Source organism: Amycolatopsis stemonae (assembly GCF_054781455.1).
This window is the reverse complement of record NZ_BAAGUJ010000003.1, coordinates 510,973-566,276: the sequence shown is the minus strand read 5'-3', so window position 1 is coordinate 566,276 and position 55,304 is coordinate 510,973. Positions and strand designations below refer to the sequence as shown.

General features: G+C 71.9%; 51 protein-coding genes (1 of these 51 running past the window's edge). 28 read left to right on the top strand and 23 right to left on the bottom strand.

Annotated features, from left to right (window positions below; translation table 11 throughout):
• Positions 1 to 14: 14 nt before the first annotated feature.
• From ACYVLJ_RS14440 to ACYVLJ_RS14425, 4 genes are all read left to right on the top strand, one after another.
• Entirely contained in the window at positions 15 to 497 is a 483-nt protein-coding gene (locus ACYVLJ_RS14440; RefSeq protein WP_451973678.1) for a helix-turn-helix transcriptional regulator, read from the top strand.
• Positions 498 to 621: 124 nt separating this feature from the next.
• Positions 622 to 1,536, top strand: a complete 915-nt coding sequence (locus ACYVLJ_RS14435; RefSeq protein WP_451973676.1) for a lytic transglycosylase domain-containing protein — start codon at positions 622 to 624, stop codon at positions 1,534 to 1,536.
• A 165-nt stretch (positions 1,537 to 1,701) separates the two neighbouring features.
• On the top strand, positions 1,702 to 2,091 hold the full coding sequence (locus ACYVLJ_RS14430) for a hypothetical protein (protein ID WP_460438966.1): 390 nt from the start codon (positions 1,702 to 1,704) through the stop codon (positions 2,089 to 2,091).
• A 10-nt stretch (positions 2,092 to 2,101) separates the two neighbouring features.
• Positions 2,102 to 2,446, top strand: a complete 345-nt coding sequence (locus ACYVLJ_RS14425) for a DUF3817 domain-containing protein (RefSeq protein WP_451973672.1) — start codon at positions 2,102 to 2,104, stop codon at positions 2,444 to 2,446.
• On the opposite strand, the gene ACYVLJ_RS14420 is transcribed toward ACYVLJ_RS14425, so the two are convergent.
• Positions 2,424 to 3,845 carry an MFS transporter gene (locus ACYVLJ_RS14420; protein ID WP_460438965.1) on the bottom strand — a complete coding sequence of 474 codons (1,422 nt, stop codon included), beginning with the start codon at positions 3,843 to 3,845 and terminating at the stop codon, positions 2,424 to 2,426. The genes ACYVLJ_RS14425 and ACYVLJ_RS14420 overlap by 23 nt on opposite strands.
• A gap of 132 nt (positions 3,846 to 3,977) precedes the next feature.
• Here ACYVLJ_RS14420 and ACYVLJ_RS14415 point away from each other — a divergent pair, with 132 nt between their 5' ends.
• Positions 3,978 to 4,538: a TetR/AcrR family transcriptional regulator gene (locus ACYVLJ_RS14415; protein ID WP_451973668.1), complete on the top strand. Its 561-nt coding sequence runs from the start codon at positions 3,978 to 3,980 to the stop codon at positions 4,536 to 4,538.
• An 18-nt stretch (positions 4,539 to 4,556) separates the two neighbouring features.
• Here ACYVLJ_RS14415 and ACYVLJ_RS14410 read toward each other — a convergent pair whose 3' ends face one another.
• Positions 4,557 to 6,149 carry a solute symporter family protein gene (locus ACYVLJ_RS14410; protein WP_451973666.1) on the bottom strand — a complete coding sequence of 531 codons (1,593 nt, stop codon included), beginning with the start codon at positions 6,147 to 6,149 and terminating at the stop codon, positions 4,557 to 4,559.
• Complete coding sequence (locus ACYVLJ_RS14405) at positions 6,146 to 6,583, bottom strand: DUF485 domain-containing protein (RefSeq protein ID WP_460438964.1); 438 nt, start codon at positions 6,581 to 6,583, stop codon at positions 6,146 to 6,148. Before ACYVLJ_RS14405 ends, ACYVLJ_RS14410 begins: the two co-directional genes overlap by 4 nt.
• A gap of 1,007 nt (positions 6,584 to 7,590) precedes the next feature.
• On the opposite strand from ACYVLJ_RS14405, the gene ACYVLJ_RS14400 reads away from it, so the two are divergent.
• From ACYVLJ_RS14400 to ACYVLJ_RS14385, 4 genes are read left to right on the top strand one after another with little or no spacing between them, the layout of a single operon-like run.
• Complete coding sequence (locus ACYVLJ_RS14400; RefSeq protein ID WP_460439136.1) at positions 7,591 to 11,664, top strand: sensor histidine kinase; 4,074 nt, start codon at positions 7,591 to 7,593, stop codon at positions 11,662 to 11,664.
• On the top strand, positions 11,661 to 12,113 hold the full coding sequence (locus tag ACYVLJ_RS14395) for a roadblock/LC7 domain-containing protein (RefSeq protein ID WP_004561253.1): 453 nt from the start codon (positions 11,661 to 11,663) through the stop codon (positions 12,111 to 12,113). Before ACYVLJ_RS14400 ends, ACYVLJ_RS14395 begins: the two co-directional genes overlap by 4 nt.
• 7 nt (positions 12,114 to 12,120) lie before the next feature.
• Positions 12,121 to 12,840, top strand: coding sequence for a DUF742 domain-containing protein (locus tag ACYVLJ_RS14390; protein WP_451973662.1), 720 nt, complete (start codon positions 12,121 to 12,123; stop codon positions 12,838 to 12,840).
• Positions 12,841 to 12,868: 28 nt separating this feature from the next.
• Positions 12,869 to 13,432, top strand: coding sequence for a GTP-binding protein (locus ACYVLJ_RS14385; RefSeq protein WP_285454006.1), 564 nt, complete (start codon positions 12,869 to 12,871; stop codon positions 13,430 to 13,432).
• Positions 13,433 to 13,475: 43 nt separating this feature from the next.
• On the opposite strand, the gene ACYVLJ_RS14380 is transcribed toward ACYVLJ_RS14385, so the two are convergent.
• The 3 genes from ACYVLJ_RS14380 to ACYVLJ_RS14370 are packed head-to-tail and all read right to left on the bottom strand — an operon-like array spanning position 13,476 to position 14,873.
• Entirely contained in the window at positions 13,476 to 14,123 is a 648-nt protein-coding gene (locus ACYVLJ_RS14380) for a DUF899 domain-containing protein (RefSeq protein WP_451973660.1), read from the bottom strand.
• Positions 14,120 to 14,551 carry an SRPBCC family protein gene (locus ACYVLJ_RS14375; protein WP_460438963.1) on the bottom strand — a complete coding sequence of 144 codons (432 nt, stop codon included), beginning with the start codon at positions 14,549 to 14,551 and terminating at the stop codon, positions 14,120 to 14,122. Before ACYVLJ_RS14375 ends, ACYVLJ_RS14380 begins: the two co-directional genes overlap by 4 nt.
• Positions 14,544 to 14,873, bottom strand: coding sequence for an ArsR/SmtB family transcription factor (locus tag ACYVLJ_RS14370; RefSeq protein WP_460438962.1), 330 nt, complete (start codon positions 14,871 to 14,873; stop codon positions 14,544 to 14,546). The genes ACYVLJ_RS14375 and ACYVLJ_RS14370 overlap by 8 nt, the downstream gene beginning before the upstream one ends.
• 138 nt (positions 14,874 to 15,011) lie before the next feature.
• On the opposite strand from ACYVLJ_RS14370, the gene icmF reads away from it, so the two are divergent.
• A complete protein-coding gene (gene icmF, locus ACYVLJ_RS14365) occupies positions 15,012 to 18,245 on the top strand; it encodes a fused isobutyryl-CoA mutase/GTPase IcmF (protein WP_460438961.1) in 3,234 nt (1,077 codons plus the stop codon).
• Here the strand turns inward: icmF and ACYVLJ_RS14360 are convergent.
• Positions 18,242 to 18,925, bottom strand: coding sequence for a class I SAM-dependent methyltransferase (locus ACYVLJ_RS14360; RefSeq protein ID WP_460438960.1), 684 nt, complete (start codon positions 18,923 to 18,925; stop codon positions 18,242 to 18,244). The two genes, icmF and ACYVLJ_RS14360, sit on opposite strands and share 4 nt — an antisense overlap.
• 77 nt (positions 18,926 to 19,002) lie before the next feature.
• Here ACYVLJ_RS14360 and ACYVLJ_RS14355 point away from each other — a divergent pair, with 77 nt between their 5' ends.
• Positions 19,003 to 19,833: an LLM class F420-dependent oxidoreductase gene (locus tag ACYVLJ_RS14355; RefSeq protein WP_460438959.1), complete on the top strand. Its 831-nt coding sequence runs from the start codon at positions 19,003 to 19,005 to the stop codon at positions 19,831 to 19,833.
• Position 19,834: 1 nt separating this feature from the next.
• Here the strand turns inward: ACYVLJ_RS14355 and kstR are convergent, their stop codons facing one another.
• Positions 19,835 to 20,473: a cholesterol catabolism transcriptional regulator KstR gene (gene kstR / locus ACYVLJ_RS14350; RefSeq protein WP_451973648.1), complete on the bottom strand. Its 639-nt coding sequence runs from the start codon at positions 20,471 to 20,473 to the stop codon at positions 19,835 to 19,837.
• A gap of 141 nt (positions 20,474 to 20,614) precedes the next feature.
• On the opposite strand from kstR, the gene ACYVLJ_RS14345 reads away from it, so the two are divergent.
• The 3 genes from ACYVLJ_RS14345 to ACYVLJ_RS14335 all read left to right on the top strand — a co-directional run bounded on the left by ACYVLJ_RS14345 (position 20,615) and on the right by ACYVLJ_RS14335 (position 27,132).
• Positions 20,615 to 22,663, top strand: a complete 2,049-nt coding sequence (locus ACYVLJ_RS14345; RefSeq protein ID WP_460438958.1) for an acyl-CoA dehydrogenase family protein — start codon at positions 20,615 to 20,617, stop codon at positions 22,661 to 22,663.
• A 165-nt stretch (positions 22,664 to 22,828) separates the two neighbouring features.
• Positions 22,829 to 25,972 (top strand): DEAD/DEAH box helicase, encoded by a 3,144-nt coding sequence (locus ACYVLJ_RS14340; protein WP_460438957.1) that lies wholly within the window; start codon positions 22,829 to 22,831, stop codon positions 25,970 to 25,972.
• Positions 25,972 to 27,132, top strand: a complete 1,161-nt coding sequence (locus tag ACYVLJ_RS14335; RefSeq protein ID WP_460438956.1) for an SWIM zinc finger family protein — start codon at positions 25,972 to 25,974, stop codon at positions 27,130 to 27,132. Before ACYVLJ_RS14340 ends, ACYVLJ_RS14335 begins: the two co-directional genes overlap by 1 nt.
• Here ACYVLJ_RS14335 and ACYVLJ_RS14330 read toward each other — a convergent pair.
• The gene (locus tag ACYVLJ_RS14330; RefSeq protein WP_460438955.1) at positions 27,126 to 28,361 is read right to left on the bottom strand and encodes an alpha/beta hydrolase; all 1,236 of its coding nucleotides are present in this window, start codon (positions 28,359 to 28,361) and stop codon (positions 27,126 to 27,128) included. The genes ACYVLJ_RS14335 and ACYVLJ_RS14330 overlap by 7 nt on opposite strands.
• Positions 28,362 to 28,484: 123 nt before the next feature.
• Between ACYVLJ_RS14330 and ACYVLJ_RS14325 the strand changes: the two genes are divergently transcribed.
• Complete coding sequence (locus tag ACYVLJ_RS14325; RefSeq protein ID WP_460438954.1) at positions 28,485 to 29,870, top strand: WS/DGAT/MGAT family O-acyltransferase; 1,386 nt, start codon at positions 28,485 to 28,487, stop codon at positions 29,868 to 29,870.
• Here the strand turns inward: ACYVLJ_RS14325 and ACYVLJ_RS14320 are convergent.
• Together ACYVLJ_RS14320 and ACYVLJ_RS14315 are read right to left on the bottom strand one after the other, a co-directional pair.
• Complete coding sequence (locus ACYVLJ_RS14320; protein ID WP_460438953.1) at positions 29,854 to 30,351, bottom strand: nitroreductase family deazaflavin-dependent oxidoreductase; 498 nt, start codon at positions 30,349 to 30,351, stop codon at positions 29,854 to 29,856. The two genes, ACYVLJ_RS14325 and ACYVLJ_RS14320, sit on opposite strands and share 17 nt — an antisense overlap.
• A gap of 14 nt (positions 30,352 to 30,365) precedes the next feature.
• The gene (locus ACYVLJ_RS14315; protein ID WP_460438952.1) at positions 30,366 to 31,223 is read right to left on the bottom strand and encodes an alpha/beta fold hydrolase; all 858 of its coding nucleotides are present in this window, start codon (positions 31,221 to 31,223) and stop codon (positions 30,366 to 30,368) included.
• A gap of 87 nt (positions 31,224 to 31,310) precedes the next feature.
• Between ACYVLJ_RS14315 and ACYVLJ_RS14310 the strand changes: the two genes are divergently transcribed.
• From ACYVLJ_RS14310 to ACYVLJ_RS14285, 6 genes are all read left to right on the top strand, one after another.
• The gene (locus ACYVLJ_RS14310) at positions 31,311 to 32,360 is read left to right on the top strand and encodes an acyl-CoA dehydrogenase family protein (RefSeq protein ID WP_460438951.1); all 1,050 of its coding nucleotides are present in this window, start codon (positions 31,311 to 31,313) and stop codon (positions 32,358 to 32,360) included.
• Between the two features lie 5 nt (positions 32,361 to 32,365).
• Positions 32,366 to 33,520, top strand: a complete 1,155-nt coding sequence (locus ACYVLJ_RS14305) for an acyl-CoA dehydrogenase family protein (protein WP_460438950.1) — start codon at positions 32,366 to 32,368, stop codon at positions 33,518 to 33,520.
• The gene (locus tag ACYVLJ_RS14300) at positions 33,517 to 34,425 is read left to right on the top strand and encodes a bifunctional MaoC family dehydratase N-terminal/OB-fold nucleic acid binding domain-containing protein (RefSeq protein WP_460438949.1); all 909 of its coding nucleotides are present in this window, start codon (positions 33,517 to 33,519) and stop codon (positions 34,423 to 34,425) included. Before ACYVLJ_RS14305 ends, ACYVLJ_RS14300 begins: the two co-directional genes overlap by 4 nt.
• The gene (locus ACYVLJ_RS14295; RefSeq protein ID WP_460438948.1) at positions 34,422 to 34,808 is read left to right on the top strand and encodes a hotdog family protein; all 387 of its coding nucleotides are present in this window, start codon (positions 34,422 to 34,424) and stop codon (positions 34,806 to 34,808) included. The genes ACYVLJ_RS14300 and ACYVLJ_RS14295 overlap by 4 nt, the downstream gene beginning before the upstream one ends.
• On the top strand, positions 34,805 to 35,992 hold the full coding sequence (locus ACYVLJ_RS14290) for a lipid-transfer protein (protein WP_451973624.1): 1,188 nt from the start codon (positions 34,805 to 34,807) through the stop codon (positions 35,990 to 35,992). The genes ACYVLJ_RS14295 and ACYVLJ_RS14290 overlap by 4 nt, the downstream gene beginning before the upstream one ends.
• A gap of 75 nt (positions 35,993 to 36,067) precedes the next feature.
• On the top strand, positions 36,068 to 36,613 hold the full coding sequence (locus tag ACYVLJ_RS14285) for a DUF5134 domain-containing protein (RefSeq protein WP_460438947.1): 546 nt from the start codon (positions 36,068 to 36,070) through the stop codon (positions 36,611 to 36,613).
• Positions 36,614 to 36,627: 14 nt separating this feature from the next.
• On the opposite strand, the gene ACYVLJ_RS14280 is transcribed toward ACYVLJ_RS14285, so the two are convergent.
• The 6 genes from ACYVLJ_RS14280 to kstD are packed head-to-tail and all read right to left on the bottom strand — an operon-like array spanning position 36,628 to position 42,070.
• Complete coding sequence (locus tag ACYVLJ_RS14280; protein WP_460438946.1) at positions 36,628 to 37,083, bottom strand: riboflavin kinase; 456 nt, start codon at positions 37,081 to 37,083, stop codon at positions 36,628 to 36,630.
• 34 nt (positions 37,084 to 37,117) lie between these two features.
• On the bottom strand, positions 37,118 to 37,966 hold the full coding sequence (locus ACYVLJ_RS14275) for a MaoC family protein (protein WP_460438945.1): 849 nt from the start codon (positions 37,964 to 37,966) through the stop codon (positions 37,118 to 37,120).
• A gap of 10 nt (positions 37,967 to 37,976) precedes the next feature.
• Positions 37,977 to 39,008, bottom strand: coding sequence for a 2Fe-2S iron-sulfur cluster-binding protein (locus ACYVLJ_RS14270; RefSeq protein WP_460438944.1), 1,032 nt, complete (start codon positions 39,006 to 39,008; stop codon positions 37,977 to 37,979).
• Complete coding sequence (locus tag ACYVLJ_RS14265; RefSeq protein ID WP_451973614.1) at positions 39,001 to 39,276, bottom strand: hypothetical protein; 276 nt, start codon at positions 39,274 to 39,276, stop codon at positions 39,001 to 39,003. The genes ACYVLJ_RS14270 and ACYVLJ_RS14265 overlap by 8 nt, the downstream gene beginning before the upstream one ends.
• The gene (locus ACYVLJ_RS14260; RefSeq protein WP_451973612.1) at positions 39,273 to 40,409 is read right to left on the bottom strand and encodes a Rieske 2Fe-2S domain-containing protein; all 1,137 of its coding nucleotides are present in this window, start codon (positions 40,407 to 40,409) and stop codon (positions 39,273 to 39,275) included. The genes ACYVLJ_RS14265 and ACYVLJ_RS14260 overlap by 4 nt, the downstream gene beginning before the upstream one ends.
• Complete coding sequence (kstD, locus tag ACYVLJ_RS14255; RefSeq protein ID WP_460438943.1) at positions 40,406 to 42,070, bottom strand: 3-oxosteroid 1-dehydrogenase; 1,665 nt, start codon at positions 42,068 to 42,070, stop codon at positions 40,406 to 40,408. The genes ACYVLJ_RS14260 and kstD overlap by 4 nt, the downstream gene beginning before the upstream one ends.
• Before the next feature lie 199 nt (positions 42,071 to 42,269).
• On the opposite strand from kstD, the gene ACYVLJ_RS14250 reads away from it, so the two are divergent.
• From ACYVLJ_RS14250 to ACYVLJ_RS14220, 7 genes are all read left to right on the top strand, one after another.
• Positions 42,270 to 43,868, top strand: a complete 1,599-nt coding sequence (locus ACYVLJ_RS14250; protein ID WP_460438942.1) for an FAD-dependent oxidoreductase — start codon at positions 42,270 to 42,272, stop codon at positions 43,866 to 43,868.
• A 33-nt stretch (positions 43,869 to 43,901) separates the two neighbouring features.
• Complete coding sequence (gene hsaA, locus ACYVLJ_RS14245; protein ID WP_460438941.1) at positions 43,902 to 45,065, top strand: flavin-dependent monooxygenase; 1,164 nt, start codon at positions 43,902 to 43,904, stop codon at positions 45,063 to 45,065.
• Positions 45,065 to 45,910 carry a 4,5:9,10-diseco-3-hydroxy-5,9,17-trioxoandrosta-1(10),2-diene-4-oate hydrolase gene (hsaD, locus tag ACYVLJ_RS14240; RefSeq protein WP_460438940.1) on the top strand — a complete coding sequence of 282 codons (846 nt, stop codon included), beginning with the start codon at positions 45,065 to 45,067 and terminating at the stop codon, positions 45,908 to 45,910. Before hsaA ends, hsaD begins: the two co-directional genes overlap by 1 nt.
• Entirely contained in the window at positions 45,910 to 46,821 is a 912-nt protein-coding gene (gene hsaC / locus ACYVLJ_RS14235; protein ID WP_460438939.1) for an iron-dependent extradiol dioxygenase HsaC, read from the top strand. Before hsaD ends, hsaC begins: the two co-directional genes overlap by 1 nt.
• Positions 46,818 to 47,357: a flavin reductase family protein gene (gene hsaB / locus ACYVLJ_RS14230; protein ID WP_460438938.1), complete on the top strand. Its 540-nt coding sequence runs from the start codon at positions 46,818 to 46,820 to the stop codon at positions 47,355 to 47,357. The genes hsaC and hsaB overlap by 4 nt, the downstream gene beginning before the upstream one ends.
• Before the next feature lie 62 nt (positions 47,358 to 47,419).
• On the top strand, positions 47,420 to 48,568 hold the full coding sequence (locus ACYVLJ_RS14225) for an alpha/beta fold hydrolase (protein WP_460438937.1): 1,149 nt from the start codon (positions 47,420 to 47,422) through the stop codon (positions 48,566 to 48,568).
• Between the two features lie 121 nt (positions 48,569 to 48,689).
• A complete protein-coding gene (locus ACYVLJ_RS14220) occupies positions 48,690 to 49,289 on the top strand; it encodes an Rv1733c family protein (RefSeq protein ID WP_460438936.1) in 600 nt (199 codons plus the stop codon).
• Between the two features lie 2 nt (positions 49,290 to 49,291).
• On the opposite strand, the gene ACYVLJ_RS14215 is transcribed toward ACYVLJ_RS14220, so the two are convergent.
• The 6 genes from ACYVLJ_RS14215 to ACYVLJ_RS14190 form a co-directional block, all read right to left on the bottom strand.
• Positions 49,292 to 49,558, bottom strand: coding sequence for a Smr/MutS family protein (locus ACYVLJ_RS14215; protein WP_451973594.1), 267 nt, complete (start codon positions 49,556 to 49,558; stop codon positions 49,292 to 49,294).
• The gene (locus ACYVLJ_RS14210) at positions 49,543 to 50,604 is read right to left on the bottom strand and encodes an MBL fold metallo-hydrolase (RefSeq protein WP_460438935.1); all 1,062 of its coding nucleotides are present in this window, start codon (positions 50,602 to 50,604) and stop codon (positions 49,543 to 49,545) included. The genes ACYVLJ_RS14215 and ACYVLJ_RS14210 overlap by 16 nt, the downstream gene beginning before the upstream one ends.
• Positions 50,605 to 50,614: 10 nt before the next feature.
• Entirely contained in the window at positions 50,615 to 51,631 is a 1,017-nt protein-coding gene (locus ACYVLJ_RS14205) for a fatty acid desaturase family protein (protein ID WP_460438934.1), read from the bottom strand.
• 105 nt (positions 51,632 to 51,736) lie between these two features.
• Positions 51,737 to 54,094: an excinuclease ABC subunit UvrA gene (locus ACYVLJ_RS14200; protein ID WP_460438933.1), complete on the bottom strand. Its 2,358-nt coding sequence runs from the start codon at positions 54,092 to 54,094 to the stop codon at positions 51,737 to 51,739.
• Positions 54,091 to 54,330, bottom strand: a complete 240-nt coding sequence (locus ACYVLJ_RS14195) for a helix-turn-helix transcriptional regulator (protein ID WP_460438932.1) — start codon at positions 54,328 to 54,330, stop codon at positions 54,091 to 54,093. The genes ACYVLJ_RS14200 and ACYVLJ_RS14195 overlap by 4 nt, the downstream gene beginning before the upstream one ends.
• A protein-coding gene (locus ACYVLJ_RS14190; RefSeq protein ID WP_460438931.1) for an MFS transporter crosses the window boundary here: on the bottom strand, positions 54,321 to 55,304 show its 3' portion. It continues 204 nt past the right edge of the window; only the last 984 of its 1,188 coding nucleotides appear in the window; its start codon lies off the right edge, out of view; its stop codon occupies positions 54,321 to 54,323. The genes ACYVLJ_RS14195 and ACYVLJ_RS14190 overlap by 10 nt, the downstream gene beginning before the upstream one ends.

The window sequence follows — 55,304 nt, the reverse complement described above, 5'->3', positions numbered from 1 at the left end:
ACAAGGAGGCAGGGATGACCGGAGATCCCGGAGTGGACGCGCTGATCCGGCAGTGGGCCGCCGAGCGCGAGCAGACCCCCGAAGAGCAGGAGGTCGACCGGATCGCGTCCGCGTGGCTGGCCGACGCGCCCGCCCAGACGCCGGGCATCCCGGGCCAGCGCGCCCGGTCCGGACAGTCCCGGTTCGTCCCCGTCGAGTCGGCCGACCCCGGCTACCTCGCCGCGATGCGCAGCCGCCTGCCGGAAGTGCCCGAAGAGCTGCTCACGGCCGCCGCGGGCTGGTGGCAGATGGTCGGCGGCGTCGCCGAAGCCGAAGAGTGGTGGGACGCCGGCATCAGCCCGCTCGACCAGCGGGCCCTCGACTACCGGGCGGCCGGGCTCGCGCCGTCCGACCTGAGCCGCCGGCTCGGCCCGATGACCGTCCTGCAGCACCTGCGCCGCGGCAGCGCCCCGGCCTGGTGCGTGGCGCGGCTCGCCCGGCAGCAGAAGTCCGCCTGACGAGACGTGCTCCACACGGCCGGGTGAACCGGCGTGGTGAGACGTTCTGGACGGCCCGCGTAACGCTAACCTGCGCGGGCTCGTTGACAGATCGTCGGCAACCACGCTGGAGGACCGGAGTTTCGTGCGCACGAGTACCGGAAAGACCGAGGACGACCCGGTCGGCGACGACGCCGGCGAAGCCGCCCCCGCCGTACCGGCACCGGCGGCGCGCGCCGCGAGTGCCGCGGTGCTCACCCGGCTGATCGTGGTCGTCGCCGTGCTGGCCGTGGCCGGCGGCGGTGTCTGGCTCGTCACGCGCGCGTCGACGCCGGAGGCGAGCCCGACCACCACCGAGATCCCCGCCCTGCAGGTCAAGGCGGCCGACGTCCGCCCGGGGTCGGTGGCCCCGGCCGGCGGCGTCGTCGCGGGTGGCGCCGAGCAGCAGACGTCTCCGCAGCAGGCCCGCAGCACCGGCCCGGCGACGCTCTCGCAGTGGGCGGCCCAGGTCGCCGCGGCCAGCGGCGTCCCGGCGCGGGCGCTGCAGGCGTACGGCAACGCCGAGCTGGCGATGCGCGCGGACCAGCCGGGTTGCAAGATCTCGTGGGCGACGCTGGCCGGCATCGGCCGCATCGAGTCGAACCACGGCCAGTACGCGGGCGCGGTCCTCGGCGCGGACGGCCGCCCGTCCAAGCCGATCATCGGCGTCCCGCTCGACGGCTCCTCCGGGGTCCAGGCGATCGGCGACACCGACGGCGGCCGCTACGACGGCGACCCGACCGTCGACCGCGCGGTCGGCCCGATGCAGTTCATCCCGAGCACGTGGCGCAAGTGGGCCTCGGACGGCAACGGCGACGGCCTCGGCGACCCCCAGCAGATCGACGACGCGGCCCTGGCGGCGGCCCGCTACCTGTGCGCGGGCGGCCGCGACATGGCGAGCCCGGCGGGGTGGTGGGCCGGGATCCTGTCGTACAACAACTCGACGGAGTACGCGCAGAAGGTGTTCGGCCTGGCGGACGGGTACGCGAAGGCCGCGCAGTCGGTGCGCAAGCAAGGCTGACGAGCCCGGCTGGTCCACAGGCCGGGCCGAATGTGGACAACTCGCGCCGGATCGCCCGCGAACCTGAGGATTGTCGGCAGCCGCCGATAGACTGGACTGGGGACGCCCCCCGAGGAGAGGGCGGGGGCCGGGGCCTCTCAGGCGGTCAGTGCTAGCGTCGAAGCCGTGCCAGCTTCCCCGCCGCCGGCCGCCTCCCCCTGGGGACGGCGGCTCGTGATCGTCGCGACCAGCCTGGTGAGCCTGCTCGTCTGCTGCGGGCTCGCCTGGTGGCAGTGGGACCGCTTCATGTCGGCCAGCGGCACCTTCCAGAACCTCGGCTACGTGCTGCAGTGGCCGCTGTTCGGGCTCTTCCCCGCGTTCATGTTCTGGCGGATCCGCAAGCTGAACCAGAAGGCGCGAACCGAAGAGCCGGCGCCCGAACCGGCCGTGAAGCCCGAGGTGCCCGCTCCCCGTCCCCGCCCCGACGTGGTGCACACCGACGAGGACGAGGAACTGGCCGCGTACAACCGTTACCTGCGCGAGCTGAACGCCCGCGACCAGCAGGCCGCAGAGTGAGGACGACCCGATGACCACCAGCACCGAAGGTGCCGCCCAGACGGCGGTGCCGCTCACCGGCCCCCTGGTCCGGTTCCGCACCGCCGCCTACGTCACCGGTGTCGGCCTGCTCGGCCTCTGCTTCGTGATGGTGCTGCGCTACGGCTTCGGCAACCCGACGCCGTCGGCGGTCTACTCGCCGATCCACGGCGTGCTGTACATGATCTACCTGGTGCTGACCATCGACCTGGCGATCAAGGCCCGCTGGTCGATCAAGGGCACCGTGCTGGTGCTGCTGGCCGGCTGCGTCCCGTTCGTCTCGTTCCTCGTCGAGCGCCGGGTGACGCACCGGGTCAAGGCCGGGCAGAAGCTGTAACCCGCCGGAACGTCAGCGCCACCAGGACCGTGCCCGCCGCGAACACCGCGGCCGTGGCGAACGCCGAGGTCATGCCGTCGACGACGAGCCCGGCCCCGGTCGCGCTCGACGAGCGGGTCGTCGCGCCGAACATCGTGATCAGCACGCCCAGCCCGAGGGTGCTGCCGACCTGCTGCATCGTCTGCAGCACGCCGCCCGCGGCGCCCGCGTCTTCGGACGGCACGGTGGCCATCACGATCACGTTGAGGGGCGCGAAGGCGAGCCCGCCGCCGAGTCCCATCAGCACCAGCGGCCCCAGCAGTGCGGGGAAGTACGCGCTGTCCGCGGTGAGCTGGGCGAGCCAGCCGACGCCGGCGAGCATCAGCAGCGTCCCGGTGACGGCGAGCGGCTTCGGCCCGTAGCGGGGGAGCAGCCGCGGCACGAGCCGGCTCATCGTGAAGATCAGCGCCGCCATCGGCAGGAACGCGAACCCGGTGGCCAGCGCGGCGAAGTGCCGGATGTCCTGCATGAACTGCGTCAGGAAGAAGAACATCGACATCATCGCCATCGGGCCGAGGAAGAAGTTGACGTAGGCCGCGCTGCGGTTGCGGTCGGCGAACAGCCGCAGCGGGACCAGCGGCATCGCGGTGCGGGCCTCGATCGCGACGAACGCGGCCAGCAGCCCGAGGCCGCCGGCGAGCGAGCCGAGCGTCACCGGGTTGCCCCAGCCGTCGGACGCGGCGTGGGTGAAGGCGAACACGAGCGAGCCGACGCCGAGGGTGCCGGTGATCGCACCGGGCAGGTCGAGCCGCGCGGGGCGGCGTGCGGGCTCGGGCACGAACCGCGGTGCGAGCAGCACGATCGCGAGACCGAACGGGACGTTGATGAACAGCGCCGCGCGCCACGAGATCCACTCGGTGAGCAGGCCGCCGACGATCAGGCCGATCGCGAAGCCGCCGCTGGACATCGCGGAGAACAGCGCCAGCGCCCGGACGCGGGCCCTGGCCTCGGAGAACGTGGTCGTGACCAGGGCCAGGGTGCTCGGACCGGCCATCGCGGCGCCGACGCCCTGCAGGACGCGGGCGGCGATGAGCAGGGCGGCCGAGTCGGCGAGGCCGCCGGCCAGCGAGGCGAGGGTGAACAGGGCGGTGCCCGCGACGAACATCCGGCGCCGCCCGAACAGGTCGCCCGCGCGGCCGCCGAGCAGCAGCAGGCCGCCGAAGACCAGGCTGTAGGCCGTCATCACCCAGGACAGGCCGGTGGGGGAGAACCCCAGGTCGGTCTGGATGCGCGGGAGCGCGACGTTCATGACCGTCGCGTCGAGGATGAGCATGAGCTGGCAGGTGAGGATGATCGCGAGGACCAGCCCGCTGCGACGGGCCGGTGCCGCGGGCTCGTCGAGGACCGTTTGCTGGGTCAAGGGATACTCCCCCAAGGAGCAACGAGAAGTGGAGAGATTCTCCACTTGGGGACGATCCGATAATATGGAGATCGTCTCCGGATGCGCAAGCGAATTCGGAGAATCTCTCCGGTTAAAGGCGAGGAGGCCGGGATGCCGGGTGCGGACTCGGAGCGTCCGATGCGCGCGGACGCGCGGCGCAACTACGAGCGCATCGTCGCGACGGCGAAGGACCTCTTCACCGCGCAGGGCGCCGACGTGCCGCTGGACGACATCGCGAAGAAGGCCGGGGTGGGTGCGGGCACGCTGTACCGGCACTTCCCGACGCGCGAGAAGCTGTTCGAGGCGGTCTACCGCGACGAGATCGAGGTGCTCGCCGACCGCGCGTACGTGCTGCACGACGAGCTGCCGCCGTGGGAGGCGCTCGAGGCCTGGCTGGGGGAGCAGGTCACCTGGGTCGTGGAGCGGCACAAGCTCGCCACGATCCTCAAGGAGTCGATCGACTCGGGCTCCGAAACCTTCCAGTACTGCCAGGTCCGGCTGCGCGAGGCGGTCGGGGTGCTGGTCGACGCGGCCGAGGGGCTGATCCGCCCCGACGTCGCGGGGCCGGACGTGCTGCGGCTGGGCCACGGCGCCGGGATGGCGGTGCGCAACTGCAGCCCGGAGGACGGGAAGCGCGTGCTGGACGTGATCCTGGACGGCCTGCGCGCGTGACGCAGGCCGCCCAGGGCCTCAGCTGCCGATCCCGGTGAGGGACCGGACCTCCATCTCGGCGTGCTTGTCCGCGTCCGCCTTCGGCTTGCCCACCAGGGTGCCGACGAACCCGCAGAGGAACGAGAACGGGATCGAGACCAGGCCCGGGTTCTTCAGCGGGAACCAGGCGAAGTCGACGCTCTTGAAGATCGCGTCCGGGGCGCCCGACACGACCGGCGAGAAGAGCACCAGGATCAGGCTCGCGGCGAGGCCGCCGTAGATGCCCCACAGCGTGCCGGTCGTGTTGAACCGCTTCCAGAACAGGGAGTACAGCAGCGTCGACAGGTTCGCCGACGCCGCCACGGCGAACGCGAGGGCCACCAGGAACGCGATGTTCTGCCCGTTCGCGAGCACGCCGCCGATGATGGCCAGCGCCCCGACCGCGATCGCGGTCAGCCGCGCCACCCGGACCTCGTCGGCCGGTTCCGCCTTGCCGCGCTTGAAGATGTTCGCGTAGACGTCGTGGGCGAAGGAGGCCGACGCGGTGATCGTCAGCCCGGCCACCACGGCGAGGATCGTCGCGAACGCCACCGCGGCGATGATGCCCAGCAGCAGCGTGCCGCCGACGTGCAGGGCCAGCAGCGGGGCGGCCGAGTTCTCGCCGCCGGGCGCGGCCTTGATCTCGTCCGCGCCGACCAGCGCGGCCGCGCCGAAGCCGATCACCAGCGTGCACAGGTAGAAGAGGAACATGCACGCCGTCGCCCAGACGACGCTTCGCCGCGCTTCGCGGGAGTTCGGCACCGTGTAGAAGCGCATCAGCACGTGCGGCAGCGCGGCCGCGCCGAGCACCAGCGCCAGGGCCAGCGACACGAAGTCGAGCTTGGTGGTGCCGTTCTTGCCGTAGGAGCCGCCCGGCTCGAGCAGCTTGTCGCCGAGCGGGCTGTTCTCCGCGGCCGAGGAGAGCAGGTTCGAGAACGAGAAGCCGAACTTGCCGAACAGGAACACCGTCAGCAGCGCGCCGCACAGCAGCAGGATGGTCGCCTTGATGATCTGCACCCACGTGGTGCCCTTCATCCCGCCGACCAGCACGTACAGCACCATGACCAGGCCGACGACGCCGATCACCAGCGCCTGGCCGAGCTTGGAGTGCACGTTCAGCAGCAGGGCCACCAGGCCGCCGGCGCCCGCCATCTGCGCGAGCATGTAGAAGAAGGAGATCACCAGCGTCGACGTCGCCGCCGCCGCGCGGACCGGGCGCTGCTTCATCCGGAAGCTCAGCACGTCGCCCATCGTGAACCGGCCGGTGTTGCGCAGCAGTTCGGCGATCAGCAGCAGGTCGACCAGCCAGGCGACGAGGAAGCCGATCGAGTAGAGGAAGCCGTCGTAGCCGTGCATCGCGATGGCGCCCGCGATGCCGAGGAACGACGCCGCCGACAGGAAGTCGCCCGACAGCGCGATGCCGTTCTGGCGGCCGGTGAACGCGCTGCCCGCGGCGTAGTAGTCCGACGTCGAGGAGTTCCGGGAGCTGGCCCGGTAGACGACGTAGAGCGTGATCGCCACGAACAGGGCGAACACGGCGGTGTTGACGAGCGGGTTGCTGGCGGGCGCCCCTTCGGCGGCGAGGGCGGTCATCGGCGGGTCCCTTCCGTCAGGCCGGCGCGGGCCCGCAGCTCGGCGACCCGGGGGTCGACCTGGCGGCGCGCGTAGCGCAGGTAGAGCCAGGTGACCAGCGCGGTGCTGGCGAACTGGCCGATGCCGAGCACGATGCCGACGTTGACCTGCCCGAACACCTTGGTGCTCATGAAGTCGTGCGCGTACGCGGCGAGCAGCACGTAGGTCATGTACCAGGCGAAGAAGGCGAAGCTCATCGGGAAGACGAACGACCGGAACCGCCGCCGCAGCGAGACGAACTCGCGGCTGGCCTGGATCGCGGCGTAGTCGGGACCCGTGCGGGGGGCGGGCCGTCGGTGCTGGGCGCCCGGCGGGCGGTCCCCGGTGAACAGCGCCGGCATCCGGCCGGTCTCTTCGAGCGGGTTGCCCGCCGCGGGACGCGCGACGTCGTACATGGGTGCCTCCGGCAGATGTGCCTGGCGTGGCGGCGGGGCCCCGGGCGCCTGCGGACAGGGCGCCGGGCCGCCCTTGCGGACTGCGAGTCGACATCGTAACTACGCCGTCCGGCGGAGCGGGCAGGCGGCCGGGTGGTTCAACGGCGGGAGAACGGTCGGTATTCGGTTTCCCGTCGAAAACGTCGAATGGCTGTTCGCTACAAGATCACGCGCAGATCACCCGTAATGATGAGAAAAATTGTGACGCGACGTTGTCGCGTTCGGCCCAGCCTGCGGCGAACGAGCTAATCCGGCCGGGTGCGGGTGACCAACTGTCACTCAGAGTGGTCAAAGTAGGGTTCGGTAGCGCAGTGGAGGGTCCTCCGGCTGCGGGCGTGGCGGGGAAGATCCACAGGTCGGCGCGGGGTCCCGAAAGAAATCACCAGGTCGGGTCACGCCACTGCGCAACGCCACAACATCGGGCACATCTTGAGACTTGACCCACCCGATGGGGGTACGGAGTGTAGATCGTCCGAGGTACGCTGCTGCCCCGCCTGGGCTAATCGGGTGACGGCCGAACGCCTGGGTGAGACGCGTCCGGTAACCGGGATTCCCTCTTCGGGGACGCCGAGGCGTAATGTCGTCGCCCGAGCCCGCCTCCGAAAGCGCTTTTCGCAGGTCAGCGACCGAACGGGGAACACAATTGACCGACCGGGCTCCGGGGGTACGATTCTTTGGCCCAGCTGACTCAGCGATCGATTGGCACCGATAAAGTTGATCTCCACGACCGTGCAGAACGCAAGTTGCGCCGTGCACGTGCACTGTCCCTTGCACGGGAAGCGGTGCCGGCCCGGTGACGGGCGCACGGTCGGCGGGGCAGCCGGGGACGAGCGAAGGCGCCGGCGAGGCGGCCGGGCGCGGACGGCACGACCGTCCGACGGCCCGCCGCCCGCCGGGACGCCGCGCCGACTCGGATCCATGACGCCGGACAGGGAGTCACTTACGTGACCGTTGCAGGAGAAGGTCAGGTGCCCGTGGGGGAGCTGCTCGGCCGGGCGCCCCGGCGGTCGAAGGGGAAGGAACTGTGGCGCGCCCTCGTGCGGTGGCGCGACTGGAGCCTCCCCGTGAAGCTCTCGGCCGTCACGGTGGTGCCGATCGTCCTCGCGCTGGTGCTCGGCATCACGACGATCGCCGCCCAGGTCGGCCGCTCGGACGACTACCAGCGGCTCGACCGGCTGGTCGCGCTCGGCGGCCAGACGCGCGCGCTCACCGGTGCGCTGCAACAGGAGCGCACGGTCACGGCGGCGATGCTGACCGAGGGGACCGTCGGCGGCACGCCCGAGCTCGCCGCGGCCCGCAAGGCCACGGACGCGGCGGTCGGCCCGTTCACCGACGCGCAGTCCCGCGCGTCCGGCGTCGAGCCCGGCGTGGCCGGGGCGGCCGGCGCGGCCACAGCGCAGGTCAACAACCTCGGCTTCCTGCGCCGCCAGGTCGACGGCGGCCAGCTCGACCCGGCCCAGGCCGTCAACTCCTACTCCGGGATCACCGGGTCCCTGATCGGCCTCGACACCGCGGCCACCGCGGGCGCCGGCGACGGCACGCTCGGCGGCACCCCGGCCGGGCTGCACGAACTGCTGGTCGCGGGCGAGCAGGTGTCGGTCAGCCAGGCACTGGTCTCCTACGGCATCGCCCGCTCGGCGCTGTCGCCGAGCGAGCTGGCCACGCTGCGCGCCGCCGAGCTGCGGCTGGCCGACCGGCTCGTCGACTTCCGCTCCGCGGCGGGCGACACGCTGCAGCGCGACTTCGCGGCGATCGCCGAAGGCGCCCAGGCGCAGAGCCGGGCCCGGATGGTCGAGTCGGTGCTGAACGCGCAGGGCACCACGGTCGACAACGCGTTCCGCGCCCTTTCGGCGGCCGAGTGGAACTCCGCGTCCTCGGCGATGCGGACGCAGATCAGCCAGGTCGCCGACCGGCTCGGCGCGTCGGCGTCGGCCACCTCGACCCAGCTGGTCGACGAGGCCAGCAGCGGCGCGGGCCTGCTCGCGGTGGTGCTGTTCGCGACCATGGTGCTCGCCGTCGCGGTCGTCTTCCTCATCACCCGCCAGCTGCTGCGTTCGCTGAAGGCGTTGCGGCGCAGCGCTTTGGACGTCGCCGAGACCGCGCTGCCCGAGGCGGTCCGCAACATCCAGGAAGGCCGTGCGCAGAGCACGGACGTCGTGCCGGTGCCGGTGCGGACCGAGGACGAGGTCGGCGAGGTCGCCCGCGCCTTCGACAAGGTGCACCACCAGGCGCTGCGGCTCGCGACCGAGCAGGCCGCGATGCGCACCGGCTTCGGCAGCGTGTTCGTCAACCTGTCCCGGCGCAGCCAGAGCCTGGTGCAGCGGCAGCTGCAGCTGATCGAGCAGCTCGAGCGGGACGAGGAGGACGCCGACCAGCTGGCGACCCTGTTCCAGCTCGACCACCTCGCCACCCGGATGCGGCGCAACAACGAGAACCTGATGGTGCTGTCGGGCGCCGAGCCCGGCCGCCGGTCCGGCAAGCCGGTCGGCACCACCGACATGCTCCGCGCCGCCGTCTCGGAAATCGAGCAGTACCAGCGGGTGCAGGTGCAGCCGCCGCCCCCGGCCCGGATCGTCGGCTACGCCGCGAGCGACCTGATGCGCCTGGTCGCCGAGCTGCTGGACAACGCGACGGCGTTCTCGGCGCCGGAGACGTCGGTGACGGTGGCGTCGCGGCTGGGCGAGGACGGCTCCCTCCACGTCGACATCCTCGACAAGGGCATCGGCATGAACGAGGCCGAGGTCGCCGAGGCGAACACCCGGCTGACCGAGGCCGGGTCGGTCGACCTGGCGACGTCGCGCCGGATGGGCCTGTTCGTGGTCGGCCGGCTGGCCAGCCGCCACCACATCGGGGTTTCGCTGCACGGCGGCAAGGACATCGTCGGCGTCCGCGCCACGGTCGTCGTCCCGGCGGAGCTGGTGATGCCGGTGACGGACGGCCCGCGGACGGGCCCGATCGGCTCCCTGCAGCAGCACCCGACGAGCCCCGCGGCGGGCAACCAGCTGCCGCGCCGCCAGGTCAACGGCACCTCCCGGCCGCGGCCGCTGGTCCCGCAGCAGCCGGCGATGGGGGAGGAGCGCTGGCCGTCGGCGAGCGACCTCGCCGGCCTGGCGAACGGGCACGGCCCGGCCGTCCGCCCGCCGTCGGACCTCGAGATCTCCGGGACGGCGCTGTTCGCGCCCCTCCCGAAGGACGACGACGTCCCGCCGCCGCGCCCGACGCTGCCCGCGGTGCTGCCGGTGCCGCAGCCGCCCCGCGCGGACGACCTCCCGGCGGGCAAGGACCTGTTCTCCGCCAACGAAACCACGCTCAGCGACTGGTGGAACCAGGCGACGGCGAAGCCCGAACCGGCGCCCACGGCCCCGGCGCCGGACCGCTCCGAGACGACGCCGATCTTCGACGAGATGCTGTCGGCGTGGTTCCGCGAGGAGAAGCCCGCTCCTTCGGCTCCTTCGGCTCCGGCTGCCCCCGAGGCGAAGCCCGCCGCGGCGGAGCCCGAGGGCCTGCGCAGCTGGGACTTCGCGAGCGACGAGAACTTCCGCACGGTCCAGGCGATCACGAAGTCGGAGCCGACGGCGTTCACGGAGAAGGGCCTCCCCCGCCGCCGCCGCGGCGAGCAGCTCCTCCCGGGCAGCGCGACGCCGACCTCGCCGGCCCCGGCCACCCCGGCCCCGCCGCGATCGGACCTCCCGGTCCGCGACCCGGCGGACGTCCGCGGCCGGCTGAGCAGCTTCCAGCAGGGCGTCACGAGGGGCCGCCAGCAGGCCCGCCAGGCAGCGGCGAACCCGACGGCGGCCTCCGCTTCGGCCGACACGGGACAGCGTGGACCTGCGGCAACGCAGCCGCGCGGCCCGGTGGCGGGCATGCAGGCCGATCCGGCGAAGCCCGCAAGCCCGCAGGGCGACCCGGCCCAGAGCGGACCTGCTGGAACGTCGGCGGGACCCGTGGCCGGAACGCAGGCTGACACTCCGCAAGGAGCTGCGGCCGGGACGCAAGCCGAGGCTTCGCCGGGCCTGCCGCAGCCTGCGGCCGGGACGCGGGCGGATGCCGCGCAGGGGCTGGCGGGCGGCGCTTCGCCTCAGCCAGGTCCGCGGCAGCCTGCGGCCGGCACGCAAGCCGATGGACCGGCAGCTCAGCCGGGTGGCGACGGGCGACGCCCCGCGGCCGGAACGCAAGGTGATGGGTCAGCGGTTCAGCCGGGTGGCGCCTTGCCGCAGCCGAGTCCGCGGCAGCCTGCGGCCGGGGCCCACACGGATGCCGCGCAGGGGCTGGCGGGCGGCGCTTCGCCTCAGCCAGGTCCGCGGCAGCCCGCAGCCGGGACGCAAGCCGACCGGCCTGCTGCTCAGCCGGGTGGCGCTCTGCCGCAGCCGGGCCCGGGGCAGCCCGCGGCCGGGTCTCAGGATGTCGCTCAGGGGCCGACGGGTGACGCAACCGCCTCGCCGCAGCCGGGCCCGCGGCAGCCCGCGGCCGGAGAGCCTGCGGCCGCGTTCCCGCAGCCGGGACAGCAAGCGCCCGGCAGCGAAGCCCAGCAGAACGGCCTGCCCAAGCCTCGAACGGCCCCCGGGCAACAAGGCGGCCTCCCCCAGCGGGGCGGCCCACAGCCCGGTGCGGCCCAGCCGGAGGAGCCACTGCCGCAGCGGGCGGCGTTCGAAGAGCCCGGCCGGCCGGCCGCCCCGCCGTCTTCACTGCCGTCTCGGCGGCCCGCCGGTGGTCAGGCCGAGGCTCCGCGCCGGGAAGAGGCTGCCGTCGAGGCCACCGCCGAGTGGAACTTCGGGACCGACGAAGGCTGGCGGACCGTGCAAGCGGTGTCCCAGTCGGCGCCCGCCACCTTCACTTCGGCAGGATTGCCCCGGCGCCGTCGCGGGGAGCAGCTGCTGCCCGGCAGCGCCGGACCGCCCACCGGGGCCACGGCCCCCCGACCACAACGGGACGCACACGACGTGCGCGGCCGCCTGCGAAGCTTCCAGCAGGGCATCGAGCGCGGGCGCCACCGCACCGCTCGGGCGACCGAGACCAACCACGAGACACTGGAGGGTGAATGACCTCGCCGAGTAGCGCTCAGCCGACGCAGAATCAGTTCGGCTGGCTGGTGAACGACTTCGCGGAGCGGGTGCCCGGCGTGGCGCACGCCGTGGTCGTCTCGGCGGACGGCCTGCTGCTGACCGCGTCGAACCGGCTGCCCCTCGACCGGGCCGACCAGCTCGCCGCGGTCGCCTCGGGCCTGGTCAGCCTCACCCAGGGCGCCGCCCGGTGCTTCGAGGCCGGCGCGGTCAACGAGACGGTCGTCGAGATGGAACTGGGGATCATGGTGCTGATGTCGATCAGCGACGGGTCCTGCCTGGCCGTGCTCGCCGCCCCCAACTGCGACATCGGCCAGGTCGCCTACGAGATGACGATGCTCGTCGACCGGGTCGGCCAGATCCTGACCCCGGAGCTGCGCGCCCAGCTCCAGGGCTCGGGTGGGTCGCTGATCGGCGAACCGGTGGGATGATGGCGCGATGAGCACGGGGTCCGGATTCGGCGGCGAACCACCCGAGGGGCAGCGGCCCCCCGGGCGCGAGGACGACGGCACCTTCGCCGACGTCCTCAACGGCTTCACCCTGGATTCCGGCCGTGCCCGCCGGAAGCGCAAGAAGAGCAAGGAGTCCCCGCCACCCCCGGCCGCCGGTGCGCACGCGGCCGCGGAACCGCCGGCGCCACCCGCGCCGCCGGCCGACCAAGGAGATCGAGTGACCTCTTTAGTCTCTCCCCCCGGCAGTACCGACGGGGACAGCCCCAGACCAGGGGGCTTGTTCGACCCGGGCCCGCCCAGCGGCGAGTTCGTCATGCCCAGGGTGTTCGAACAGGCACCCCCGCCCGAAGACCAGACCGCGATCGTGCGGCCGTACGCTCTCACCGGCGGCCGAACCCGGGCCAATTACGCGCTGGAGCTGGAGACACTGATCTCCACGAAGGACTACGCTGCCACCGGTGGCTTCCCCGAGGTGGCCGCGGAGCAGATCGAGTGCCTCTCGATCATGGAAGAGTGCCGGACCCCCCGTTCGGTCGCCGAGATCGTTTCGGCCCTGCGGGTGCCCTTGGGCGTGGCCCGGGTGCTGATCAGCGACGCGGCGGACGCTGGGCTGGTCACGGTGCACAAGACGATAACGGGCAATGACGGCGCCGAGGCACATCTGGTGTTGATGGAAAGGGTTTTGAGTGGACTCCGTCGGCTTTAAGGCACCGCGGGACACCGCGCCCCCGACCATGACATCCGCCAAGATCGTGGTGGCTGGCGGTTTCGGTGCGGGGAAGACGACCTTCGTCGGGTCGGTGTCGGAGATCGTGCCGCTCACCACCGAGGCGATGATGACCGACGCCAGCGTCGGCGTCGACAACCTCGACCACACGCCGGGCAAGTCGACGACCACGGTCGCGATGGACTTCGGCCGGGTGTCGCTGGACGCCGACCTGATCCTCTACCTGTTCGGCACGCCCGGGCAGCAGCGGTTCTGGTTCATGTGGGACGACCTGGTCCGCGGCGCGATCGGCGCGGTGGTGCTGGCCGACACGCGCCGGCTGGCCGACTCGTTCGCCCCGATCGACTTCTTCGAAGACCGCGGTCTGCCGTACATCGTCGGCATCAACACGTTCGACGGCGTGCTGGAGCACGACATCAACGACGTCCGCGAAGCCCTGTCGATCGACCCGAACATCCCGATCGTCCGCTGCGACGCCCGGGACCGCGAGTCGACGAAGCAGACGCTGATCACGCTGGTCGAGTACGCCATGCGCCAGTGGATCGCGCTCCGGGCGGCCAAGGCCCGCTGACGCCGTCAGGGCCCGGGGGAGCACCCCGGGCCCCGGCGCGTTCTCAGTACTCGTCGTGGCGGCGCCACCACGAGCTCGGCGCGTCGTCGCCGTGGCTCTCCTCTTCCCACGCCTCCTGACGCCCCAGCGGCGTCACGTCCAGGTAGCGGTGCGAGGCGAGGAACATCTCGCCGCCCCGGCCGGACGTGAAGTACGTCCGGAAGACGTCGTCGCCGTCGCGGAGGAAGACACTCACGCCGAAGCCCCTCCCGACGCCGCAGTCCTCGGTGAAGGTGCTGCCGTGCGCCGACACCCACGGCACGTCCCAGCCCATCCGCTTCTTGTACCGCTCGATCTCGGCGAGCGTCGCGGGCGCGACGACCTTGAGCGTGACGTCCCGGGCGTGCAGGTGGGCCAGGTGCGGCAGGTTGTCGACGACCAGGGAACAGCCGGGGCAGCCCGCTTCGTCGCCGGGGTGCAGCATGAAGTGGTAGACGACCAGCTGACGGCGGCCGTCGAAGAGGTCGAGCAGGCTGACCGGTCCGCCGGCGCTCTCGAACCGGTACTCCGCGTCGAACCGGACCATCGGCAGCCGGCGGCGCTCGGCGGCCAGCCGGTCGGCTGCCTTCATGTGCGCCTTCTCCTTGACCAGCAGCGCGTCCCGCGCGGCCTGCCATTCCGCCGGCGTGACGATCTCGGGCAGAGCGGTCATCGGTCGTCCTTTCCTCGGAGGTGGCCGGCCAGGTCGTCGAAGCTGGATGTCCAGCCGTCGTGGTGGCCGTCGCGCTCGGCGGCGGCCGGGAAGCCGGTCTGGGTGAAGGTCATTTCGGTCTTGCCACCGAGGTCGGCGAAGTCGATCGCCACCAGCGTCTCGCCGTCCTCGGCCTCCCACGCGAACGTGAACACCAGCCGCCGCGGCGTGCTGATCTCGCGGTAGACGCCGTACATCCAGTGCTCGTCGCCTTCGGGGGAGCGGATGCAGGCCCGCCAGCGGCCGCCGGGCCGCGGGTCGACGGTGACGGCCGGGCAGGTGAAACCCCGGGGACCGAACCAGTGCGCCAGGTGGTCCGGCTCGGTCCAGGCGGAGAACACGAGCTCGCGCGGGGCGTCGAAGACGCGGGTGATCTCCAGGTCAGGCATCGCCGGTCAGGCTCCTCAGGTGCTCCTCGAGGCGGTCGAACCCGTCGTCCCAGAACCGGCGGTAGGTCGCGACCCAGTCGGCGACGTCTTCCAGCGGTCTCGCCTCCAGCCGGCAGGGCCGCCACTGGCGCGTGCGGCCTCGGGTGATCAGCCCGGCCTGTTCCAGCACCTTCAGGTGCCGCGAAACCGCGGGCAGGCTCATCGTGAACGGTTCGGCGAGCTCGTTCACGGTCGCTTCGCCGGCCGACAGCCGCGCGAGGATGGCCCGCCGGGTCGGATCGGCGAGCGCGGAGAACGTCCGGCTCAACGGGTCAGCAGTCATTTCAGCACCTTGTTAATTAACGGACTAGTTAAACATAGTGCCGAGCTGGACGTTGTCAAGTTCTCCTGGTGGGCCGCTGAGATCCGCGTCACGGGTCTTCGGGTTTCCAATAGTAGGAAGTCAAAGTATTTTGGAGGGATGAGCAGTGAGCTGTACCGCCCCGCGCACCCCGTCCGGTTCGTCACGGCCTCGAGCCTCTTCGACGGCCACGACGCGTCGATCAACATCATGCGGCGGATCCTGCAGTCGCAGGGCGCGGAGGTCGTGCACCTCGGGCACAACCGGTCGGTCGACGAGGTGGCCACCGCGGCCATCGCCGAGGACGTCCAGGGTGTGGCCATCTCTGCTTACCAGGGCGGGCACGTCGAGTACTTCTCCTACCTGGTCGAGCTGCTGCGTGAGCGCGGCGCCGGGCACATCAAGGTCTTCGGCGGCGGGGGCGGGGTGATCGTGCGCGAGGAGATCGAGCTGCTGCACTCCCGCGGCGTCGCCCGCATCTTCTCGCCCGAGGACGGCTACGAGATGGGCCTCCCGGGCATGATCAACTCGATGATCGAGGCCTGCGACGTCGACCTCGCCGCCCAGGCCCCGGCGCTGGACAAGGTCCTTTCCGGCGACGTCGCCTCGCTCTCCCGCGTCATCACCCAGCTGCAGGCCGAAAAGCTCCCCGGTGAGCTGCTCACCGGCATCACCGAAGCCGCGGGCAAGCGTGAGGTACCCGTCCTGGGCATCACCGGCACCGGTGGTTCGGGCAAGTCCTCGCTCACCGACGAGCTGATCCGCCGCTTCCGCCTCGACCAGGAGGACAAGCTGCGGATCGCGGTGCTCGCCGTCGACCCGTCGCGGCGCAAGGGCGGCGGCGCGCTGCTCGGCGACCGCATCCGGATGAACTGCCTCGACGGCTCCCCGGTGTACTTCCGGTCCCTGGCCACGCGCACGACGTCCGGCGAGATCCCGGCCGGGCTCAGCGAGGCGATCCTGGCCTGCAAGGCCGCCGGGTTCGACCTGGTGATCGTCGAGACGCCGGGTATCGGCCAGGGCGACGCCGGCATCGTCGACTACGTGGACAACTCGCTGTACGTGATGACGCCGGAGTTCGGCGCCGCGTCGCAGCTGGAGAAGATCGACATGCTCGACTTCGCCGACGTCGTCGCGATCAACAAGTTCGAGCGCCGCGGCGCCGAGGACGCCCGCCGCGACGTCGCGCGCCAGCTGGTCCGCAACCGCGAGGCCTTCGTCTCCGGCCCGGAAGACATGCCGGTGTACGGCACGAGCGCGGCGAAGTTCAACGACGACGGCGTCACCGCGCTGTACCAGCACCTGCGCGGCATGCTCGCCGAGCGCGGGCTGACCGTCTCGGCCGGCACGCTGCCGCAGGTCGAGGGCAAGGTCTCGACCGACGCGTCGACGGTCATCCCCGGCACCCGGGCCCGCTACCTCGCCGACATCGCCGAGACCGTGCGCGGCTACCACGCCAAGACGCAGGCGCAGGTCGCCGCGGTCCGCAAGCGCGAAGCCCTGGCGCTGGCCCGTGAAGAACTGGGCAAGGTGGACGCCTCGACCGACGCGCTGGACGGGCTGCTCGCCGCGGCCGAGTCCGATGTGGACGGCGAGGCGACGAAGCTCCTCGAGCGCTTCAAGGCGCTTTCGGAGGAGTACCGCCAGGACGAGCTCGTGGTCAAGATCCGCGACAAGGAGCTGCGCACGCAACTGTGGCGCGACACGTTGTCCGGCAACCGGATCCCGCGCGTCGCCCTGCCGCGCTACGCCGAGTCCGGCGAGCTGCTGTCGTTCCTGCGCCGCGAGAACCTGCCGGGCTACTTCCCCTACACCGCGGGCGTTTTCCCGTTCAAGCGCGAGGGCGAGGACCCGGCGCGGATGTTCGCCGGCGAGGGCGACGCGTTCCGCACCAACCGCCGGTTCAAGCTGCTTTCCGAGGACTCGGAGGCGAAGCGGCTCTCGACGGCGTTCGACTCCGTGACCCTCTACGGCCACGACCCCGACACGCGCCCGGACATTTACGGCAAGGTCGGCACGTCCGGCGTGTCCATCGCCTCGCTCGAGGACATGAAGGTCCTCTACGACGGCTTCGACCTGACCGCGCCGAACACGTCGGTCTCGATGACGATCAACGGCCCGGCGCCGACGATCCTCGCGTTCTTCCTCAACACCGCGATCGACCAGAAGCTCGACGAGTTCAAGGCGGAGCACGGGCGCGAGCCGTCCGACGCCGAGGCCGCCGAGCTGCGCGAGTGGGCGCTGAAGAACGTGCGCGGCACCGTGCAGGCCGACATCCTCAAGGAGGACCAGGGCCAGAACACCTGCATCTTCTCCACCGAGTTCAGCCTCCGGATGATGGCCGACATCCAGGAGTGGTTCATCGCCCACGGCGTCCGCAACTTCTACTCGGTGTCCATTTCCGGTTACCACATCGCCGAAGCCGGGGCGAACCCGATCTCGCAGCTGGCCTTCACGCTGTCCAACGGCTTCACCTACGTCGAGTCGTACCTCGCGCGCGGCATGGACATCGACGACTTCGCGCCGAACCTGTCGTTCTTCTTCTCCAACGGCATGGACGCGGAGTACTCGGTGCTCGGCCGGGTGGCGCGGCGGATCTGGGCCGTGGCCATGCGCGAGCGCTACGGCGCGAACGAGCGGTCGCAGAAGCTCAAGTACCACGTGCAGACGTCCGGGCGGTCGCTGCACGCGCAGGAGATGAGCTTCAACGACATCCGCACCACGCTGCAGGCGCTCTGCGCGCTGTACGACAACGCGAACTCCCTGCACACCAACGCGTTCGACGAGGCGATCACGACGCCGTCGGAGTCGTCGGTGCGCCGCGCGATGGCCATCCAGATGATCATCAACAAGGAGTGGGGCCTGTCGAAGAACGAGAACCCGCTGCAGGGCTCGTTCGTCATCGACGAGCTGACCGACCTGGTCGAAGAGGCCGTACTGCTGGAGTTCGACCGGATCTCCGAGCGCGGCGGCGTGCTCGGTGCGATGGAGACCGGTTACCAGCGCGGCAAGATCCAGGACGAGTCGATCCTGTACGAGCGCAAGAAGCACGACGGCTCGCTGCCGATCATCGGCGTCAACACGTTCCGCAACCCGCGTGCGGGCGAGGACGACATCGAGGTCGAGCTCGCCCGCGCGACGGAGGACGAGAAGAAGTCCCAGCTGGACCGGCTCGCCGACTTCCAGCACCGCCACCACGAGGAGGCCCAGCAGGCGCTGAAGGCGCTGCGTGAGGCGGCCACCCGTGGCGGCAACCTGTTCGGGGTGCTGATGGATGCCGCGCGGGTGTGCTCGCTGGGTCAGATCACGGAGGCGTTCTTCGAGGTCGGCGGCCAGTACCGGCGCAACGTCTAGCGGCGGACCGCTTTCAGCTGCCAGACCGGGACCAGGACCCGGCCGCCGGCGTCGGTGTCCATGCCGGCGAGGCCGGCCGGGTCCGCGTCCAGCATGAGCCGGACGCTCTGCCGCAGCTCGTCCGGGTTCATCGACGTCGTGTAGACGGCCGGTTCGAGCTTCTCGATCGTCCAGTCCTTGCCGACGGTCTCGCGCAGGTTGGCTTCGCTGATCAGGTAGGGCGCCGGGAAGGCGTCCGGTACCTGCGGGGAGAACGCGAACAGGTGCAGCCGCGCGCCCGGCCGTGTCGCGCGGGTCAGGGCGGCCAGGTACCGATGCCGCTCGTCCTCGGACAGGCAGTGGTAGAGCGCGCTGTCGAGGACCGTGTCGAAGCGGCCTTCGTAGCCCTCGAGCGTCGTCGCGTCGGCGACCGCGAAGGTGACGTCCTTCGTGCGGGCGCGGGCCTGCTCGATCGCCGACGGCGCGCCGTCCAGACCGGTGACGCTCAGGCCGCGCGAGGCGAGGAACGCCGAGTTGTCGCCGAGGCCGCAGCCGATGTCGAGCACCTCGCCGGTGAACTCGCCGGCGTCGGCCAGTGCGACGACCGCGGGCTGCGGCGCGCCGATGTCCCACGGCATCTTCCGGCCCACCGGGGTGGCGCCCTGGTAAAGCTCTTCGAAGTCGATGTCCTGTACGTCCATGACTACCCCCTTATTCAACGGATGATGAGATCACTCCATCCTGCACCTCCTGTCAACCGGGTGGTAGTCGTAGAAGTATGAAATTCGGGATCTCGACGTTCGTGACCGACGAAGGCATCCGGCCGGACGTGCTGGGCGCGGCCCTGGAGGAACGCGGCTTCGACTCGTTGTGGCTGGCCGAGCACTCGCACATCCCGGTGAACCGCGAGAGCCCGTACCCGGGCGGCGGCGACCTGCCGGAGAAGTACAAGCGCACGCTCGACCCGTTCGTGGCGCTCACCGCCGCGGCCACCGCGACGTCGGAGCTGCTGCTCGGCACCGGGATCGCGCTGCTGATCCAGCGCGACCTGATCCACGTCGCGAAGGAGGTCGCCTCGCTCGACCTGATCTCCGACGGGCGCGCGCTGTTCGGCGTCGGTGTCGGCTGGAACCGCGAGGAGATGCGCAACCACGGCACCGACCCGAAGACCCGCGGCGCGCTGATGGACGAGCAGCTGGCCGCGCTCAAGGAGATCTGGACGAAGGACGAGGCCGAGTTCCACGGCACGCACGTCGACTTCGACCCGATCTACGCCTGGCCGAAGCCGGTGCGCAAGCCGCACCCGCCGATCTACATCGGCGGCGAGAGCGAAGCCGCCCTGAACCGTCTCGCCCGTTACGGCGACGGCTGGCTGCTTCGCGGTCACACGCACTTCGACGAGGCGAAGCGTGTCCGCGGCTGGCTGGCCGACCAGGGCCGGTCAGACGTGGAGTTCGCCGTCTTCGGCGGCGACGAGCGCCCGAAGATCATCGACGGCTTCCGCGAGGCGGGCGTCGAGCGCTACACGTTCCTGCTGGAGACGATGCCGGAAGCCGAGACGCTCAAGGCCCTGGACGAGCTGGCGGCCCTGGCGGCCACGCACCACTGAGTCACTTGTCCAGCAGCAGGTGCACCGACAGCTCGAGGCGGTTGGCGACGTCGGCCGCCGAGGCGCGGCGGGTCACCCAGGCCACCAGGTTCGCCATCCAGACGTCCGCGACGACGTGGAAGATGTCGCGGTCGGCCTCGGTCGGGTCGTCGATGCCCATGGCCTGGGCGAACATGTTCTCCATCAGCCGCCCGACCTGCTCGACCTCGGCGGCCGCGGACGTGTCGGCGAACATGAACGCCCGGACCATCGCCTCGGTCAGGTGCGGGTCGCGCTGCATCAGCCGGGTGTTGCGGCCGAGCACGAACATCAGCCGCTCGGCCGGGGTCTCGCCGGGGATGGCCTGGCGCTCGAGCTTCTCCTGCGCGCGCTCGAACTCGCGCGCCAGGCCGGAGACGAGCAGGTGGATCTTCGAGGGGAAGTAGCGGTACAGCGTGCCGAGCGCGACGTCCGCCTTCTCGGCGACCGCCCGCATCTGCACGGCGTCGTACCCGCCCTTCGCGGCCAGCGCGAGGGTGGCGTCGATGATCCGGCGGCGGCGGTCGCGCTGGGCGGCCGAGCCGAGTTCGTCGGCCCCGATCGCGCTCAGGCCGTTGCCGCGTGCCTTCGCCGGCGCTTTGGCTTTGCCGGGCATCGGCATTCCCCCGTCCTTCGGAACTTGTTCCAGTTCACGACGTAGAGTACCTGTCCTGGCGAAACGTTCAACAACTGACCCACTGGCCGAAAAACTGTAACACGTTCTACACTCGCGAGTAGTGTCCGTCACCCGCGAGGAGGGCCCATGCCGGTTGCGCTCACCGAGGAACAGGTCGCGCTGGCCGAGGCGATCCACGCCTGGTCCGCCGCGCACCACCCGCGAGAGGCGGTGCGAGCGGCGGAAACCGGGTCCGCGGCGGGTGTTCCCGCGGGTTTCGCCGAGCTCGGCCTCTTCGGCGTCGCGCTGCCCGCGGCGGCCGGCGGAGCCGACGGAACCGTCGCCGATCTCGCGGCCGGGCTGGCCGCCGCGGCCGAAGAACTCGTCCCCGGTCCGGTGCTCGCCACGGCGCTGGGCGGCCTCCTGCTCGCGGAGGTCCCCGAGGCGAAGGAGCTGCTCGCGGCCCTCGCCGAGGGCGAGACCACGGTGCCGGAGCTGCCGGACCGGCTCGTCGACGCCGCGCCCGGTCCGGTGCCGGGAGCCACTCCCGGATCCTGGCTGCTCGTGCCGGTCGAGGGCGGCCACGTGCTGCTCGCGCCGGGGACGCCGGGGGTGACCGTCGAGCCGCTGACGCCGTTCGACTTCTCGCGTCCGCTGGGGCGCGTCCGGTTCTCCGGTGTCCCGGCCGAGGTCCTGACCCTGCCGCCGGTCGAGCCGCTGGCGGCGACCCTGGCCGCGGCCGAGGCGGCGGGCGTGGCGCGGCGGTGCCTGCGCGTCGCCGTCGAGTACGCCAAGGTCCGGGAGCAGTTCGGCAAGCCGATCGGCGCGTTCCAGGCGATCAAGCACCTGTGCGCCGAGATGCTCAGCCGCGCCGAAGCCGCCGAGGCGCTGGCCTGGGACGCGGCGGCCGGGCAGCACCCGCTCTCCGTGGCGAGCGCGGCCGTCGTCGCCCTCGACGCGGCCGTCGCCAACGCGAAGGACTGCGTCCAGGTGCTCGGCGGCATCGGGTTCACCTGGGAGCACGACGCGCACCTCTACCTGCGCCGGGCGGTGGCGCTGCGTCAGTGGCTCGGCGGGGCGTGGCGGCGCCGGGCGGCTTCGCTGGCGCTGGCCGGGACCGAGCGCACGCTGGGGGTCGACGTCGGGGACGACCCCGCCTTGCACGAGGAGGTGGCGCGGATCGCCGCGCTTTCCGGCTCCGGCCGGCGAGTCGCCCTGGCCGACGCGGGGTTGCTGACCCCGCACTGGCCGGCGCCCTACGGCCGGGGCGCCGATGCGGCGGAGCAGCTGCGGATCGACGGGGCTTTGGCGGCCGCCGGCGTCCGCCGTCCGGACCTGGTGATCGGCGCGTGGGCGGTGCCGACGATCCTCGAGCACGGTAGCGACGAACAGCGCTCGCGGTTCGCGCGGCCGACGCTGCGCGGGGAAATCACGTGGTGCCAGTTGTTCAGCGAACCGGGCGCGGGGTCGGACCTGGCGGCGTTGCGGACGGCGGCCCGGCGCGTGGACGGCGGCTGGCGGCTGTCCGGGCAGAAGGTGTGGACGTCGCTGGCCCGCGAAGCCGACTGGGGGATCTGCCTGGCGCGCACCGACCCGGACGTGCCCAAGCACAAGGGCATCACGTACTTCCTGGTCGACATGCGCGCCGAGGGCATCACGACGCGGCCGTTGCGCGAGATCACCGGCGACGCCGTGTTCAATGAGGTGTTCCTCGACGACGTGTTCGTGCCGGACGCCGACGTCGTCGGCTCGCCGGGCGGGGGCTGGCGGCTGGCGCGCACGACCCTGGCCAACGAGCGGGTGGCCCTCGGGAGCGGCTCGGCGGTGGGGGAGAGCGTGCAGGCGCTCGTGTCCACTGTGGACGCCGCGGCGCTGGACGACGTCGCGCTGGACCGGCTCGGCGGGCTCGTCGCCTTCGGGGTGGCGGGCTCGGTGCTGGACCTGCGGGCGGCGCTGCGGCGGCTCGGCGGGCAGGACCCGGGCGCGGAGTCGAGCGTGCGGAAGCTGCTCGGCGTGCAGCACCGCCAGGACGTCGCGGAGTTCGCGCTGGAGCTGGCGGGGACGGGAGCGCTGGTCGCGGGCGGCGACGTCCAGCACGAGTTCCTCCTGACGCGCTGCCTGTCGATCGCGGGCGGCACCACGCAGGTCCTGCGGTCCCTGACCGCGGAACGGTTGCTGGGCCTGCCCCGCGGCTGATGCCCCGCCAGTCACGTGTGATGCCCTTCTGATCACGCGTGATGCCTGTCCGATCACGTGTGATGCCTCTTCGAGCACGGGCGGGGCGGGGGTGCGGGCGGCGCGAAAGGACCGTTCGCGCCCTCCGGGCCGAAACTGTCGGGGTCGTGTTCTAGCGTTGCCTTCGTGGAGTTCGGAGCAGACACCCAAGCCACCTACCTTCCCGCGGATCCCCCGCGGGACGGCGTGCTGGCCTTGTGGGGCGAGGACGTGGCCGGCGGGACCACGATCGAGCTCGTGCTGCCCCGGGGCGCCAAGTTCGCGCGGACGAAGGTCGAGGCGGAGCTCGTCCCGCTGGAGCGCGCGCTGCCGCGGCTGCTGGCCGTGGGGGAGGAGGCCAGTCCGGCGGTCGCGGCGTGGTCGGCGGCGGTCAACGCCGGGGTCAACCTGGTGGCGCGCGGACGGCTGCGTCCGGCGGCCTCGCCGGCCGGGGCGGCGGCCTGGCGGATCGGACCGTTGGACGCCGCCGACGAAGAACTGCTGCGCGGCCTGGCCGGCGCACTGCCACCCGAGGCGTACGCATTGCCGTTGACCGGGCTGAAGCGCATCCGCCTGCACTCACCGGACTCGCTGGTCCGCGCGCTCTGGGACGCGACGGCGGACCTGCTGGCGCGCAGCCCGGCGGCACCCGTCGGCGCGGGCGACCCGGCGTTCGCCGCGCGCGAACCCGCCCTGCTGGGCCCGGACGGCGCGGCGTGGCTGGCCGAGCTGGCGGCCCGTGAACCCCGCGGGGTGCAGGTGCTCCTGCGCGTCGAGGGGCGTGACGACGACACGTTCGCCGGGGTGCTGGCGGTGCGCAGCCTGGCGGAGCCGAGCCTGGTGGTGGAGGCGTCGACGCTGTGGGACGCGCCGGACGCGGTCCTGGACCGCCTCGGCGACCAGGTCGAAACGCAGCTGCTGCTCGGCCTGCGCCGTGGCGCGCGGGCGTGGCCGCCGCTCGGCCGGGTGCTGGCGCAGCCGGCGCCCGCCTCGCTGGCCTTGTCCGACGACGACGTCGTCGACCTGCTCACCGACGGCAGCCACGACCTCGGCGGCGCCGGGATCGAGGTGCTGTGGTCGAAGGGGCTGTTCGCGGGCGAGGTGAAGGCGAAGGCGAGCGCGACGCAGGCACCGGCGAGCGTCACGGATGCGGAGTTCGCGCTGCGGAGCCTCCTGGAGTTCCGCTGGCAGCTGAGCCTCGGCGGCGAGCAGCTGACGGAGGCCGAGGTGGCGGCGCTGGCCGAAGCGAAGCGGCCCTTGGTGCGCCTGCGGGGGCAGTGGGTGCGCGTCGACCCGGCCCTGCTGGCGCGGGTCCGGAGCCGCACCCGCAAGCTGGAGGCGGGCGAGGCCCTGGCGGCGGCGCTGACGGGCGAGCTGGAACTGGACGGCGAACGCGTCGAGTTCGCGGCCCCGCCGGCGTTGGGCGGGCTGGCCACGCGGATCCGCGACCGGGCGTCCGCCGAGATCGCGCCCCCCGCGGGCTTGAAGGCGACGTTGCGGCCGTACCAGCAGGCCGGCCTGGCCTGGCTGGCCACGATGACGGGCCTCGGCTTGGGCGCTTGCCTGGCCGACGACATGGGGCTGGGGAAGACGATCCAGCTGATCGCCCTGCACCTGCACCGCCGGTCCCTGGCACCCCTCGGTGGTTCCGGGGCCGAGCTGCCCGCTAGCCCCGCCGAGTCTGGGTTGCCGGGTGGGGCGGAGTTGCGCGCTGGTCCCGCCGAGCCTGGGTTGCCGGGTGGGGCTGAGCTGCCCGCTGGTCCCGCCGAGTCTGGTTTGCCGGGTGGGGCGGAGCTGCCCGCTGGTCCCGCCGAGTCCGGGTTGCCGGGCGGGGCCGGGTTGCCGGGCGGGTCCGAGTTGCGCGCTGGCCCCGCCGAGCCTGGTTTGCCGGGCGGGGCGGAGCTGCCCGCTGGCCCCGCCGAGTCCGGGTTGCCGGGCGGGTCCGAGTTGCCGGGTGAGCTTGCGGCGCCGGGTGAGTCGGCGTTGCCTGGCGAGCCCCTGATCTCCCTCGACCACACACCGCCCGCCGGCCCGGCCGGTGGTGGGCCGACCCTCGTTCTCTGTCCCACCTCGCTCCTCGGCAACTGGGAACGCGAGTTCGCCCGCTTCGCGCCCGACATCCCCGTCCGCCGGTTCCACGGCGGCGGGCGCCACCTCGACGACCTGGCTCCCGACGAAGTCGTCCTGGCCACCTACGGCGTCCTCCGGCGCGACCGCGAGACACTGTCCGAAGTGGACTGGGGGCTGGTCGCCGTGGACGAGGCTCAGCACGTCAAGAACCCGCTGTCCGCCACCGCCAAGGAGCTGCGCAAGATTCCCGCGCGGGCCAAGGTCGCCCTCACCGGGACCCCGGTCGAGAACCGGCTCACCGAACTGTGGTCCATTGTGGACTGGACGACGCCCGGGCTGCTCGGTCCGCTCGACCGGTTCCGGCGCACCGTGGCGCGGCCGATCGAACGCGATCGCGACAAGGCCGTCACCGAACGGCTCGCCGCCACCGTGCGGCCGTTCCTGCTGCGGCGGCGCAAGTCCGACCCGGACATCGCCCCGGAGCTGCCGCCCAAGACCGAGACCGACCGGTTCGTCCCGCTCACCGCCGAGCAGACCACGCTCTACGAGGCCGTCGTGCGGGAGAACCTGGCCGAAATCCGCGAGACGCAGGGCATCAAGCGGCGCGGGCAAGTCCTGCAGCTGCTCACCGAGCTCAAGCAGATCTGCAACCACCCCGCGCAGTTCCTCAAGGAGCCGCACGGCGCGCTCACCGGCCGGTCGGGCAAGCTCGCGGCGTTCGAGGAACTGGTGGACGTCATCCTCGACGAAGGCGAGAGCGTCCTCGTCTTCAGCCAGTACGTCCAGCTCTGCCGGCTGCTCGAGCGACGTCTCCGGGAGCGTGGCCTGCCCACCGAGCTGCTTTCCGGCGACAGCTCGCCGGCGAAGCGCCAGGACATGGTCGACCGGTTCCAGGCCGGCGAGATCCCGGTGTTCCTGCTGTCGCTCAAGGCGGGCGGCGTCGGGCTCAACCTGACCCGGGCCACCCACGTGATCCACTACGACCGCTGGTGGAACCCGGCGGTCGAGGACCAGGCCACCGACCGCGCGTACCGCATCGGGCAGGACCGGCCGGTCCAGGTCCACCGGCTGATCGCCGAGGGCACCCTCGAAGAGCGGATCGCGCAGGTGCTCGAGAAGAAGCGCGGACTGGCGGAGTCGATCGTCGGCGCGGGGGAGGACTGGATCACCGAGCTCTCCGACGACGAGCTCGCCGACCTGGTCCGGCTCGGGAGCGGCTGATGCCCCCGAGGCGGAACTTCGGCACGACCTGGTGGGGCCGCGCCTGGGTGGACGCGCTGGAGCAACGCGCGAAGCTCGACCCGAACCGGCTGCCCCGCGGGCGGACGTACGCGCGCAAGGGCACCGTCAGCGAGCTGCGCTTCGGCGCCGGGGCGATGACGGCGCGGGTGCGCGGCAGCCGTCCGACGCCGTACAAGGTCACCATCACCATGCGCACCTTCACCGACGACGAGTGGGACACCCTGCTCGGCGTGGTCGGCACGCAGCTCGGGCACGCGGCCGCGCTGCTCGACGGCGAGCTGCCGGGCGCGCTCGCCGAGCAGGCCCGCGAGGCCGGAGCCGACCTGCTGCCCGGGCCCGGCGACCTGCGGCCGCGGTGCTCGTGCCCCGACGCGGCGAACCCGTGCAAGCACGTCGCGGCGGTGTACTACCTGGTCGCCGACGAGGTGGACCGCGACCCGTTCACCCTGTTCCTGCTGCGCGGACGTCCGCGGGCGGACGTCCTGGCCGAGCTGCGGGCCCGCCGGTCGCCGTCGCGCGGCGAGAAACCGAAGCTGCGCAAGCGGGAGGACGAAGGGCTGTCCCCGCGAGCGGCGTACGCCCGGCGGCCGGGGGCGATCCCGGCCCTGCCCCCGACGCCGCGGGTGGCGGGCCCGCCGGCGGTCCTGGACCTCGACCCGCCCCCGGGCACCGGCTGGACGGCGGCCGCGCTGTCCGCCCTGGCCGCCGATGCGGCTTCCTTTGCCCGCGACCTCCTGGTCGGCGGGCCGGCGGCGGCGGAGCTGACGTTCGAGGAAGACCTGGCCCGCCGCGCGGCCGGCCGGTCCGGCGCGGAGGTCGCGGCGCTGGCCACCCAGGCCGGCGTCCCGCCGCGGGACCTGGACCGCTGGGCGGAGGCCTGGCGTGAAGCCGGCCGCGGCGGCTTGGCGGTGCTGCGGGAGCCCTGGCAGCCGGGGCCGGGCCCGCTGAACGAGGCCCAGCTGGTCATGGCCGACGCCGGACTCCCGGGCACCCCGAAGATCTGGCGCAACCGCCTGACGCAGGGCGGCTTGCAGCTGCGCTACGGCCGCGACGCCCGCTGGTACCGCTTCGTGAAGTCGGGCACGGAGTGGCGCCTGGACGGCCCACCGTCGGCGAGCCCGGTGGATCTGGCCTACTGAGCCCCGGCCTTCCAGGCGTTGTAGGTGTAGTCCAGGAACCGCGCCACGCCGCGAACGACGTGCGCACTGCGCACCGACGTGAACACGTCGAACGCGTGCTGGGCCCCGGCCAGCTCGGCGTAGGCCACCGGCTGCCGCGACTTCTCCTTCAGCCGCCGCACGAACTCGCGCGCCTCGCGCACCGGCACCAGCGAATCGTCCCGGCCGTGGATCACGAAGAACGGCGGTGCCTCCGAAGAAATCCGGTCCAGCGGGGACGCCGCGATGTAGTCGTCGAGGTGCCGGACGGGGTCCCGGTCGGCCGCGAACACCCGCCGCGCGATCAGGCTCTCCAGCCGGTACTGGCTCGCCCGCGAACCCGACGTGGCCGCGAAGTCGTACACCCCGTAGTGCGGCACGCACGCCTGGACGCTCGTGTCGACGTCCTCGAACTCCGGCTGCAGCGCCGGGTCGTTCTGCGACAACGCCAGCAACGCCGACAAGTGGCCGCCCGCCGAGCCACCCGTCACCGCGACGAACCGGGGATCGCCGCCGTAAGAGGCGATCGAGGAACGGATCCACGCCAGCGCCTGCTTCGCCGCCACGATGTGCGCCGGCCAGCGGTGCGTCGGCGAGAGCGGGTAGTTGATCGCGACGCACACCCAGCCGCGGCGGGCCAGGTAGCGCATCAGCGGCCGGCCCTGCTCCTCCTTGTTGCCGATCACCCACGCGCCGCCGTGGACCTGCAGCAGCACCGGCGCACCCGACACCGGCGAAGACGGCCGGTACACGTCCAGGAGAAACCGCTTGCCACCCGGGGCGTAGGCGATGTCGCGGTCGACCCGGACGTCCGGCGCGCCCATCCGGAACGGCAGCGCGAGCTCGCCCCACGGCAGCCCGAGGTCCGAGCGGCCCAGCTCGGCCGCGTAGTCCTCGCCCAGCGCCGAGGTCAGCGCGTGCTCGATCTCCTCGCGGGCGCCGTGGCCGGTGCGGATCAGCGTGCCCAGCCCCGCGGCCGACGCGGCGGCCATCGCCAGCCCCGCCTGCGTGGACCGGTCGCGCACGCCGTGGCGCGCCACGTGCACCGCGGTGTCGGCCAGGGTCAGCGCCAGGAACTGCGGGGCCAGCTCGCCGGTCAGCCAGCCGGCGAAGAACGCCGGGATCGTCGTGGAGCGGGCCTTCAACGGGCGGAGCGCGTTCGCGGTGAGGCCGAGTTGGACCGCACGGCGGATCAGGAAGTTCGGCTGCACCACCGCGATGGTACCGGCGAGTAGGGTGACGCGCCGCCGCAGCGACCGGGGCGTTGCCCCGGGCCGGGGGCTCCGCCACCCGGACCCCCGAAATCCTCTGGGAAGTGGCTTACCCTAAGTGTCATGCAGAGACTGAGCGGCCTCGACGCGAGCTTTCTCTACCTCGAGACGTCGGCGCAGGTCCTGCACGTCTGCGGGCTGCTCACCCTCGACGGGTCGACCGTCCCCGGCGGCTACAGCTTCGCGAAGCTCGAAGAAAAACTCGAGGAACGCGTCCGGGTGATCCCGGCGTTCCGCCGCAAACTGCACAATCCACTCTGGAACGTCGGTCATCCGGTCTGGGTCGAGGACGAGGACTTCGACCTCGACCACCACGTGCACCGCATCGGCGTGCCGGCCCCCGGCGACCGCGCCGAGCTGGCCGAGCTGTGCGCGCACATCGCCGGGCAGCAGCTCGACCGCGCGCGCCCGCTCTGGCAGCTCTACGTCATCGAGGGCCTGGCCGACGGCCAGATCGCCGTGCTGCTGAAGATGCACCACGCGAGCGTCGACGGTGTGAGCGGTGCCAGCCTGATCACCTACCTCGCCGGCCTGGAGCCCGACGCGCCGCCGCCGGAGATCGAGGACCAGGACAACCCTTCGGTGCCGTCGCCGCTGAACCTGCTCCGCTCGGGCGTCGAGAGCTTCGCGAAGCGTCCCGCCGAGGTCGCCCGGCTGCTTCCCGACCTGCTGGGCCTGGTGCCGAGGTGGCTCGGGAAAGCGTTGCGCGGCAAGGGGATGCCGGTCCCGTTCACCGCGCCCAGGACGTCCCTGAACGGCACCATCACCGGCCACCGCAGCGTCGCGTTCGCCCAGCTCGACCTCGACGAGGTCAAGGAGGTCAAGAACGCCTTCGGGGTCACGGTGAACGACGTCGTGCTCGCGCTCGTCGCGGGCGCGCTGCGGGAGTTCCTCGAGGCACGGGGCGAGCTGCCGGAAGACCCGCTGGTGGCGACGGTCCCGGTTTCGGTGCACGACCGGACCGAACGCGACCACGGCAGCAACAAGGTCTCCGCGTTCTTCGCCTCCCTCCCGACGCACCTGGCCGACCCAGCCGCGAGGGTGTTCTTCCTCGCCGAGGCCAACCGGCTTTCGAAGGACCACCACTACGACATCGACGCGGACATGCTGCAGGACTGGGCGCAGTTCTCCGCGGCGACGATGTTCGGCCTCGCCGTGCGCGCGTACTCGGCGCTGCGCCTGGCCGAGAAGCACCCGGTGGTGCACAACCTGGTCGTCTCCAACGTGCCCGGCCCGCCGATGCCGCTGTTCTTCCTCGGCGCGCGGATCACCGGCCTCTACCCGCTCGGCCCCGTCTTCCACGGCGCCGGGCTCAACGTCACGGTGCTGTCCAACGCGGGCAAGGTGCACGTCGGCCTGCTCGGCGCGCGCGAGCTGGTCAAGGACCTGTGGCCGCTGGCCGACGCGCTCCCGGAGGCCCTCGCCGAACTGCTCAAGGCCGCGGGCTGAGCACCACCACCGGGATCTCGCGGTCGGTCCAGGCCTGGTACTTCGCGAAGTCGGCGTAGAGCTCGACCAGCCGCGGCCACAGCTCGGCGCGTTCGTCCGGCCCGGCGACCCGTGCCACCACCGGCACGTCGCGCCGCCCCTTGAGCTGGATGCGGGTCTCGGGGTGTGCCAGCAGGTTGAAGTACCACTGGGGGTGCCGGGGCAGGCCGCCCTGGGAGCCGACGACGACGACGTCCTCGCCGGAGCTCAGGTAGAGCAGGGGCGTGGTGAACAGCCGGCCGGACCTGCGGCCGCGGTGCTCCAGCAGCAGCGTCGGCACCGGGTTGCGGAACCCGGCTCCGATCCGCCACGTGCCGCCGACGCGGCCGCCGGTGAGCCGGAAGACCGACACCTGCGCCTTCGCCGCGTACTTCATGACTTTCGCCGTGACGGGCGAGTCCAGGCCGTCGGGTTTCTGCTCGGGCAGGCTGAAACGTCCCATCGGGGGCTCCGTTCTCAGAGGGAGTGGACGGCGGCGAGCAGGGCGGGCACCCAGCGGTCCGCGGCGAGCACGCAGGCGGCGTGCCCGGCCGCGACTTCGCAGGTCGCCGCGCCCGGGATCCGGCCAGCGAGGGAGCGCTGGTGGTCGGGGGCGATGAACCGGTCCTTCGTGGTGACGACGACGGCCGCGGGCAGCCGCAGCGAGGAGAGCCACGGCGTCGAGTCGAACCGGCCGATCTCGTCGACGGCGACCGCGATCTCCCACGGTGTCGTCGAGCGGAACTCCCGCAGCCCCCAGCGGTAGTCCTCGACGCGCTGCCGCGGCACGGCGACGGGCACGGCCGGCAGCCTCACGCGTTCGCGCAGCTGCCGCAGCGTCCGGCCGAACACGTCGAGCGCGACCCGCTGGCGCAGCCCGCGGCGGAAGTTGCTCGCGGTCGAGCACAGCACCAATCCGGTAACACGTTCTGGTTCGGCGTGGGCGACGAGCTGGGCGACCATGCCGCCCATCGAGTACCCGGCGAGCGCGAACCGGTCGATGCCCAGCGCGTCGGCCACCGCGGTGACGTCCCCGGCGCAGTCGGCGAGCCGGAACTCCGGCGAGCGGATGCCCCGGCCGTGCCACCGCTGGTCGAACACGACGACGCGGTGGTCGCGCGCCAGCCGGTCGAGGGCCGGGTACCAGGTCAGCAAGCCCGTGCAGGCCACCGAATGCAGCAGGACGAGGGCGGGTGCGTCCCGCGGGCCGACGTCGGTGACGACCGTCCACCCGCGGCCGGGCAGGTCGAGCGGGACCGGGTCGGGCACCCCGGCGGTCGGCGGCACGGTGATCAGCCGGCGACGGCCCGCGCCGCCCGGTTCGGTCACCGCCATCCCGCTCCTCCGCAGGGGTTGCCGTGCAGGGTGTTTCCGGTTAAGACTAGAACAGGTTTCAGTATTGCGCCGATCCGGAGGACAGGCGTGGATTTCAGCCTTGACGATACGCAGACGGAGATCGCCGCCCTCGCCGCGAAGGTGCTGGGCGCCGGAGACGACCCGTGGCGCGCCCTCGCGTCTTCGGGCCTGCTGGCGCTCGCCCTGCCCCCGGACCTGGAGGGCGACGGCCTGGGCGTCGCCGAGGTCGCGCAGGTCCTCACCGAGGTCGGCCGGGCCGCCGCGCCGGTGCCCGCCTACGCGGCCCTCGCGCTCGGCGTCCTGCCGCTCGAGACGCTGGGCACGCCCGGGCAGCGTGCCGAGCTGTTGCCGCCGGTCGCGGCGGGGGAGGCACTGCTCACCGCGGCCCTGCACGAGCCGTCCTCGCCCCTGACCGCGCGGCCCGCCACCACCGCCCGGGCGCGAGACGGGAAGTGGCTGCTCAACGGCGTCAAGACCGCCGTGCCGTACGCCGCCGAGGCCACCCGGATCCTGACGCCGGTGTCCACCCCGCACGGCACCGCCGTCTACCTCGTCGACCCGCGCGCCGACGGCGTCACGCTGGTCCGGACGCCGAATTCCGCGGGGAGCCCGGAGTGCACGGTGCGGCTCGACGACGTCGCCGCCGAGGAGGCCGACCTGCTGGCCGACCAGGGCGCCGTCGCGGTCCTGCACCGGTTCGCCCTGGCCGGGGCCCTCGCGCTCGGCGACGGCCTGGTCGCCGGGGCGCTGGCGCTGACCGTGAAGCACGTCGGCGAGCGCACGCAGTTCGGCCGCCCGCTCGCGACGTTCCAGGCGGTGGCGGGCCAGATCGCCGACGTCTACGTGGCCGCGCGGACCGTCCACCTGGCCGTGACGTCCGCGGTGTGGCGGCTCTCGGCCGGCCTCGACGCGGACGCCGAACTGGACATCGCCGCCTACTGGCTCGCCTCGCGGGCACCGGAGGCCCTGGCGACGTGCCACCACCTGCACGGCGGCGTCGGCGTGGACGAAACCTATCCGCTGCACCGGTATTCGTCGGCGGTGAAGGACCTCGGCCGGGCGCTCGGGGGCGCCGCGCACCGGCTCGGCAGGCTCGGCGAACGAGTGGCGGGGTGAGCGGGATGCACGTCGAACTGACCGCGGCGCAGAAGGACCTGCGTGCCGAGCTGTGCGAGTACTTCGCCGGGCTGATCAGTCCCGAAGAACGCCAGGCCATGCGGCGCGAGCGGCACGGGCCGATCTTCCGCGAGATCGTCCGCCGGATGGGCCGCGACGGCCGGCTCGGCGTCGGCTGGCCCGTCGAGTACGGCGGGCAGGGCTTCGGCGAGATCGAACAGCACCTGTTCGTCGACGAGGCCGCGCGCGCCGACGTCCAGCTGCCGTCGGTGACGCTGCAGACCGTCGGGCCGACACTGCAGCAGTTCGGCACCGATGAGCAGAAGTCCTTCTTCCTGCCGAAAATCCTGGCCGGCGAGATCCACTTCGCGATCGGGTACACCGAGCCGGAGGCGGGCACCGACCTCGCGGCGTTGCGGACGACGGCCGTGCGCGACGGCGACGAGTACGTCGTCAACGGCCAGAAGATCTTCACCACCGGCGGCCACGACGCCGACTACGTCTGGCTCGCGGTGCGGACCGCGCCGGACGCGCCGCGGCACAAGGGCATCTCGATCCTCATCATGGACACGAGCGACCCCGGCTACTCGTGGACGCCGATCATCACCTGCGACGGCGCCCACCACGTCAACGCGACGTACTACTCGGACGTTCGCGTGCCGGTGAACCGCCTGGTGGGCAAGGAAAACGAGGGCTGGCGGCTGATCACGACGCAGCTCAACCACGAGCGCGTCATGCTCGGCCCGGCCGGGCGGATCGGCGGGCTCCACGACCGCGTGCGCGCCTGGGCCGCGGCGCACGGGCTGCTGGACCTCGCCGACGTCCGGGCCGTGCTGGCCGAGGCGATGGCGGTGACGCGGGTGAACGAGCTGCTGAACTGGCAGGTCGCGGTGTCCTCGGCGACCGCGCCGGTCGGGGTCGGGGACGCGTCGGCGACCAAGGTGTTCAGCTCGGAGGTCATCCAGCGGATCGGCCGGGACCTCGAGGAGCTCGTCGCGCGGCACGGCGACCTGTCCGATCCGGACACCGCCGAGCTGGCCGAATGGCTGGACGTCTCGGCCAAGCGCAACATCGTGCTGACGTTCGGCGGGGGCGTCAGCGAAATCCAACGGGAGCTGATCGCGTCGATCGGCCTGGGTCTGCCGAGGGTGCCGCGATGACCATCGAAGAAACCGCCGCCGAGATCGCCGCGCGCGGCGAATGCGCGCCACGCCTGGCGCGTGACCCGGTGAACCAGGCCATGGTGAACAACTGGGTCGAGGCGATCGGGGACGACAACCCGGTCTACACCGACCCGGAGTTCGCCGCGAACAGCGTCCACAAGGGACTGGTCGCGCCGCCCGCGATGGCGCAGGTGTGGACGATGGGCGGCCTGAACGTCCCGCGCGGCAGCGACGACCCGCTCGGCCTGATGATGGAACTGCTCGACGAGGCCGGGTTCACCTCCGTCGTCGCGACGAACTCCGAGCAGACCTACCACCGGTACCTGCGTCCGGGCGAACAGGTCGAGGCGCGGACGGCGCTCGAGAGCGTCGTCGGTCCGAAGAGGACGGCGCTGGGCGAGGGCTGGTTCGTCACCACCCGGATGACCTGGTACGTCGAGGACGAAGCCGTCGCGGAGATGATGTTCCGCGTCCTCAAGTTCCGGCCGCCCGCACCGGAACCGCCACCGGCGCCGGTGCTGCGGCCGGTGATCAGCAAGGACACCGAGTTCTTCTGGGACGGCCTCAAGGCGGGGGAGCTGCGCATCCAGCGGTGGGGTGAGACGGTGCGGCACCCGCCCGGGCCGATGCCGCCGGACGGCGCGCTCGACACCAAGTCGGACTACGTCGTCGCCAGTGGCCGCGGCACCGTGTTCTCGTACGTCGTGCACCACCACCCGCCCGTGCCGGGCAAGGAGCTGCCGTTCGTGGTGGCGCTGGTGGAGCTGGAAGAAGGGGTCCGCGTGCTGGCCGAACTGCTGGACGCGTCGCCGGACGAAGTCCACATCGGACTTCCGGTGGTGGCGGCGTTCGTCCGGGTCGACGACGACCTGACGCTGCCCGCGTGGAAGGTGGCCCGATGACCGTCACCGCCGGGGCCGAGCTGCCGCCGCTGACCATCGACGTGACGCCGACGTTCGTGGTCAGCACCGCGCTGGCCACCCGGGACTTCCAGGACGTCCACCACGACCGCGATTCGGCCGTGGCGCGCGGCTCGAAGGACATCTTCCTCAACATCCTCACCGACACCGGCCTGGTGCAGCGGTTCGTCTCGGGGTGGGCCGGGCCGGAGGCGCTGATCCGGTCGATCAAGATCCGGCTCGGTGTGCCGTGCTACGCCTACGAAACCCTGACGTTCACCGGCCGGGTCGTGGCTGTCGACGGCGACGACGTCGTGGTGGAAGTGTCCGCTGTGGACAGTCTCGGCGAGCACGTCGCCGGGACCGTGGAGGTGACCCTGCCGTGACGCTCTCGGGCAAGGCGGCCATCGCCGGTATCGGCGCGACGGAGTTCTCGAAGGACTCCGGGCGCAGCGAACTGCGGCTGGCGGCCGAATGCATCTCCCACGCGCTCGCGGACGCGGGGCTCACGGCGTCCGATGTGGACGGGCTCGTGTCGTTCACCATGGACGGCAACGCCGAGATCGCGGTGGCGCGGGAACTGGGCATCCCCGAACTGAAGTTCTTCAGCCGCATCCACTACGGCGGCGGCGCCGCGGCGGCCACCGTGCAGCAGGCCGCGATGGCGGTGGCGACCGGCGTCGCGGACGTCGTCGTCGCGTACCGCGCGTTCAACGAACGGTCGGGGATGCGGTTCGGCCAGGTGTCGTCCGCCGCGGCCGGGCAGGTCAACTCGTCCGGCGTGGACAACGCGTTCCACTACCCGATGGGCATCGCGACCCCGGCGGCGACCGTGGCCATGGTCGCCCAGCGGTACCTGCACGACTACGGCGCGACGAGCGAGGACTTCGGCCGCGTCGCCGTGATCGACCGCAAGCACGCGGCGACCAACCCGAACGCGTGGTTCCACGACCGGCCGATCACCCTCGAGGAGCACCAGTCGTCACGGTGGGTGGCCGAGCCCCTGCACCTGCTCGACTGCTGCCAGGAGAGCGACGGCGGCGTGGCACTGGTCGTCACCAGCGTCGAACGGGCCCGTGACCTCGCGCAGCCGCCGGCGGTGATCGCGGCGGCGGCGCAGGGGAGCGGGCCGGACCAGTACGTGATGACCAGCTACTACCGCGACGACCTGGCCGCGCTGCCGGAGATGGGCGTCGTCGGGCGGCAACTGTGGGGGCAGTCCGGGCTCGGACCGTCCGATGTGGACGTCGCGGTGCTGTATGACCACTTCACGCCGTATGTCCTGATGCAGCTCGAGGAGCTGGGCTTCTGCGGGCGCGGCGAGGCGAAGGACTTCATCGCCGACGGCGCGCTGGAGCTCGACGGGAGGCTGCCGCTGAACCCGCACGGCGGCCAGCTCGGCGAGGCCTACATCCACGGCATGAACGGCATCGCGGAGGCCGTCCGGCAGGTGCGCGGGACGGCGGTCAACCAGGTCGCGGGCGCGGCGAAGGTGCTGGTCACGGCGGGCACCGGGGTGCCGACGAGCGGGCTCGTCCTGACGGGTGACCGACGCGCGTCACCTCATTGACGGCTGGTGCTCGGTCGTCGCGGATGTCACGGTGGAAGGACCTGTCCGCGACGCAGAGTGAGGTCCTCGCTGAGGATGGTCGACTGGGTGCTCACCGCGGTGTTCGCGGCGCTGGCGCTGCCGTGCGTGCTGCGCCTGGTGCGGCTCGACTACGCGCGCCTGGGCCACGGCGTCCGGCACGGCGACCTGGCGGAGCTGCTGCTGGTGGTGGCGATGGTGGCGATGCTGTCGCCGGTCGGCGGCCCGATCCCGGCGGCGGGCTGGCAGGCGGTGCTGGTGCTGACGGCGGGCTGGTTCGCGGCGGCCTGGTGGCGGGGCGGCGCGGGCTGCGCCCACCACGCGCTCTCGGCGGCGGCGATGCTGTACATGGTCACGGCGATGCCCCACGCCGGCATGGACCACGGCCCGTGGCTGACGATGTCCACAATGGACGCCCGGCTGGCGCTGCCGCTGGTCGCGGTCCTGGCGGCGGGCTACTTCGTGGTGGACGCGGCGTGGACGGGCGTCGTCGTGGTCCGCGGCGCGGCCGTGCCGTCGGGTTCGGGCCAGACGTCCCGCGCGGCCTGCCGGGTGGTGATGGGCGCCGGAATGGGCTACCTGCTCCTGGCCTCGGCCCTCTGACGTCGTGAGACCGCTCAGGCCGTGACCTTGCGGACCTCGCCCAGCGGGCTTTCCCCCGCCTCCGGGAGGGCCGAGGGCGGGTGGTCCGCCGCCCACTGCGTGGCCGCGGTGATGTCGTTCTTCAGTGCCGTGATCAGGTCCTCCGCCGAGGCGTACTTCTGCTGCTCACGCATGTGGGAGCCGAGCCAGACCACCAGGGTCTCGTCGTACAGGTCGCCCGTGAAGTCCAGCAGGTGGGCCTCCAGCAGGCGGTAGCCGTCCGCTCCGTAGTACGTCGGGCGGCGGCCGACCGAGATGGCCGCCGGGACGTCCGTGCCGTCCGCGCGGCGGACCCAGCCCGCCCAGACGCCGTCGCCGAGGGATCCGGCCTGGTCGCGCAACGCGATGTTCGCCGTGGGAAAGCCCAGTTCACGGCCGCGCTCGTCGCCGTGCTCGACGGTGCCCCGCACCACGAAGTATTCCGAAGTCACCCCTCCACGGTAGCGGGCGACGGCCGGGACGTTCTCACGAAGTGGGCACCAGCACGGTGTCCGCCAGCACCGGGGCGTCGTCGCGCTCCACCGCCGAGGTCGTCACGAGCAACCGGTCGGGCGAGCGCCACACCCGGACGCGCAGCGTCTCGCCGGGGAACACCACGCCCGCGAACTTCGTCGCGAACGACGCCACCCGCGCCGGGTCGCCGTCCAGGAACTCGTTGACCAGCACCCGCGCGACGATCCCGTACGTGCACAGCCCGTGCAGGATCGGCTGGTCGAACCCCGCCGCGCGGGCGAACGCCGGGTCCGCGTGCAGCGGGTTCCGGTCGCCGCACAGCCGGTACAGCAGCGCCTGCTGCGGCAGCGTCGGCACGTCCAAAACCACATCGGGAGCGCGGGTGGGCCACTCGATGCGGTCCGACGGCCCGCGCGAACCGCCGAAACCACCCTCGCCGCGGGCGAAGATGCTCGACCGGGCCGTCCACAGTGGATCACCGGACGACGACGTCACCGCGACCTCCTGGACCACGACCGCGGCTTTGCCCTTGTCGAAGACGTCCGCGATCCGTGACCGGGCGACCGCCTTGCCCGACGTCGGGATCGGCCGGTGCAGGGTGATCTCCTGCTTGCCGTGCAGCACCTTCGCGAGGTCGATCTCGACGCCGGGGAACGACACCGCGGGCGGGTCGAACACGCGCAGGTTCGCCGCCACCGTCGCGAACGTCGGCAGCACCACCAGGTCCTGCTCGTAGGTGTACCGCAGCTCGTCCGGGCCGGCGCCCAGGGCCAGGTGGTAGAGCAGCACGTCCGACGACGTCCAGGCGAAGTTCACCTCGCCGATCTCGGCACCGATCGCGACGTCCGGGTCGATGGGCACGCGGGGACTCCTATTCGTAGCTGATCGAGACGTCGTCGGTGACCGGCAGCGACTGGCAGGCCAGCACGATCCCGTCGGCGATGTCCTCGGCGTCCAGGACCTCGTTGTGCAGCATCTTCACCTCGCCCGACACGACCCGGCACGCGCACGCGCTGCATTGTCCCTCGCGGCACGAGTACGGCGCGTCCATCCCCGCGTCCAGCAGGTGGTCCAGCAGTTTCCGTTGCCGTGGCCAGGCCATGGACCGCGTCTCGCCGTCCAGCTCCACCGTCAGCGACGCGGGTGCCTCGTCCGACTCCGGCTCGGGTTCCGGCTCCGAAGACTCGAACGGGTTGCCGGTCAACGATGTGAACTTCTCGACGTGCACCCGGTCCCGGGGCACCCCGAGCTGCCCGAGCGCCTCGCGCGCGGCGGCCATGAACGGCGCTGGTCCGCACAGAAACGCCTCGTGCGACGTGTACGCCGACGCCAGCCCGCGCAGCTGGGCGACCTCCGGCAACCCCTGGACGCTTTCCAGCCAGTGCACGACGACCAGCCGATCCCCGTAGCGCTTCGCGAGCGACGCCAGCTCGCCCGCGAAGATCACCGAGTTCTCGTCACGGTTCGCGTAGACCAGCACCACCCGGCCGGACCCGGTCTCGAGGGCCGTCTTCAGGATCGCCATCACCGGCGTGATCCCGCTGCCGCCGGCGAAGAGCAGGAAGTCCTCGTCGACCGACGCCGGGCAGAAGACCCCGGCGGGCGCGAGCACGTCGACCTGCATGCCCGGCTTCAAAGACGAGCACACCCAGCTCGAGCCGTACCCGCCGTCGGTGCGCTTGACCGTCACCTGGACGCGGTTCTCGTGCGGCGCGCTCGAGAGCGAGTAGCAGCGCGCCACCGAGCCCGTCCGGTCGCTGGGGATCTTCAACGTCAGGAACTGGCCCGCCGTGTAGGCGAACGCTTCTGCGTGCTCGGCAGGGATCTCGAAGACCACCGACCGCGCGTCCGGCGTCTCGACGACGACGTCGGCGACCGTCAGCGTGTAGACCCGCTCAGCCATCGGCCACCGCCAGCGAGCCGTCGCGGACCGCGTCGCCGATGCTGTCGGCCAGCTTCGGGCAGGTGTCGAGCAGCGCCGACGGGCCGTCCGCGTCGGCGAACACCGGGCAGGTGTCGGCGGGCCGGGACGTCCACTGGATGCTCGTGTGCTGGATGCTGTTCTTCTTCACCAGCACGCAGGTCCCGCAGCTGCGGCACTCGTGCGGCCGCAGCCCGCCCGAGAGGAACTCCGCCGCATCCGAGGACGCAGCCTGCTCGGCGGTCGTCACACTTCCGCCTCGGTCTTTTGCCGGGCGAGGTTTTCGGCCACCTCCGCCGCCCACGCCTCGTTCGCCTTCGAAGTGTCCACTTCGAACTCGAACCGCCGGGTCATGTCGTCGGTGACGTCGGCGGCGTCGACGTAGAACTGCTGGTACCACCGGCGAAGCTGGTAGACCGGACCGTCCTCTTCGCACAGCAGCGGGTTGTCGATCTGGGTCTTGTGCTTCCAGATCTCGACGTCCTGCAGGAAGCCGGCGCCGATGCCCTTGGCGAGCTTCGCGGCGATCTTGTCCGCGTGCTCGTCGGTGAGGCCGTGCTGCTTCTTGACCTTCATGCCGTACTGCAGCACGAACGACGTCGGCGTCACGGGGTAGTGGCAGTTGATGAGCACGCTCTCGATTTCGTAGCCCTGGAACGAGTTCACCAGCTTGTTGATCATGTAGGACGGCCCGAAGTACGACGCCTCCGACCGCAGCAGGTTGTCCTCGCCGCCGTAGTTGGACGCCATGCCCATGTCCGGGCGGCCCTTGGTGTTGAGGTACTGCGTCGCGATGTGGCCCTCGAAGACGTTCTTGAAGTACGTCGGGTAGGCGTAGTGGATGTAGAAGAAGTGGGCCATGTCGACGACGTTGTCGATGATCTCCCGGCAGTTCGAGCCGTCGATGAAGATCTCGTCCCAGGTCCAGTTGCTCCACTCGTCGCTGTGGGCCGCCTCGATCCGCGGGATGGCCAGCTCCTCCGGCGGCGGGTTGCCCTCCGGGTCGTGCCAGACCATCAGCTGGCCGTTCTGCTCGGACGCCGTCCACGACCGCGTCCGCGCGCGCAGCGGAACCCGCTTGGCGTAGGGGATCGAGACGCACTTGCCCTTGCCGTTCCAGCGCCAGTCGTGGAACGGGCACGCGACCTCGTCGCCCTTGACGCTGCCCTGGGTGAGGTCGCCACCCATGTGCCGGCAGTAGCCGTCGAGGACGTTCAGCTCGCCCTTCGAGTCGGCGAACACGACCAGCTTCGTGCCGAACGCCGTGACGGCGTGGGGTTTGCCGTCGCGGAACCGCTCGGCCAGGCCGAGGCAGTGCCAGCCGCGCGCGAACCGGGTCGGTGGCTCACCGGCGTAGATCGTGCGTACGGACTCCTGCGTCATCGCTCGCCTCCCGTGGTCCCTTGATCTTCGTGCGCCAGCCGCGTCGCCGCAAGGTAGCCGAACACCATGGCCGGGCCGATGGTCGCGCCCGGCCCGGCGTAGGTGCGGCCCATCACGGCCGCGCTGACGTTGCCCGCGGCGGACAGGCCCGGCACGACCGAGCCGTCCTCCCGCAGGACTCGCGCTTGTTCGTCGGTGCGCAGCCCGCCCTTGGTGCCCAGGTCGCCCGGGACGATCTTCACCGCGTAGTACGGCGCCTTGTCCAGGGGGCCGAGGCTGGGGTTGGGCTTGTTGCGCGGGTCGCCGTAGTAGTGGTCGTACTTGCTGACGCCGCGCTGGAAGTCTTCGTCGACGCCCTTGCGCGCGAAGCCGTTGAACCGCTCGACCGTCGCCTCGAAGCTCTCCGGCGGGACGTCCATCTTCTCGGCCAGGCCGGCCAGGGAACCCGACTTCACCGCGATCCCGGCCTTGAACCAGCGGCCGGGCAGCGGCTGGCGCGGCCCGACGCCGGTGAACATGTACCGGTCCTTGTAGCGCTGGTCGAACACCAGCCAGGTCGGGATGTGCTCACCAGGGCCGTCTCCGGGGCCGTACATCGCGTGCACGGCCTCGACGTACGGCGCGGACTCGTTGACGAACCGCTCGCCGCGGGCGTCGACCATGATCGAGCGCGGCCGCGACCGCTCGGCCAGCGCGAACCACGGGCCGCCGGTGAGCGGCAGCGACGGGCCCCACCAGGCGTCGTCCATCAGGTCGAGGGCGGCGCCGAGCTTGAGGCCCGCGGTGATGCCGTCGCCGGTGTTGGCCTCGGCGCCGACGGTCCAGTCGGTGCCGATCGGCGCGCGCTGGTACTTCTCGCGCATCTCGAGGTTCTGCTCGAAGCCGCCGCTGGCGAGGATCACGCCGCGCCGGGCCTCGACGACGCCGTCGGAGGTGATGACGCCGGTGACGCGGTCGCCTTCGACCTGCAGATCGACCAGGGGAGTGTTCAGCCGGACCTCGACGCCCGCCCTGGCCAGGCCCACGCGAAGCCCGGCCGCAAGCGCTTGCCCCATGCTCAGCAGCCGCTGTCCGCGCAGCTTCCCGGCCAGCCACTGGACGCCCAGGGACAGCAGCCGGACGCTGCCGCGCGGGTGCCGCGCGAGGAGGCTCAGCCAGCGGTAGTCGGCCTGGGTGATCGGCACGCCGAGCGGGGGCGCGCTGTAGGGCGGTTCGAGGCGGGCCAGCTCGTCGCCGAGCAGCTTGCCGTCGAAGGCCATCGGCTCGACCGAGCGGCCGCCGGGCCGTCCGCCGGGGGCTTCGGGGTGGTAGTCGCTGTAGTCGCGGACCCACCGGAACTTCAGCGGCGTGTGGTCGCAGACGAACTTCAGCACCTCGGGGCCGTGGTCGAGGAAGGTGTCCCGCCGGACGGCCGGGACGACGTCGCCGACGATCGAGGCCAGGTACTCGTGGGCCCGCTCGGGCGGCTCGTCGATCCCGGCGGCGCGCAGCGCGTGGTTGCCGGGCAGCCAGACCCCGCCGCCGGAGCGCGCGGTCGAGCCGCCGAAGCAGGCGGCCTTTTCGAGGACGACGACGCTGAGGCCGTGGTGAGCCGCGGCCAGCGCGGCGGTCATCCCCGCGGCGCCGCTACCTACGACGACGACGTCGAACTGCTCCGTCATGCCACCTCACCTGCTGCGTCAATGGTTGTCGATGAGACCGGCAGCCACGGCGGAAACCGTCGCGACGAGCGGATCGCCGCGGTCCGTCTCCGCCTTCTTTCGGCCATATCGATAACGTGTTCCACAAGAAGAGTATCCAGTTGGGAGCCGCTTTCGCTCACCATAGACGAGAACGTGTTTCAGTTCTAGGGTATCGACCATGGACGAACTCGTCGCGGACGTCATCATCGTGGGGTTCGGGGCGGCCGGCGCCTGCGCCGCCCTCGAAGCGGCCGACGCGGGCGCCGAGGTCATCATCGTCGAGCGCTTCGCGGGCGGTGGGGCCAGTGCGGTCAGCGGGGGCGTGGTCTACGCGGGCGGCGGCACCGCCCAGCAGCTCGACGCGGGCGTCGACGACTCCGTCGACGCGATGTACGCCTACCTTCGGCTCGAAGCCGGCGACGTCGTCACGGAGAAGACGTTGAAGCGGTTCTGCGAGGGCAGCCGCGAGATGATCACCTGGCTGGAGGGCAACGGCGTGCCCTTCGAAGGCAGCCTCTGCCCGTACAAGACGTCTTATCCGAGCGACGCCCACTACCTGTACTACTCCGGCAGCGAAGCGGCGGGCGGCTTCCGCGACGCGGCGAAGCCCGCCCCGCGCGGTCACCGGGTAAAAGGGCCCGGGACCTCGGGAAAGATGCTCATGACGCGCCTCGAGGAGGCCGTGCGCAAGCGGGGCATCCGGGTGCTGAGCCAGACGAACGCGCGAAGCCTGCTCACCGAGGACGGCCGCGTCACCGGGCTGGTCGCCGACACGCTGCGTGGCGCCCCGGCGGGCGTGCGCGCCCGGCACCGGCGGCTCGCGCGGTACGCCGCGAAGCCGGGGATCTACGTGCCCTCGCTGCGCAAGTCCCTGCACCGCCGCGTCGAGCGCCTCGAGCGTGCGCACGGCCGTGAGCTGCGGATCACCGCCCGGCGCGGGGTCGTCCTCGCCGCGGGCGGGTTCATCGCCAACCGGGAGCTGGTGCGTGAGCACGCTCCGAAGTACCGCGGCGGGCTCGCGCTCGGCACGTCCGCCGACGACGGTTCGGGCCTGCGGCTCGGCGTCGAGGCCGGTGGCGCGACCGGCGAACTCGGCCGGATCTCGGCGTGGCGGTTCATCACGCCGCCCAGCGCGTTCCTCGGCGGGATCATCGTCGACGTCGAGGGGCGCCGCGTCATCGACGAGTCCCGCTACGGCGCCGCCGTCGGCGAGAAGCTCATCGAGGACCACGGGAGCAAGGGCTGGCTGCTCGTCGACGCGCCGATCGTCGCCGAAGCCCGGCGCGACACGAAGGCGCAAAGCCAGTGGTTCCAGGGACTCCAGCTGAAGTATCTGCTGCGCCGCGGCCGCGTGACCGGCGCGAGCGTCGAAGAGGTGGCGCGCAAGGCCGGCGTCGATCCCCAGGGCCTGCGCGCGAGCGTCGAGGCGTACCACGGTGCCGAGGACCCGATGGGCAAGCCCGCCGAGTTCGCGCGGCGGCTGGACCACCCGCCGTACTCGCTGATCGACATCTCCGTGCGGCCCAACCTGGGCTACCCGACGCCGATGCTCACCCTCGGCGGCCTGGTCGTCGACGAGGACACGGGCGCGGTGCGGAACGACGCGGGGGCGCCGATCGCCGGGCTGTACGCCGCCGGCCGCACCGCGGTGGGAATCTGTTCCAGGTCCTACGTGAGCGGTCTCTCCCTGGCTGACTGCGTGTTTTCCGGCCGCAGGGCAGGGATCAACAGCGCCCTGGCGCAGGGCGTTCTCGACAAAAACGAGAACGTGTTCTAGTCTCTGTGCAGTGACACGAGAGAGGAACTGCGCATGAGCGAGCAGGTGATCGCCGGGGTCCGGGACCTCCTGCCGGTCCTGCGGGAGCGGGCCCAGGACACCGAGGACGCGCGGAACGTGCCCGAGGAGTCCGTCAAGGCCCTGCAGGAGACCGGGTTCTTCAAGATGCTGCAGCCGAAACCGTTCGGCGGCCTCGAAACGGACCCGGTGAGCTTCTACACCGCGGTCAAGCTGATCGCCGGCGCGTGCGGGTCCACCGGCTGGGTCGCCTCCATCCTCGGCGTCCACCCGTGGCACGTGGCGCTGTTCGACCAGCAGGCGCAGCAGGAGGTCTGGGGCGAGGACGAGGACGTGCGGATCTCGTCGTCGTACGCGCCGATGGGCAAGGCGGAGGTCGTCGACGGCGGCTACCGGCTGTCCGGGCGCTGGAGCTTCTCCTCCGGCTCCGGCCACTGCACGTGGGTGCTGCTCGGCGGGCCGGCGTTCAAGGACGGCAAGCCGGTCGACTTCTGCACCTACCTGCTGCCGATCGCGGACTACACGATCGTCGACGTCTGGGACACCGTGGGCCTGCGCGGCACCGGGTCGAACGACATCGTAGTCGAGGACGTCTTCGTGCCGCAGCACCGGGCACTGAGCTTCATCGCGACGTCGAAGTGCAAGGTGCCCGGCCAGGCCGTCAACCCCGGGCCGCTGTACCGGCTGCCCTACGGCTCGGTGCACCCGTCCACGATCACCGCACCGATCATCGGCATGGCCCAGGGCGCCTACGACGCGCACGTCGAGCACCAGCGCAAGCGCGTGCGGGCCGCCTACGCCGGTGAACAGTCCAAAGAGGACCCGTTCGCCAAGGTGCGGATCGCCGAAGCCGCCAGCGAGATCGACGCCGCGTGGCTGCAGCTGACCCGCAACATCGAGGACCTGTACGAGCTGGCCAAGCGCGAAGAACGGCTACCTTCGGAGTTGCGGCTGCGCGTCCGGCGCGACCAGGTCCGCGGCACCGAACGCGCGATCGCCGCGATCGACCGGCTCTTCGAGAACTCCGGTGGCCGCGCGATCCAGCGGGGCACGCCGATCCAGCGCTTCTGGCGCGACGCGCACGCGGGCCGCGTCCACGCGGCCAACGACGCCGAGCGCGCGTACGTCATGTTCGGCACCGGCGCCTTCGGGCTCCCCGTCGAGAACGCGATGTACTGATGGCCGCACCGGAAGGCAAGTACGTCCAGGCGGGTTCGCTGAAGCTGTACTACCACGAAGCCGGCGCGGAACACGCCGAGACGGTGATCCTGCTGCACGGCGGCGGGCCCGGCGCGTCGGCGTGGAGCAACTTCGGACGCAACCTGCCGGAGTTCGCCAAGCACTACCGGACGATCGCCGTCGACCAGCCCGGCTTCGGCCGCTCGGACAAGCCGGCCGAGCACCCGCAGTACTTCCGCCACAGCGCGGACGCCGTCGTGGGCCTGATGGACGCGCTCGGCATCGAGCGCGCCCACTTCGTCGGCAACTCCCTCGGCGGCGGCGCGGCGGTCCGGCTGGCGCTGAACCACGGCAAGCGCGCCGGGCGCCTGGTGCTGATGGGGCCGGGCGGGCTGAGCGTCAACCTGTTCGCGCCCGACCCGACCGAGGGCGTCAAGAACCTCGGCAAGTTCGGCGCCAAGCCGAGCCGGGAGCGGATGGAAGCGTTCCTGCGGATCATGGTCCACGACCAGGCGCTGATCACCGACGAGCTGATCGACGAGCGCTTCGCCGCGGCGAACACGCCGGAGTCCCTGGCCGCGATGCGCGCGATGGGGAAGTCGTTCGCCCACCCCGAAACCTACGAAGAAGGCATGCTCTGGCGCGAAGCCCATCTGCTGCGCCAGCGCGTACTCTTGATCTGGGGCCGCGAAGACCGCGTCAACCCCTTGGACGGCGCGCTCGTGGCGCTGAAGACCATCCCGCGCGCGCAGCTGCACGTGTTCGGCGGCTGCGGACACTGGGCCCAGCTGGAGAAGTTCGACGAATTCAACCGGCTGGCCCTCGACTTCCTCGGGAGTTCCTGATGGGCATCCGGTCACTGGGCTATCTCCGCATCGAAGCCACCGACATGGCCGCGTGGCGCGAGTACGGGCTCAAGGTGCTCGGCATGGTCGAAGGCAGCGGCACCAACCCGGACGCGCTTTACCTGCGCATGGACGACTTCCCGGCGCGTCTGGTCGTCTCGCCCGGCGACGCCGACCGGCTCGCCGTCACGGGCTGGGAGGTCGCTCACGCGGGGGAGCTGGCCGAGCTGCGGTCCCGGTTGGACAGTGCGTCGGTGCCCTACAAGGAGGGCACGCCCGACGAGCTGGCCGACCGCCGCGTCGACGAGCTGATCAGCTTCGACGACCCGTCCGGCAACACGCAAGAGGTGTTCCACGGCGTCGCGTTGCAGCACCGGCGCGTGGTGAGCCCGTACGGCCACAAGTTCGTCACCGGCGAGCAGGGCCTCGGCCACGTCGTTTTGTCTACAAAGGACGACGAGGCGTCGCTGCGGTTCTACCGCGACGTCCTCGGCTTCCGGCTGCGCGACTCGATGCGGCTGCCCCCGCAGCTGGTCGGCCGGCCCGCCGACGGGCCACCCGCGTGGCTGCGGTTCTTCGGCTGCAACCCGCGCCACCACAGCCTGGCTTTCCTGCCGATGCCGACCCCGTCCGGGATCGTGCACCTGATGGTCGAGGTGGAGAACACCGACGACGTCGGGCTGTGCCTCGACCGCGCGATCCGGCGCAAGGCGCCGATGTCGGCCACGCTCGGCCGGCACGTCAACGACCTGATGCTGTCGTTCTACATGAAGACCCCCGGCGGCTTCGACGTCGAGTTCGGCTGCGAAGGCCGTCAGGTCGACGACGACAACTGGATCGCCCGCGAAAGCACCGCGGTTTCGTTGTGGGGGCACGACTTCTCGGTCGGCGCGCGACCGCCCGGCGCATGACCGCGGTGGCGGTCGACCAGACCGAATTCCGCAGCGTGCTCGGGCACTTCTGCACGGGCGTCACGGTGGTCACCGGCCGCGACGGCGACACCCTCGCCGGGTTCGCCTGCCAATCGTTCGCCGCGCTGTCGCTCGACCCGCCGCTGGTGCTGTTCTGCCCGGCGAAGACGTCGCGGACGTGGCCGGTGCTCGCCGCGGCCGGCCGGTTCGCCGTCAACGTGCTGGCCGAGGACCAGCAGGAGGTCAGCGCGGTCTTCGGCGCCCGCGGCGAGGACAAGTTCAGCCGGTTCGGCTGGACGCCCGCGCCGTCCGGGGCCCCGCTGCTCGACGGCGCGCTCACCTGGATCGACTGCTCCCTGGAGGCGGTGCACGAGGCCGGCGACCACTACGTCGTGATCGGCCGGGTCACCGCGCTCGGCACGCCGTCGGACGCGCGGCCGCTGCTCTTCCACCGCGGCCGGTACTCGGTCACCGAGCCCGCGCGGAACGCGCTCGCGGCGCTGATGCCGTGGCCGCGGCCGGACGACTGGCTCTGAGCCGGGTAACGGCGGCCGGGGTTCGGGCGACTTCCGGGGAGTCGTCGCCCGAGGAGGACCCCGTGGAGCTGTCCGGGTTCCCGGCCGCCGAAGTCGAATTCGACCAGGCGGGCAAGCTCGTCGGCGACCGGGGCGCGGCCGTGCGCGAGCTCGCGGCCGACGCCGCGGTCACCGACCTCGTCGTGCTGAGCCACGGCTGGACCAACGACCACCTGACCGCGCGGCTGCTCTACGCGTCCCTCGCGGAGTCGCTGCGCGCGGTCGCGGGCCCCGGGCGCCGGATCGCGCTGGCCTGCGTGCTGTGGCCGTCGCGGAAGCTCGCCGGGCTGGAACCGGGAGCGGGCCTGGCCGAGCGGCTCGACCAGCTGCGGGACCTCGTGCCCGGCCAGCGGCTCACCATCGACGCGGCGGCCGACCTGGTGCCGGCCCTGACCGCCCGCGCGACCGCGCGCACGGCGTTCGCCGCGGCCCTGCTCTCGGTGGCCGCCCGCGGCGCGGACGACCGGGAAGACGCGTCGACCCAGCTGTTCACGCTGCCCGGCGGCACGGTGATGGACCGGCTCGGCGGCACGGGCTCCGCCGACGCGGCGAAGCACCTCCTCGACTTCCTCGCCTACTACGAGATGAAGGCCCGCGCGGACGACGTGGGGGAGCGCGGCCTGGCCCCGCTGGTGGCCACGTTCCCCCGGCCGGGCCCGCGGGTCCACCTCGTCGGCCACAGCTTCGGCGGGCGGCTGGTGACGGCGGCCGCGAACGCCCGCCCGGCCGGGTCGCTGGCCACGCTGACGCTGCTGCAGGCGGCGTTCTCGCACCACGGCTTCGCCGCGGACTGGGACGACGGCGAAGCGGGGCCGCGGCCCGGCGCGTTCCGCGAGGTCGTGGCCGGACGGGTCGTCACCGGGCCGATCCTCGTCACGCACACCGCGAACGACCTGGCCGTCGGCGTCGCCTACGCGATCGCGTCGCGGATCGCGGGCCGGAAGGCGTCCGCGGTCGGCGACGCGTCGAGCCCGTACGGCGGCCTCGGCCGCAACGGCGCGCAGCGCACGGCCGAGGCCGTCACCGCGCAGCTGCTCCCGGTGGGCGGGACCTACCGCTGGCGCCAGGGCGTCCCGCACAACCTCCTCGCCGACCGGTTCGTCCAGGGCCACTCGGACGTCTGCGGACCCGAAATCGCTTACGCCCTGTGGTCGGCGATCGCGGCCAGTTAGCGCGACCGGGTGGTGTGGAAGGATTCACAGGTGGGCCGCATCCCATTTCCATGAGAAAGTCGAGCCCCCGCGCGCACACTGTTATGGAGTTGGTGTTTTTTCTGGGAGGAGTGAGTCGCGCATGCGTGGGCCCAGCGGACGGATCGCCCGGTTCCGGCGCCGGTTGCACCCCGGGCGCAACCCGCTGACCAGGTTCGGCGACCGCGTCGAAGCCGCGTTGCTGATCTTGGTCTTCGCGGGCGCGCTGCTGGCCCTTCCCTTCGCGGCCGCCTTCGGCTCCGACACCTACGCCTCCCAGACCACCCGCGCCGAGCAGGAGCGCACCACGCGGCACCCGGCCACGGCCGTCTCGCTCGCCGCGGCGCCCAACCAGACGTACAGCACCGACGGCGCCGGCGCCCCGGCCGACCAGACGACGGTCCAGGCCGCCTGGTTCGACGCCCGCGGAGCCCGCCACACCGGCGATGTCCTGGCGGACGCGGGCAGCCCGGCGGGCACGCACGTGCCGGTGTGGCTGGACCAGCGCGGCGAGCTGACGACCGAGCCGCTGTCCCCGTCGACGTCGGCGGCTGACGGCGTCTTCGCGGCGATCCTGCTGTGGGTGGCCATCACGGGGTCCCTGACGGGCCTGTACGGCATCGGCCGCTTCGCGGTGGGCCGCCTCCACTCGGCGGCGTGGGACCGCGCCTGGGCCGAAGCGCGGCACGACAGCCGGTTCTGAGGTCACTTCCAGCGGAAGTGCACGAACACCCGGCCGAAGTTGTCCTTGTCCTTCTCGACCCGGTGGTAGAGCGCCTTGACGTCCTTGCGCTCGAGGAACCGCAGGACGTGCTTCTTCAGCTGGCCCGAACCCTTGCCGGGGATGATCTCGACCAGCGGCGCCTTCTTGGCGACGGCCTCGTCGATGATCGCCTTGAGCGCCCGGTCGATTTCGCCGCCGCGGTTGTAGATGTCGTGGAGGTCCAGCTTCAGCTTCACAGCGCCTGCCACCAGCCGTCCACCGGCGGGGGCCCGGTCACGTCGATCCGCTCGCCCGGGCGGGGGATGGCCAGCGGCAGGTCCGCCGCCTTGGCCTCACGCCAGACCCGGTCCGCCGGCTCGCCCCACGGGTGCATCGCCAGCTGGAACGTCGCCCAGTGCACCGGGACCAGCAGCTTCGCCCGGACGTCGAGGCCCGCCGCGACGCCTTCCTCCGGTGTCATGTGGATGTCCGGCCAGTGCGGGGCGTACGCGCCGATCTGGATGAGGGCGGCGTCGAACGGGCCGTGCTCCTGGCCGATCTTCGCGAAACCGTCGAAATACCCCGTGTCGCCGCTGTAGAACACGCGGTGCGCCGGGCCCAGGAGCGCCCAGGACGTCCACAGCGTGTCGTCGTTCGTGATGCCCCGGCCCGAGAAGTGCTGGGCCGGCGTCGCGACGAAGCGGACGCCCGCGACCGTGGCCCCTTCGTGCCAGTCGAGTTCGATGATGCGCGACGCCGGGACGTGCCAGCGCTCCAGGTGCGCGCCGACGCCGAGCGGGACCAGGAACGGTGCCTCGGTCGACGTCACCAGCGCGCGGACGGTCGCGAGGTCCAGGTGGTCGTAGTGGTCGTGCGAGATGACGACCGCGTCGACCCGGCCGAGGCCCGACAGCGCGACCGGCGGCTCGTGCAGCCGCCGCGGGCCGGCGAAGGCCGCGGGCGACACCCGCTCGCTCCAGACCGGGTCGAGCAGCACGCGGGCGCCGTCCAGCTCGACCAGCGCCGACGCGTGGCCGTACCAGGTCAGGTACGCGCCCTCGGCCGTCTCGACGGGCTCGTTCGCGACCAGCGGCACCGCGCCGCCCGGTTTGCGCAGTTCGCGGTGCTCGCCGAAGAACATCTCCCGGAAGATGGTCCGCATCGACGCCGCGGTCATCGGGTGCCGCGGCGCCGCGTTGCGGAACACCCTGCCGTCGAACTGCGGCGACGAGCGGACCCGCTCGGCTCGCGCGCCCGTGGCCTTCGCCCCGAACGCGGCCGGCAGGTCCCGCAACGCCGCGATCGTCTTCCTCATGGACCCGAGTCTACGAACGGTTCCTGAGAGGCGCCCCAGCTTCATGCAGGTGGGTGAGCGCCTGCCGGTAGGACTCGACCAGGCTCGTCTGCAGGTAGGGGATGCCCAGCTCGGCGCAGTAGGCCTGGACGATCGGCTGGGCGCGGCGCAGGTGCGGCGACGGCATGCTCGGGAACAGGTGGTGCTCGATCTGGTAGTTGAGCCCGCCGAGGGCGACGTCGGTCACGACGCCGCCGCGCACGTTGCGCGACGTCAGCACCTGCTTGCGGAGGAAGTCGAGCTCCGGCCGGCCGGTCAGCGTCGGCATGCCCTTGTGGTTGGGCGCGAAGATCGATCCCATGTAGACACCCCAGAGTCCTTGGTGGACGGCGAAGAACGCGAGCGCCATGCCAGGGGAGAGGACGGTCAGCAGCGCGCCGAAGTACAGCACGTAGTGCGCGGCCAGCAACGCGGCTTCCACCCCGCGGCGGCGCAGGCCGGGCTTGCGCACGGCGCGGATGCCGGACCAGTGCAGGTTCAGGCCTTCGAGCGTCAGCAGCGGGAAGAACAGGAAAGCCTGGTACCGCCCGACGAACCGGGCGACGCCGTTCGCCGCGCGGGCCTGGTCCTTCGACCACACGAGGATGTCCGGGTCGACGTCGGGGTCGAGCTCCTCGTGGTTGGGGTTGGCGTGGTGGCGGGTGTGCTTGTCCATCCACCAGCCGTAGCTCATCCCGATGCCGAGGTTGCCCGCGAGCATCCCGGCGATCTCGGTCGGCCGGCGGCGGCGGAACACCTGCCTGTGCGCGAGATCGTGGGACAGCAAGGCGATCTGGCCGAACAGGACGGCCTGGAACGCGGCGACGGCCAGCTGCCACCACGAATTCCCGAGCAGCGCGAAGGCCACCCAGCCGGCGGCGAACAACCCGCCGACGACGGCGAACCGCACGGTGTAGTAACCGGGGCGGCGCACCATCAGCCCGGCGGCGGAGATGCGGTGGCCGAGCCGGGCGAAGTCGCTGCCGGTGCTGATCTCTGTGGTGGTCACCCACCCGAGTCTTCGCGGTAGGGGCGCCTCCCGGAACCCGGAGCGCCCCAGGCCATTTCGGGGGGCCCGCCCTACCCCGCACTCTGGTATACGCTCCCCGGGGCGTCAGCCGACGTACTCCGCGAGGTGCTCACCGGTCAGGGTCTTCTTGCGCGCCTTCACCAGCTGCTCCGGCGTCCCCTCGAACACGATCCGGCCGCCGTCGTGGCCCGCGCCCGGGCCGAGGTCGACGATCCAGTCCGCGTGGGCCATCACCGCCTGGTGGTGCTCGATGACGATCACCGACTTGCCCGCGTCCACCAGCCGGTCCAGCAGGCCCAGCAGCTGCTCGACGTCGGCCAGGTGCAGGCCCGCCGTCGGCTCGTCGAGGACGTACACCCCGCCCTGCTCCGCCATGTGCGTCGCCAGCTTGATGCGCTGCCGCTCGCCGCCGGACAGCGTCGTCAGCGGCTGGCCCAGGGTCAGGTACCCCAGGCCGACGTCCGACAGGTGGGTCAGGATCTTGTGCGCCGCCGGGAGCTTCGCGTCGCCGTCGGCGAAGAACTCCTGCGCCGCGGCGACGGACATCCCGAGCACCTCGCTGATGTCGCGCCCGCCGAACTCGTAGTCCAGCACCTCGGCCAGGAACCGCTTGCCCTCGCAGACCTCGCACGGCGTCGCGGTGCCGGCCATGATCCCGAGGTCGGTGTAGACGACACCGTTGCCGTTGCAGTTCGGGCACGCGCCTTCGGAGTTCGCGCTGAACAGCGCCGGCTTCACGCCGTTGGCCTTGGCGAACGCCTTGCGGATCGGCTCCAGCAACCCCGTGTACGTCGCCGGGTTGCTCCGGCGCGAGCCGCGGATGCCGGTCTGGTCCACCGTCACGACGCCCTCGCCGCCGGACACCGAGCCGTGGATCAGCGAGCTCTTGCCCGAGCCCGCCACGCCCGTCACGACGGTCAGCACGCCGAGCGGGATGTCGACGTCGACGTCCTGCAGGTTGTGCGTCGAAGCGCCGCGCACCTCCAGGAAACCCGACGGCGTCCGCACCGACGGCTTCAGCGTCGTGCGGTCGTCGAGGTGACGCCCGGTCAGCGTCCCGCTCTTGCGCAGCCCGGCCACCGTGCCCTCGAAGACGACCTCGCCGCCGTCGGACCCGGCGTGCGGGCCGAGGTCGACGACGTGGTCGGCGATCGCGATCGCCTCCGGCTTGTGCTCGACGACCAGCACCGTGTTGCCCTTGTCCCGCAGCTGTAGCAGCAGGTCGTTCATCCGCCGGATGTCGTGCGGGTGCAGCCCGATCGTCGGCTCGTCGAAGACGTAGGTGACGTCGGTGAGCGACGACCCCAGGTGCCGGATCATCTTGGTGCGCTGGGCTTCCCCGCCGGAGAGCGTCCCGGATGGACGGTCGAGCGAGAGGTAGCCGAGGCCGATCTCGACGAAGGAGTCCAACGTGCGCTTGAGCGCGTCCAGCAGCGGCGCGACCGACGGCTCGGCCAGCTTCGCCACCCAAGCGGCGAGGTCGCTGATCTGCATCGCGCACGCGTCGGCGATGCTGATCCCGTCGATCTTCGACGACCGGGCCTCTGCGGACAGCCGCGTGCCGTCGCAGTCCGGGCACGTCGTGAAGGTGACCGCCCGCTCGACGAACGCGCGGATGTGCGGCTGCATCGAGTCGACGTCCTTGGCCAGCATCGACTTCTGGATCGCCGGGACGAGCCCCGAGAACGTCAGGTTGATGCCCTCGACCTTGATCTTGGTCGGTTCCTTGTAGACCAGGTCGTTGAACTGCTTCTTGGTGAACTTCTTGATCGGCTTGTCCGGGTCGAAGAGGCCGGAGCCGCGGAAGATGCGGCCGAACCAGCCCTCCATGCTGTAGCCCGGGATGGTGATCGCGCCTTCGTTGAGCGACTTGTTCTCGTCGAAGAGCGCGGTCAGGTCGATGTCGTTGACCTTGCCGCGGCCTTCGCAGCGCGGGCACATGCCGCCGGTGATGCTGAAGCTGCGGCGTTCCTTGATCTGCCGTCCGGCCTTCTCGATGGTGACCGCGCCCGCGCCGCTGATCGACGCGACGTTGAACGAAAACGCCTGGGGCGAGCCGATGTGCGGCTGCCCGAGCCTGCTGAAGAGGATGCGCAGCATCGCGTTCGCGTCGGTCGCGGTGCCGACGGTGGAGTGCGGGTTGGCGCCCATCCGCTCCTGGTCGACGATGATCGCGGTGGTGATCCCGTCGAGGACGTCGACGTCCGGCCGCGCCAGCGTCGGCATGAACCCCTGCACGAAGGTGCTGTAGGTCTCGTTGATCAGCCGCTGCGACTCGGCGGCGATCGTGCTGAACACCAGCGAGCTCTTGCCGGAGCCGGAGACGCCGGTGAACACCGTCAGGCGCCGCTTCGGCAGTTCGACGCTGACGTCCTTGAGGTTGTTCACGCGCGCGCCGTGGACGCGGATCAGGTCGTGGCTGTCGGCGACGTGCTTGGTCATCGGGGCTCCAGGACTCGGTCGAAGGGGAAGGGGCGGACGGCCCGCCGGTAGTCGTGCGGGGACTGCCCGTAGGCGTCCCGGAACCGGCGGACGAACTCCGCCGCGGTCAGGCCCGCGTCGCGGGCGAGCGCCTCGACGTCGAGGGTCGGTTCGCGGTCGATGCGGTCGCGGATCCGGCGCAGCAGGGCCAGGTCACGCAGGTGCTGGTGCGCGGCGATCTGGAGGCTCAGGCACATCGGGCGGTCCTTTCCGGGGTGCGCCCCAGCACCGCGCGGGCGGCGATCGGGAGCAGGGCGAGGGTCAAGACGCCGGACAGCACCAGCCCGCCGGTGGTGCCGGACAGTTCGATCAGGGGCCCGCCCAGCGCCAGGCCGAGCGGCGCGGCGACGGTGGCGCCGGTCGTCCAGAGCGTGACGACCTGCTGCTGTTCCCCGGGTTCGAGGCCCGACTGCAGGAAGCTGTAGGCGACCGGCGTGAACGGCGCGTAGACCAGGCCGCCGAGGCCGAAGACGACCAGCGCGGCGGTGAGGTCGCCGACGGCCGCGAGCGCGATCGGGCACAGCGCCCACAGCCCGATGATCGCGACCAGCAGCGGCCGCTGCGGCAGGTTCCGCAGCTGGTTGACCAGCGCGGAGCCGAGGAACGCGCCGACCCCGAGCGCGCCCCACAGCAGGCCGAGGCCGGACGCGCCGGCGTGCAGCGTCCCGCTCACGTACAGCGGGAGCGCGACCTCGATGGGCATGTAGAGGAAGTTGAAGAAGAACTCGACCACCAGGAGCCGGGCGGCGACCGGGCGGCGGCGCAGGATCCGCCAGCCGGACGTCCTCGGTTCGCGCAGCGCGTCGCGGTCTTCGGTTGTTTTGGGCACGAAGAGCAGCGTGGCCGCCAGCAGGATCAGCGCGCCGAAGGCGTCGAAGAAGAGCGCGTACCCCGCTCCGGTGGTCGCGACGACCAGGCCGCCCAGCACCGGCCCGGCGATGTACAGCGCGAACGTGGTGTTGAGCCCGAGCAGGCCGTTGACCGAGAACCGCCCGGCCTCGCCCGCGGCCGACGTCGCCAGCAGACGGCGGCTGCTCGACCCGGCGAGCTTCCCCGTCGCGCCGAACAGGAGCCCGGCGATCAGCACCGGCAGGGTCAGCCGTCCGGTCACCGACAGCACCCCGAGGACGGTGAAGGTCGCCGACCGCAGCACGCAGTCGGCGAGCAGCAG

Excerpts from the sequence above, each read along its gene's own strand:
- ACYVLJ_RS14415 (WP_451973668.1), top strand. The coding sequence starts at position 3,978 with ATGCCGGGTGCGGACTCGGAGCGTCCGATGCGCGCGGACGCGCGGCGC.
- icmF (WP_460438961.1), top strand. The coding sequence starts at position 15,012 with ATGAGCAGTGAGCTGTACCGCCCCGCGCACCCCGTCCGGTTCGTCACG.
- ACYVLJ_RS14260 (WP_451973612.1), bottom strand. The coding sequence starts at position 40,409 with ATGACGCAGGAGTCCGTACGCACGATCTACGCCGGTGAGCCACCGACC.
- ACYVLJ_RS14285 (WP_460438947.1), top strand. The coding sequence starts at position 36,068 with ATGGTCGACTGGGTGCTCACCGCGGTGTTCGCGGCGCTGGCGCTGCCG.
- kstD (WP_460438943.1), bottom strand. The coding sequence starts at position 42,070 with ATGACGGAGCAGTTCGACGTCGTCGTCGTAGGTAGCGGCGCCGCGGGG.
- ACYVLJ_RS14315 (WP_460438952.1), bottom strand. The coding sequence starts at position 31,223 with ATGGCGGTGACCGAACCGGGCGGCGCGGGCCGTCGCCGGCTGATCACC.
- hsaB (WP_460438938.1), top strand. The coding sequence starts at position 46,818 with ATGACCGCGGTGGCGGTCGACCAGACCGAATTCCGCAGCGTGCTCGGG.
- hsaC (WP_460438939.1), top strand. The coding sequence starts at position 45,910 with ATGGGCATCCGGTCACTGGGCTATCTCCGCATCGAAGCCACCGACATG.
- ACYVLJ_RS14385 (WP_285454006.1), top strand. The coding sequence starts at position 12,869 with ATGACATCCGCCAAGATCGTGGTGGCTGGCGGTTTCGGTGCGGGGAAG.
- ACYVLJ_RS14200 (WP_460438933.1), bottom strand. The coding sequence starts at position 54,094 with ATGACCAAGCACGTCGCCGACAGCCACGACCTGATCCGCGTCCACGGC.
- ACYVLJ_RS14195 (WP_460438932.1), bottom strand. The coding sequence starts at position 54,330 with ATGTGCCTGAGCCTCCAGATCGCCGCGCACCAGCACCTGCGTGACCTG.
- ACYVLJ_RS14270 (WP_460438944.1), bottom strand. The coding sequence starts at position 39,008 with ATGGCTGAGCGGGTCTACACGCTGACGGTCGCCGACGTCGTCGTCGAG.
- ACYVLJ_RS14320 (WP_460438953.1), bottom strand. The coding sequence starts at position 30,351 with ATGGGACGTTTCAGCCTGCCCGAGCAGAAACCCGACGGCCTGGACTCG.
- ACYVLJ_RS14425 (WP_451973672.1), top strand. The coding sequence starts at position 2,102 with ATGACCACCAGCACCGAAGGTGCCGCCCAGACGGCGGTGCCGCTCACC.
- ACYVLJ_RS14250 (WP_460438942.1), top strand. The coding sequence starts at position 42,270 with ATGGACGAACTCGTCGCGGACGTCATCATCGTGGGGTTCGGGGCGGCC.
- ACYVLJ_RS14390 (WP_451973662.1), top strand. The coding sequence starts at position 12,121 with ATGAGCACGGGGTCCGGATTCGGCGGCGAACCACCCGAGGGGCAGCGG.
- ACYVLJ_RS14375 (WP_460438963.1), bottom strand. The coding sequence starts at position 14,551 with ATGCCTGACCTGGAGATCACCCGCGTCTTCGACGCCCCGCGCGAGCTC.
- hsaA (WP_460438941.1), top strand. The coding sequence starts at position 43,902 with ATGAGCGAGCAGGTGATCGCCGGGGTCCGGGACCTCCTGCCGGTCCTG.
- ACYVLJ_RS14335 (WP_460438956.1), top strand. The coding sequence starts at position 25,972 with ATGCCCCCGAGGCGGAACTTCGGCACGACCTGGTGGGGCCGCGCCTGG.
- ACYVLJ_RS14210 (WP_460438935.1), bottom strand. The coding sequence starts at position 50,604 with ATGAGGAAGACGATCGCGGCGTTGCGGGACCTGCCGGCCGCGTTCGGG.
- ACYVLJ_RS14410 (WP_451973666.1), bottom strand. The coding sequence starts at position 6,149 with ATGACCGCCCTCGCCGCCGAAGGGGCGCCCGCCAGCAACCCGCTCGTC.
- ACYVLJ_RS14295 (WP_460438948.1), top strand. The coding sequence starts at position 34,422 with ATGACCGTCACCGCCGGGGCCGAGCTGCCGCCGCTGACCATCGACGTG.
- kstR (WP_451973648.1), bottom strand. The coding sequence starts at position 20,473 with ATGCCGATGCCCGGCAAAGCCAAAGCGCCGGCGAAGGCACGCGGCAAC.
- hsaD (WP_460438940.1), top strand. The coding sequence starts at position 45,065 with ATGGCCGCACCGGAAGGCAAGTACGTCCAGGCGGGTTCGCTGAAGCTG.
- ACYVLJ_RS14405 (WP_460438964.1), bottom strand. The coding sequence starts at position 6,583 with ATGTACGACGTCGCGCGTCCCGCGGCGGGCAACCCGCTCGAAGAGACC.
- ACYVLJ_RS14325 (WP_460438954.1), top strand. The coding sequence starts at position 28,485 with ATGCAGAGACTGAGCGGCCTCGACGCGAGCTTTCTCTACCTCGAGACG.
- ACYVLJ_RS14370 (WP_460438962.1), bottom strand. The coding sequence starts at position 14,873 with ATGACTGCTGACCCGTTGAGCCGGACGTTCTCCGCGCTCGCCGATCCG.
- ACYVLJ_RS14220 (WP_460438936.1), top strand. The coding sequence starts at position 48,690 with ATGCGTGGGCCCAGCGGACGGATCGCCCGGTTCCGGCGCCGGTTGCAC.
- ACYVLJ_RS14305 (WP_460438950.1), top strand. The coding sequence starts at position 32,366 with ATGCACGTCGAACTGACCGCGGCGCAGAAGGACCTGCGTGCCGAGCTG.
- ACYVLJ_RS14360 (WP_460438960.1), bottom strand. The coding sequence starts at position 18,925 with ATGGACGTACAGGACATCGACTTCGAAGAGCTTTACCAGGGCGCCACC.
- ACYVLJ_RS14345 (WP_460438958.1), top strand. The coding sequence starts at position 20,615 with ATGCCGGTTGCGCTCACCGAGGAACAGGTCGCGCTGGCCGAGGCGATC.
- ACYVLJ_RS14395 (WP_004561253.1), top strand. The coding sequence starts at position 11,661 with ATGACCTCGCCGAGTAGCGCTCAGCCGACGCAGAATCAGTTCGGCTGG.
- ACYVLJ_RS14440 (WP_451973678.1), top strand. The coding sequence starts at position 15 with ATGACCGGAGATCCCGGAGTGGACGCGCTGATCCGGCAGTGGGCCGCC.
- ACYVLJ_RS14355 (WP_460438959.1), top strand. The coding sequence starts at position 19,003 with ATGAAATTCGGGATCTCGACGTTCGTGACCGACGAAGGCATCCGGCCG.
- ACYVLJ_RS14300 (WP_460438949.1), top strand. The coding sequence starts at position 33,517 with ATGACCATCGAAGAAACCGCCGCCGAGATCGCCGCGCGCGGCGAATGC.
- ACYVLJ_RS14380 (WP_451973660.1), bottom strand. The coding sequence starts at position 14,123 with ATGACCGCTCTGCCCGAGATCGTCACGCCGGCGGAATGGCAGGCCGCG.